The following is a 55,234-nucleotide window of genomic DNA, read 5'->3' as shown; positions in this document are numbered from 1 at the left end:
GGCAGGAGGTCGTCACGGCTGCCGGACACGTAGGCCATGCGCGTCTGGGCGGCCTCGGTCAGGGCCCGTACCAGTGCGATCCCCGGCGACGGATGGCATCCGTAGCCGTCGTGTACGCCCACGGTGCGCCAGAAGCGCTCCGCGTCGCGCGGCACGAGGGTGCAGCCGTAGGCGGGAACGCCCGTGTCGGAGGTGATGTCCCACACGGCGACGTCCAGGCCCGCGTCCCGGAACCGCCCCAGCAGACGGAGGCAGTTCGCGTCGCGGACCGTGGAGAGCCGCACGCGCCGGAACTCGGAATCGAGCCGCCACAGACTCTCCGCGTCCCGCTCGATCACCTCGCAGACGGCGTGCAGGACGGCTTCGGTCAGGCAGTTGCCCGAGGCCAGGCCGTTGGAGCCGCGCAACAGGCCGGTACGTGCCGGATCCCGCTGCGACAGGTCCAGGGACACCGCCTCCCAGGGCACCCGCACGGGTGTGCCGGTCAGCAGGTCGACGCCCGGTACCCAGGAGCAGACGACGTCTTCCCGGAAGGGTGTCCCCGGGCCGCAGGGGAGTCCCGGGGCGTTGATCACGGGCTCGCCGCCCGCCAGGAGGTCCCGGTACGCGGCGGCCGGGCCGCGGGGCTCGACCTGCTCCGCGTGCCAGGTCTCCACGCTCTCCATCAGCGCGGAAGCCTTCGCCGCGGCTTCGGTGATCCCCTTTCCCATGCTGACGACGAGAGACCGTGACAGCGGGCGTACGGCGGAGAAGACGGGGATCCCCAGGGTGTCGAGCCGGGTCAGGTCGGCGATCCGCGTGACACCGATCCGTGACGCCGTGGGCAAGTACTCTGCGAGCGTGTCACCGGGCTCGCGCATCCGGTGTGTTCCGTCCCTGAAATCGCCGGTGGCGTCGGCGGTGCCGGTCGTGCCGGTCGTGCCGGTGGTGCCGGGTGAGGCTCGCGCAAGATACGAGAGTGCGGCTTCACCGCCCGTCAGGGCGCCGCCGTCTGTCAGGGCTTCGCCGGTCGCCGCGGTCCTGGCACTCGTCGCGGCTTCGCCGGTGGCCGCGGTCCTGCCGCTCGTCACGGCCTTGCTGTTCATTGCGGTCAAATCGTCCGCTCCCCGGTCGCGGCCCGTACCGACGCGCCGAGGAGGGCCCGGTGGCCGCCCCCGGCGCAGAACCGTCTGCCTTCAGCGCAGACGGCCGGGGTTCACTTGCCGACGGGGCGACAGTGAACTGCGGCACCAGCACTCTTGAAACGCGACTTGAGGACGGATTCGGTGCGACCCATGGCAATCTCCCGGTGAGTGAAGGGGCGTATGGCCTTGCGTGTCCGGGCACATGCCTTCAGTGACCACGCAAGCGACCTCGAAAGTATGGTTCGGCGGTGTGCCCGGGCAAGACGGGAGGGCGCCGAAAACAGGACAGAATTCCCGGAACCGCCGTGGCGCACGGTCGCGGAACCACAACCGACCTGGACGTTCCCGGGCACGCCGGCCGCCGTCGCGGATCGGGCGGCGCGCAGTACCACCGTCCCCGCCTGCAACGACCCGTCAGGCGCTGCCCCCTTGGCCGGAACCGTCACCTCGGCCGCCCTCCTGACGGACGAGTCCGTTCAACAGGAACCCCGGCGGGACCCTCTCGCGGCCGGGCGTTCCGCTCGGCGGCGTCGAACGCGGGCGCGAGCGGGGCCAGCGCCGCACGGAGCCGGCCGGGCAGCGAGCCGGAGGGCACGACCAGTCCTCCACCGGCGGAACTCTCGGCGGACCCCGCCTCCCCGGCCCCCGCACCCCCGGCCGGGCGGAGCCAGCCTTCCAGCGCGATGCGCACCGCCGCGGTGACGCCGGCCGCGAGGACACGGGCCGTGTCCTCCCCGACGTCGCCCAGGCGTTCGGCGATCACCTCGGCGAGAGGGGCCTCGATGCCGGCGGTGGTGTCGAGGAACGCGTCCCGCAGCGCGGGCCGGGTGGTGATCAGCGGCAGCACCCGGTGATCGGGCGCGCCGGTGTTCGTGTACTGCTCGACCACTGCTTCGGTGACGGCGTCGGCCAGGCGCACCCCGGCGGGCCGGGCCGCGACCGCCGCCGCGATACGCGCCTCCCGGTCCGCGGTGAGGGCGGAGACGATCGCCTGCTCGCGGCTGGCGAAGTAGTTGTTGTAGGTGCGCGGCGAGACCCCGGCCGCCTCGGCGATGTCCTCGACCCGTACCCGGTCCGGCCCCCGCTCCACGGCCAGCCGCAGGGCCGCTGCGCGCAGCGCCTCGCGCGTGGCCTGCTTCTTCCGCTCCCGCAGCCCCGGTGGTGGTGTCGTCACGGTGCCAGCGTCCCACGCAGAGCTGCGCGCCCGCAAAGTTGCGTCCACGCAAACTTGCGTGCACGCATGTTTGCTGCCAGTCTCGACCCGCCGGAACCGACGGCCGGAACCGGCCGCTGCAACCGACAGCCGTGCCCCCAGGAGGACGCACCGTGCGAGCAAGAGGAATGACCTACGAGACCGGCTTCGTCGTGCACGGCCGGACATCCCGCGAGCACTTCGACCCCGCGGTGGTCCGGCGCGAGCTCGCCGTCATCCGCGACGACCTGCACTGCAACGCCGTCCAGATCATCGGCGGCGACCCGGACCGGCTGGAGTCGGCCGCCGCTGCCGCCGCCGAACTCGGCCTGGAGGTCTGGTTCTCGCCCTACCCGCTGGAACTGCAACCCGAGCAGATCCTCACGCTCTTCCGCGACTGCGCCGAGCGGGCGGAACGGCTCCGGCAGCAGGGGGCCGCGGTCGTGTTCGTCGCCGGGGTCGAACTGAGCGTGATGAACCACGGGTTCCTGCCCGGCGAGAGCCCCGAGGAACGGGTCGGGCAGCTGCTGGGCCGACCCGAGCGGCGGGCCGAGACGATGCGCGAACTCGGCGTACGCGTCAACGCGTTCCTCCGCGACGCCGCGGCCGAGGTCCGCGAACGCTTCCGGGGCAGGCTCACCTACGCGGCCATCCAGTTCGAACAGGTCGACTGGACCCCCTTCGACATCGTGACGTACGAACTGCTCCGCTCCGCCGAGATCGCCGACCGCTTCCGTGACGCGGTGCGCACTCTGGCCGAGGGGCCCAAGCCGCTCGCCGTCACCGGCTTCGGCACCGCGGCCTACCGCGGTGCGGGAGACCGCGGCGGACGGGTGCTGGACGTCGTCGAGCACGACCCGCGGACCAGGGTCCCGGTACGCCTGAACGGCACCTACGAGCGCGACGAGGCCGGTCAGGCCGCCTACTTGAGCGAACTCCTGGAGATCTTCGAGACCGAGGGTGTGGACAGCGCGTTCGTGTTCCTCTTCGCCCTGCCCGGCTACCCGCACCGTCCGGACGGCGACCCCAGGGACGACCTGGACCGGGCCGGCCTGGGCATCGTCAAACTCCTCGAAGGACGCCGGGGACGGACCTACCCCGACATGGACTGGGAACCCAAGGCCGCCTTCACGGCAGTGGCCGAGCGGTACCGCACATGACGGACTCCGCGCGCGACGACCACGCACCGGGAAAAACGCTTGGCGCACGAGGGGCGGCCCCTGCTACGTTCCCGGAGGCCGTGCGAGAGACCGAGGAGGTGGTACCCGTGAACGCAGTATCGACACGGGTGCTCCCCTGCGGGGTCACGGTCGGGCGATAGGCAGGTCGTCCGGGAGCGCCGTTCCAGTGCACTCCCGAAAGGCACGACCATGCAGATCACTTCCGAGCAACGCCTCGACGACGGCGTCCTCGAACGCGCATTCACCCTCGGCGACATCCCCGGCATCCTGTGGACGCCCGAAGCCGCTTCGGCCTCCGCCCCGGTGCCGCTGATCCTCCTCGGCCAGCCCACGCTCGGGCTGCGCAGGATGTACCCCCGGCTGGTGGCCCGGGCCCGGCACTCCGCGGCGGAGGGCTTCGCCACGGCCACCATCGAGCTCCCCGGCAGCGGCGAGCGGCCCAGCCGGCCCGCCCTCGACCGGGCCCGCGCCGACCTGCGCCGGGCGATGCAGGCCGGCGAGCCGGTCGGCGACGAGATCGTCGACGCCCTCGTTCTGCCGCTGGTCGACCAGGCGGTCCCGGAATGGCAGGCGGCGCTGGACACCTTCCTGTCGCTGCCCGAGATCGGCGGCCCCGTCGGGTACTCGGGGGGAATCATCTCCGTCGGCGTCCGGCTGGCGGTGGTGGAGCCGCGCATCGTGGCGGCCTGCCTCTTCGCGGGCAGCCTGGTCCCGCGCGTCACCTTCGAGGAGGCGAGGCAGGTCACCGTCCCGCTGCACGTCCTGCTCCAGTGGGACGACGAGGGCAACGACCGCCAGGCGTCCCTGGACCTGTTCGACGCCTTCGGCTCCGAGGAGAAGTCCCTGCACGCCAACATGGGCGGCCACACCGGCGTCCCGCAGTACGCGGGGGACGCCGCGAGCCGCTTCTTCACCCGGCACCTGAAGCCCGACCGGACCGGCTGACCGGCTGACGGCTCACCGGGCCCGGCTCCCGGCCCCCTCCCCGGAGGCCGGGGCGTCGGCGTTCTCGTACGGTGGGAACCCGAACTGCCCCTCCCGTACGAGGCGGTCGCGCCCCTAGAGTCTTCCGACATGGACGTGGATGCCGCCCAGACAGCGATTCGCCGTCAGAATCGGATCGCACAGGAACGGTTGGCCCCGATATTTCGCGACGTCGCGGTGGAAGGCGACGCACTTGCCCAAGCGATCGCCCCCTGGCTCGGCCGTTGCTGGCGCAGGACAGTAAGGACCTGGCTTGAACCGGACGGCCTGGGACAGCTGAAGGAAGGTGCCCGAGGCCCGGTGAAAGCCGCAGCTCGCTGGGCCCGGGAATCATCACCGGGGCACCACTCGTCCGCTCGTGCAACAACGTCATGGGGCAAGGTATGGAAGGCCGTGGACGGCCTGTCCTACCACCCGCCCACCATCCGCGATGCCCTCAACGCCCGTTACGGGATCGGGGCTTACGAAGACGCGGACGACGCCGACAACAAGAGCAGGCGGCATCTCGAGAGTGCCGTGCAGTCCCTGCACGACCTCATCAAGGAGACCGGCCAGCTCCTGAGGCGGCCCCCGGGGGAACTCCTCGTCGTGCCTGAGAAAACCCGGCCCCCGAGGCACGCGCAACTGGCGCAAGGACGCCTCGGCCGTCTCGCCGCCGAGGACCTGGCGGACCTGGTGGCCAAGGGGATGGACCTGGAGCAGAGCCTGTCGACGGGACGTGCGGACTGGCCCGAGGCGCTCGCCTGGACCCAGGAAGCAGACGCCGTACTCCGGTCTTCGCTGCAGGGCGTCAGGCTGGACGGCGACGCGGAGAGGTCCATCAAGGCCTGCCGCAGCCCTCTCGTCGCCGACCCACGTCGTCTCGCTCGGGCCTCCACCGTGTTCGTCCTTTCCTACCTGAGAGAGGTGCAGGCCCGCATGCCCGACTACATCGAGGCCTCTGGTCAGCAGGCCCCCGAACCGCAGGTGTCCATGACCTTCAGCGGCGGAACGTTCATCGGCGGCCAGTTCGCGGCCAGGATCAGCAACATCCACTCCACGGTCGCCGGCATCCACCAGGAAGGCCACGTCGATGTGGCGGAGGCCCTGCGAGCTCTGCAGCAGGCCGTTGTGGCAGACAACATGGACGACAACCGCAGAAGCGACCTTCTGGACAACGTCGAGTACCTTGCCCAGGCGGCGGCGGCCCCGGCCGGGGAACGCAACAGGGGACTCGCCCGGGCCGCGATGGGGGCACTGACGGCAGCTGCGACCGGTGGCTCAGCACTGAGCCAGGCGCTGGAGTCGTGGGGCTCGGTGCTGCACCGGCTGTTCGGCTGACCGGCCCGCCCTCCGACCACCAATCCGACACTTCCCGACGTTCGCAGAAGGGTGGCGGCGGACGCCGGCGACGACACCGGGTTCCCGTTAGGCCCCGGCGAAGAGACAGGACCTAGCCAACCGGCGGTGTGCCCGGCTGCTCCGGACGGGCGTCGTAGGCGGCGCGGGCGTCGTCGATCCGGCCCAGATGCGCGACGCTCCACTCGAGCAGGGGCGCGGTGGCCTCACGCAGGGTGACGCCCATCTCGGTGAGCTCGTAACTCACGTGCGGCGGCATCACGTTGTGGACGGTACGCGTCAGGATCCCGTCCCGCTCCAGACTGCGCAGCGTCACCGTCAGCATGCGCCGGCTGATTCCGTCGATGGTCCTGTACAGCTCGGTGAAACGACGCGGCCCGTGCCGGAGATTGCGCACGACCAGCAGCGACCACTTGTCCCCGACGATGTCGAGCACCACCCGCGTCCGGCACGCGTCGCCTGGAGGAACCGCCGGCTGCGCACCGTCGCTCCTGGCCTCCATGGTTACCTCCAGAGAACCGGGGCACCGAAAAGTGCCTTATTGCCCTGTGTACAGCAATGGCACCACAATCTTCACAGTAAGAAAACAGTACCGAGGCACTGATGGTAACCGCCCGGGACGACCCGGCGGACGGCCCCGACCGTGCCCGCTGCCCCGCTGCCCCGCTGCTTCCGAGACCCACCGCGAACTTCTCCGCGCCTCCGGGAAAGAAGGCTGATGCACACATGACCACGTTTCTGCTGGTACACGGCGCCTGGCACAGTGGAGAGGCCTGGGCGCGGGTGGTGCCGCTGCTGGAGGCCGCCGGGCACCGGGTGCTCGCGCCGTCCCTGACCGGCTACGGCGACAAGGTGCACCTCGCGGGACCCGACGTGGGACTCGACACACACGCCGACGACGTGGTCGAGCTGATCACCGAGGAGGACCTCCACGACGTCGTACTCGTCGGCCACAGCTACGCGGGACTGGTGATCTCCTCCGCGGCCAACCGGATTCCGGAGCGCATCGCCCACCTGGTCTACCTCGACGCGATGGTCCCGCAGGACGGCGAGACCGCCGTCGACGTCCAGCCCATGACACAGCGGATGATCGAGCTCGCCGAGCAGTCCGAGAGCGGCTGGCGCGTGCCACCGATGCCCGAACAACCGGCCCCCGTAGGCCTGTTCGGCGTCACGGACCCGGACGACGTCGCCTGGTTGCGCGGCATGCTCTCGGACCAGCCGGTGCGCTGCCTCCAGCAGCCGGTGCGGCTGGACAACCCGGCCGCGGACGCGATCCCGCGCACCCACATCCACAACGTCGGCACCACACCCGCAGGCGTCACCCGCCGCCCCGTCCCGCCGGTGCAGCCCAACGGCACGGCCGCACAGGTCTGGGAACTGCCGACCGGCCACGACTGCATGATCACCATGCCGGCCGAACTCAGCGAACTGCTCCTCAAGCTGGCCTGAGGGCCGGGTGCCGCGCTGCCGGGGGCCTCGCCGAGAAACCCCGGCACCGCCCGGTAGCCGACGTCGACACCCGCCGGTCCGTGCGCCGGTGATTGGGCGGTCTGTCCCAGCAGCAACGGCCCACGCGTGGCCTGTTGCCGGGACAAACCGTCCAATCGTCGTGGAATACCTCGCGATTTCCTCAAGTGCAACGGGCGCACGCCACCGTCTCGCCATCGTCCAAACCGTGATCGAGCCACGGCTCGTGCCCGGCCTGAACCGCGCACAGCGCAAACGCAGCTGGTGAGTAGTGCCCCATCCTCCAAGACAGAGCCACTCGGGCCTCGACTTGGTTGGTCGGGAGTGCCGGCGCCACCCCCCCCGACAACGCCGTGCCCGTATCCGTCGCCGCCCCGGCCGCCTTTCGAGTCCTGTTGCATCGACTGGCGTTGCGTCGTCGCTGTGCGGCTGCCGCTTGCACCTTCGGATGGTTGGATCGCTGACCACCGGGAACGTCTGCGGCAGGTGACGGGGCGCCGGCCCCCTCTCCTCTCGGCGCGGGGAGACGAGCCGCCGCCGAGAGGAGAGCGCACATCTGCGCAGACGAACCCGGCCGCTTTGATCAGAGAGCAACGCCTTCTCTGAGCCGTTCGAGCGAGGGCCGCGGCTGTGGCGCATGAGTATCAGGCAATGAAGTGAGGGGAGTACGGGGTGAATCTCTGGCAGCAGGTGCTGCTGGGAGCCAGTGGTGGATTACTGGTGGAGTTGGTCGACTTCTACAAGCGTGTGACGGCCTGGAGGCAGGCACGGCAGGTGCAGCCGTCCGATGACTCCCACCGGTTCCGCAGCTACTTCGACGTGGGGCCGGACTTCGCCGTTGCGCTGACTCGTGCGTTGCTCGGTGCCGCCGCTGCCGCTGCCTTCGGCGCCGGCGAACAGGCGGAAGGTGTGGCTGGCCTGCTCGCCGTCGGAGCCTGTGCGCCGGTGCTCCTTGCGCAGTTGGGACAAACGCCCGCCGCGTTGGAAAGCGGCACCCCCGGCACGGCGGTGCCGGCACCTCCTGAGCGTTCCGCCGAGACAGAGGGGAGCACCGTCCATGGCCAGTGACCGTTTCGCCTCCCGGTACTGGGCGGCGCTGATGCGCATCGGGCCCCCACGACCGTGGAAGAACGCCGCACAGTCAGAGTCACAGCCACAGGAGCCGTCGGGTTTCGGCCAACGCTATGTCCGGCGCCTGCTGGGCCGTGCCCCTACCGTCCCCCGCAGGCTTGGCGATGCGAGCAAGGATCCGACTGAGCCATCCGTACGTCCTGCAGAACCGCCTGGAGCGGCCGCCGGCGACCGCGGCCTTGAGGAGCTGTCTGCGGCTCTTGGGGTCTCAGTCGACCCCAGCATCCTGGCTCGCGCGCTGGCCCAGGAGTCCTACGCCGAGGCTCATGGTCTGCCGTCCAACGAAGCCCTGGAGGCCTTGGGCGATGCAGTGCTGGGCATGGTCGCCACCGAAACCATCTACCGGAACCACCCCGACCTGACCAAGGGAGAGTTGCCCCGCCTTCGGGCAAGGATGGTCAACACTCGTACCCTGGCTCGAATTGCCAGGGGAATCGGGCTGGGCCCCCACCTTCGCATCAGCGTCGGCGAAGAACTGTCCGGTGGGCGAGACAGGGCGGAGACCCTTGCCGACGCCCTGGAGGCAGTCGTAGGCGCCGTGTGCGACGACCAGGGGCTGGACGCAGCCGCCGGACTCGTGCACAGACTCTTCGACCCCCAAGTCGAGCTGGCCGGCACAGAACAGACCGCACAGGGAGATCGGTTCACCGATTCGTCCGCGCAGACAAGCGCGGGGACGGAGGCCGAAGGGCCCTGACGCTTCCACATGCGGGACGCCCTGACTACGGTCCGATGACTCCCGGTTGACCGGCGCAGTACAGCTCAAGACGGGTGGACCGTCCCGGAGCGGCCCCGGGGCACGCGCCTGGCCGTCGCCGATGGCGGCCCCTGGTGATTCACCCCGCAATTGACTACGTTGCCCACCTCGTCCGATTCGCGTGGGGGAGCGGCAACCGTGCGGCAACAGCACATGACCTTCCAGGCCATCGAGGTCGGCGACGGCGCCGACGGGCGGTGGGCCGCCTACGCCCGGCCCCTGTGGCAGGGGATGGAGGGCCTGCTGACCGACGAGGGCCGGACTCCGCAGGGCGCGGACTGCGTCCGCACGCTGTCCGGTACCCACATGCCGGAACTGGTCCCGGTACTGGACCGCCTGGCCGGCGAACTCGACCGGCCCCGGGCGGAAACCCTCCTCACCCACGCGGCACTGCGGCCGTTCTCCCAGTCCTGCACCCAGATCGGCCGGAACGGCACGCTGCTCGCAACTACGACCTTCGCCCCGACCAGTGCGAGGGAACCATCGTCTCCTCCTGCTGCCTGCGCCCGGAGATCGGGATGCAGGACGTGCTGTGGGGCCTGCTGGACGGCATGAACGACGCCGGTCTCGCGGTCTCCCTCAACTGGGGCGGACGTTCCGTCCACGGACGCGGCTTCGCCATTCTCATCGTGGTGCGCTACCTGCTGGAGACCTGCGACACCGTCGACGAGGCGCTCGACAGGCTGCGGTCCCTGCCGGTCGCCATACCCCAGAACCTCACCCTGGTCGATCCCGCGAAGGCGGCGACCGTGTTCCTGGGGCCGGACATGCCACCGACGCCGGCGCCGGACGCCTGCGCCGCCAACCACCAGCACCTGCCGGTGACCGACGAGTAGGAGCGGGCCCTGAACACCCAGGAGCGGCTGCGCGCCGTTCGCGCCGCGGGTACGGACGTGACGGCGATGCTGAAGCCGCCGCTGTACCGCCCCGTCGACGACCAGGGCTCGAGAACCCTCTACACAGCCCACTACCGGCCCACCGAGGGCCGCGTGACGTACTACTGGCCCGGCGAGTCCTGGCAACAGTCCTTCGGCAACTTCACGATCGGGTCTCGGACCGTGACGTTGGGGCGGGTCGACCGATGGACGCTCCGGAACCCCGCCAGCGGGGACCGAGCAGCTCACTCGCCACGGGCCTCCCGCTTGAGCCGCATCGTGAGGTCGATGCCCTCTTGGACCGCGATGTCGAAGTCGGGGTTCTGGCGGAGACGGATGCGCCCCCGATAGTCGACGATCACTGCATCCACTACCGTGAGGTCCGCCTTCGAGGACGCCTCCAGGGCTCGCTGCAGATCGGTCTCGAAGGCGTCCCTGTCGTCGGGAAACCCGTGACCGGCGAGCAGGGCGGCTCGTAGGTCGCTGATCGTTCGCAAAGGCGGCTGCCAAGGCGTGTTGGTCTCCATGCGCTGCTCTTTTCTACGAGGCCGCCTCTGCCTTCGGTCAGAACGGCCCCCTCGCCCCGTGGCGTACCGAGTCGACGAACCGCCGCCAGGCCTGCGGCCGTACGCTGAGTGCTGGTCCTCCGACGCACTTGGAGTCGCGTATCAGTGCGCCGTGCGGGACGTACGCGCATTCCAGGCATTCGGTTCCGCTGCCGCCGCTGTAAGAGGACTTGAACCAGCGGAGCTCAGGGCTGGCTGTCATCAGGACTCACTCCTTGCTGACCCGGTCGATGAGTGCGACCGAGGACTCGAGGTCGAGCGCCTGGGCGCTGAGGTAGTCGAAGGCCAACCTATATCGCTCCAGTTCCTCGGGCTTCTCCATGAACAGCCCGCCACCCAGGAGATCCACGTAGACGACGTCCAGCTCACGGGTTTGGCCGCGGAGCGTGACGAAGCTGCCGACCGCGGCCGCGTGCGCCCCCAAGGAGAACGGAAGTACCTGGACGGTGATGTGGGGACGTTCCGCGCAGGCCGCCAAGTGCGCGAGTTGCTCTCGCATGACCTCGCGACCGCCGACCCGGCGACGGAGGGCGGCTTCGTCGATCACGCACCAGATACGCGGAGGCTCCTCGCGTTCCAACAACTCCTGGCGCTTCATGCGGATGTCGACCATGTGCTGCACTTCCCGCTCCTCGCACTGCACCTCCGAAGCGCGATGGACCGCCTCTGCGTAGGCGCGCGTCTGGAGAAGTCCCGGAACGTACATGCATGCGTAGTGGTCCTCGCGTACGACCTCGTCTTCCAAGGTGAGCATCAGGTTCATGGAGTCGGGGACGGGGTCGGCGAGTGACCGCCACCAGCCCTGGATCTTGGCGCCCTTCGCCAACTCGACCAGTGCCAGGCGTTCTTCGTCCGTCGCCGAGTACTCACGACACAGTGCGTCCACGGCTGGCCACTTGACCGTGCCCTCCTTGGTCTCGTAGCGACTCAGTGTCGCCTTGGAGATGCCGACTCGGGCGCCCGCCTCTTCCAGCGTCAGGCCCTTGAGCTCTCGGAGCCGTCGGAGGTCGGCGCCCAGTTGACGCCTGCGGGTGGTGGGTCCGACTGCCATGTCCTCAGCCCTTCGGGTTGGTCGAGTAGATCGTCGTGCTCCGCTGGTCGTGGCGGCAAGACGGTGTGCGCCGGGGGCGCGTGTTGTGGCTACGCACCCCTGCCAGGCGGACATGAGAGTTCCATTTCGAGAGTTTCAATGCAACTCTAGGTGGTGACGACATCACACTGAGGTATCGATGGTGGGGAGCGGGTAACAATGGATGACTCTCTATGGAGGCCGACGCAGCCGTGGAAACTGCCGTTCCTGGCGACGGCTGAGCAGGTTCATGGCATGCGGCGTGCGCTGCGAGTGCACCTGGAGCACTGGGGGTTGCACGAACTGACGGACGCCGCCGAGATCTGCGCCAGCGAGCTCGTCGCCAACGTCATCAAGCACGTTGGACCGGAGACGCCGTCCACCCTCGTCGCCTCACTCAGCGGCTCCCGTCTGCGCATCGAGGTTCACGATCCCGATGCTCGCGCCCTTCCGACGCTCACCGAGGCCAGCCTGGACGCGGAGACGGGGCGAGGCATGATGCTGGTCGACGGCGTCAGTGATCGATGGGGCGTGGAGCTGGCCGGTGATCACAAGGTGACCTGGTGCGAGTTCCGAACGGGCATCACCTCGGCTGGTCAGCAGTGTCTCCCCATGCCGCGACTGGCCCGGGCCGCAGACGTGCTGCGCCTGTACAGCGGTGAGCGGGCAATGCAGGAAGCGGCTGATCACGGAAGACTTTCGGCTGCGCTGGCGGAGGAGGCCGCGATCAACGTCATCACCGACCTCCTCCACTGGTTTCATGCGCAGGGACGTGACGTTGACGACGCGCTCGACCGAGCGCAGTCGCACTTCGAGGCGGAGTACGAAGCGCGACTGCCCTGAGTCGTTCGTGTCGCGGCCGACGTGTCCCGGATCAACTCGCCTGGATGGCCGCCGAGTAGGTCCACACGTCGGCCGGAAGAGGCGTGTCGAGCTGCCAAGTGATCCCCATCGGCTTGCTGCCGGTGTGTTTCACGTAGGTCGCCGGGCCCAGAAGCATCCACGGCTGGGGCTTGCCTGTGTCCGTGTTCGAGTAGCGGCGCACGAACAGCAACACGTGACTGCCGCGACCGGCATGCTGCTGGTAGCGGGTGCCTGTGGGGGAATCGGGCGAGATGGAATTCTGGGATTCCCAATGGAACAGGGTCGGGCTCACCGCGTAGTCCTTGTAGCGGACGGTGGGCGAGAAGTCCTTCTCGTCCTTCTCCAGCGTGACCAGCAGGGTGTCTGTTCGAAACTCCTCAGCCCACTGCACACCCTGGGTGAAGGATCTAGGCATCTGTCCACCGAGACGGGCGATGCCGAGTGCTGCCAGGATCTCCGACCGGTTGTACGAGCTGTGGACCTTGAGCGGCACAGCGCTGAGACCGTCGGACAGCGGGAGCGGGACATGGTCGGCGTGGTCGATGACGTAGGAGAGCACCTGCCGCAGTTCGTCTCTCACGGCTCGCTGCGGACGCAGCGACGCGAGGCCCTCCGCGAAGCTCGTGAAACCGCCGGCGTTGTCCCAGAGGTTGAAGAACAGCATGCGGGCGTAGGCCTGACCGGTCTTGTCGAGGTCCTCGTACGGCGGGGCGTCGTCCGACAGGAGGTTCAGGTAGGCCTGCACACGCTCGGGGTCGTCCACGTGCAGGAATGCGTGAACCCGCTTGAGCAGCGCTTCCTCGCCGGACGGAGCCGGCTCCGTGATCAAGCCGGCACGGCGCAGCACGAGGGTCCAGGAGTTGCTGCTCTTGTACAGCTCCTTGATCTCTCGGCGGCTCTCGCGGAGGTAGTCGGCGAGGCGAGGTGTGCTGTACTTCTTGACCTCCTTCACCAGCGTCTTCACCGTGGCGGCCAACTGAGTCCTGATGTTGCCGAGGACCAGGTCCTTCGCCTTGCCCTCCAGGATGATCTGGCAGCCCGAGGGCAACTGCGGAAAGCCCCGTTCGATGTGCTCGACCAGCCGATTGCGCGACAGGTTGGTCATCGCCCGGAACTGTTCCTCGAAGCGAAACTCCGCCCGGTGCTGTCCGATGAAGTCGAGGACCGTCAGGACCGGCTTCCTGTCGGTACGGCGAAGACCTCGTCCCAGTTGTTGGAGGAAGACCGTGGCGCTGTTGGTGGGCCGCAGCAGGAGCAGCGTGTCCACGTCCGGGATGTCGAGGCCCTCGTTGAACAAGTTCACCGAGAAGATGACCTGGAGCTCACCGTTCTTGAGGTCTTCCAGCGCTCCGGCGCGTACGTCCGCAGGCGAGTCGCTGTCGAGTGCCACAGCCCGGAAACCGGCCTTGCGGAAGAAGTCGGCCATGAAGTGGGCATGCGCCTTCGTGACGCAAAAGCCGAGTGCACGCATGGCGCCTGGATTGGAGATCTTGTCCTGAATCTGCTTGACGATGATGCGCGCTCGCGCGTCGTTGCCCGTGAAGAGGTTGCCGAGGTCCTGGTCGTCGTAGGACCCCTTCTGCCAGGCGAGGTTCGTCAGATCGGTCCCGTCGGGGATGCCGAAGTAGTGAAAGGGGGAGAGCAGGTCGTTCTCCAGGGCCTCCCACAGCCTCATCTCGGCTGCGATGCGGCCGCCGAAGTACTCGTCCTGGACATTCACCCCGTCCATCCGCTCCGGAGTGGCGGTGAGCCCCAACAGCTCCTTCGGCGCGAAGTGGTTGATCACTCGCCGATACGTGTCGGCCGGGGAGTGGTGGAACTCGTCGATGACGATGACGTCGAAGTGGTCTGGGGCCAACTGCTCAAGTCGCTGGACGTTGAGTGACTGAACGCTGGCGAAGACGTGATTCCACTGCCGCGGGTCGGCGCCGCCGTACAGCAACTCACCGAACGAGGCGTCGTCCAGGACTTCACGGTAAGTGCGCAGCGACTGCTTGAGAATCTCCTTGCGATGGGCGACGAACAACAGCCTGGGGCGCCGTCCTGTTGCCACCCCCTCGCTCAGATGGCGGTAATCGAGAGCAGCCATCACGGTCTTCCCGGTACCGGTTGCGGCGACCAGCAGATTGCGGTGTCGTCCTCGAAGCTCTCGCTCGACGGTGAGCCGCTCCAGCATGTCCCGCTGGTGCGGGAAGGGATGTACCTGGAGACCGGAAAGATTGATGCTGAGATCGGTGGTCGACGGGGTCCCGCTTGCCCGGGCCAGCGCCGCGTCGAGACGCTCGCCGTGGTCCTCGGGGTCGTACGTCTCGAAGGCCGCGTCGTTCCAGTATGCGTCGAAGGTGGCCTCGAACTTGTCCATCACCGCCGGTGTCGCCACCGACGACAGGCGCACGTTCCACTCCAAGCCGTCGAGGAGCGCCGCACGGGACAGGTTCGAGCTTCCGACGTATGCCGTGTCGAAGCCCGTCCTGCGCCGGAAGAGCCACGCCTTGGCGTGTAGCCGTGTCGAGCGAGTCTCGTAATTCACCTTCACAGTGGCGCCGAATTCGCGCACGAGCCGGTCAAGCGCACGGCGGTCCGTGGCGCCCATGTAGGTCGTGGTGATGATGCGGATCGGAACACCGCGTTCCTTCGCTGCGAGGAGCGAGTCCTCCAGCACGCGAATGCCGTACCACTTCACGAACGCGCAGAGCAGGTCGATGCGGTCTGCCGTGGCCAACTCGGCTCGCAACTCGGCACCGAGGTTGAGGTCCTCGGGGGAGTTGGTGAGGAGTGACGTCTCCGAGAGGGGAGTGAGCGGCCTGACCGCGTAGGCGCCAGGTGCCTCTTGTTCAGCCAAAGCCAGCAACTGCCGAGGCCCATCGACGATGGCGCTTACCGGTTCAGTGCCGCCCTGCTCGCCGGTGTCGGTCGCCAACGACTCGAGAACGCGATTCGCGAAGGGAACCCGATGCTCTGGCCGAAGCTGGACGAGACGACGGGCCACCATGTCACCGATGTGCCGGGCCAGCACATGGGGTGACGATTCTGCACCGACTTCCGCGTCGATGGTCTTCCAACCTGCGGCCTCAAGACGTTCCAGATCGCTGTGCACCTCGTCTGTGATCAGCTGCTCGTAGACCCCCGCTACCGGCTGTTCCCGGCCTTCCGACTGCGACACCCCGACCCCTCCCACCACCGCGTTGACGTGGTGGCAGTTGTAGCAGGAGCCACTGACAGTGAAGTGAGGTGATCGACTGGAACCAGCCCCTCGACTGCACGCGTGCTACGAACCCCAATGCTCGGTAGGACCAGTACCGACGCCTGCCGTCAGGGCTTCTCTGGCCTGTTTCACCACATGCTCCGGGAGCAGTCGTCGTACCGCGACCTCCGGGGCGGTGTCGCAAGAGCCCTGAACGGCGGCCGCCCACCCGAGAACGGCCTGCGCCGCATCACGGACGCCGGGCCTCTACGTCGGCCGCACCGGTGTCGTTGGCGTACCTCGGATGCCCTGCCTCGCGGCTTGATCAAGTAGCTGTCAGAACGAGAGCACCATGCTCTCCTCCGCCGCGATCACCTCGCCGGAGAAGCTGCTCCGAGCGTCGGCAGTCGAACGCGTGCGGTCGCTTCCGGGCCAGAAGTGAGTGAGTAGCAGCCGCTTCGCTCCGGAGCGGGTTGCCCAGATCCCGGCATCCACGGCGCTCATCAACTGACCGTCGCCACCGTCGGCAGAATCGCCCTGCAGCGTGGTGCCGGCGATGAACAGATCTGCTCCCGCGGCCAGCCGGGCAAGGGCGGGGTCCGGTCCGGCGTCGCCGCTGTAGGCGACGGTCAGGCCCGGAGCCGTCAACCGCACTCCGGCATGGGGGACGTGATGCGGCAGTAGCGCGGCATCGAGTTGGAACGGTCCTACGGGGTGGCTCGTTGGAAGCGAGTGCACGTCGAACACCTCGAGCAGGTCCTCGGTCGGCTCCATCGCCTGGACTCGTCGGATCACCCCCGGGGTGCAGTACAAGGGCAGGCGAGTGCCTCGCTCCGCTGCGAAGTGGCGCGCACGACACAGGGCACTGAGGTCGGCGCAATGATCAGGATGCTCGTGAGTGATCACCACTGCGTCGACACGCCCACCAGGGCAGTGCTCGAGCAGTCGGGGAAACGTCGCGTAGCCGAGGTCCAGCACCAGCCGAAACCCGTCGTACTCCAGCAGGAACCCGCTGGCGCTCCGGCCGGCCTCCGGCCAGGCCCCACACGTACCCAGGACCGTCAGTCTCCGCACCGGCCGATGTTCTCACAGGCTGGGCTGGCTGCCGCCTGCGGTTCACCTGCCCGGACGTCCATCCAATCCACGCGATCAAGAGCCCCGGGGAACTTCCCGGTCGGAGCACTGGCCGTTCGCCGAGGGCGCCGTGTGGCCAACCGCTCCCCGGGAATCGCAACGGCTCGAAGGCGTGGGCGGAATCCGGCACCAGGCGCTGTCGTTCTCAAGACCTCACCATCGCCGACGGAGGCTGCCCGGGCAGTGACGACAGCATCAACCGTCCGTACCGCGTCGTCGGGTGACCTGCCTGGAAGGGCCGGTGGCCGCCATCAACGACGGTCAGAGTCTGGATCGGAACGAGCCGAAATGCCGCTGTGTCCGGCTGCGGGCTCAGCCTCCGAGGGCGGCGCGCACCGCGGAAGGGCCCGGGAAGTCTGCGGGCAGCGCGTCCATGAGTAACTCGTCCACGGGCTCACCGAGCCAGTACCCCGCCTGCCGCAGCCGCCCAGCGTGTCGGAACCCGGCCTTCTCGTACGCGTTGATTCCGGCCACGTTGGGTTCCAGCACCTTGAGCCACACCATGCGCAGATGCGCGAGGTGGAACGCCCAGTCCAGCGTCAACCGCTACGTCAAGGTCTGCTTCTACAAGTACGTCTCGTCGACGGGGTTGTTCACCCTCAACTACTGCCGGAGCAACTACACGCTGACGACGGCCGGCCAGTGGACGGTCATCGCCACCAACGTCAAGGACGACGTGGCGTTCCGGTACAGGTTCAGGAGCTCCGCCCGCTCGACCGGTCAGTCGGCCCACTGAGTGGTCGTCGACTCAGGTGGTGGCGTAGGCCGGCTGCCACATCGTGTCCTGCACTGCCTGCACCAGGTTCTGGTGGTCGGCGGTGGCGACGCCGTCCGCGGCTGCGGCGCGCGCGACGGCGAGCGCCACCGTCGCCGAGGACGCTCGCAAGTTGTCCACGGGAGGCAGCAGCGAGGCGCCGGGCGCGGTCGGGTCGACCTGGCTCGCGACGGCCTCGGCGGCCGCGAGCAGCATGCCGTCGGTCACGCGCGTGGCGCCGCTGACGATCGTGCCCAGGCCCAGGCCCGGGTAGAGCAGCGCGTTGTTGGCCTGAGCGATCACGTAGTCCGTCCCGTTGTACGACACGGGCGGCACCGGGATGCCCACCGCGATGAGCCCCTTGCCGCCGGACCACCGGACGGCGTCGGAAGGCATGACCTCGATGCGTTCGGTCGGGTTCGACAGGGGGAGGATCACCGGACGCTCCACGCCCGCCGTCAGCGCCTCGATCACCGGCCGTGTGAACGCACCGTGGTTGGTGGAGGTGCCGATCAGAATCGTCGGCTTCACCTGCTGCACGACGGTCAGCAGCCCGATCCTGCCGTCGTGCCGCTGCCAGTCGCGTGCCTCGTCCGCGGGCCGTGCGTACGCCTGTTGGTAGTTCGGGAGGTTCGGCATGTCGTCGGTGACCAACCCGTTCACGTCGATCAACCAGACCCGGGCCCCGGCCTCGTCCCGGCTGAGCCCGTCCCGCACCATCGCCGCGCTGATCTGGTCGGCCATGCCGGTGCCGGCGGTGCCCGCGCCGTACACCACCAGCCGTTGGTCGCGCCAGCTCTGCTGCGTCACCTTCAACGCCGAGAACACCGAGGCCATGACGATCGCGCCCGTGCCCTGCATGTCGTCGTTGAAGATCCGGTACTTGTCGCTGTTGTCCTCGAGGATCCGTCGCGCGTTGGCCGGCCCGAAGTCCTCGAAGTGCAGCAGCGCCTTCGGGAACAGCCGCGACGCCACCTCGAGGTAGGACGCGATCAGGTCGTCGTAGCGCCGGCCTCCCACTCGTGCGTGCCGGTTGCCGAGGTAAGCGGGGTCGTTCAGCAGCACCTCGTTGTCGGTGCCGCAATCGAGGTTCACCGCGATGACCCGGCCCGGGTCGATGCCCGCGGCGGCCGTGTAGACCGCGAGCTTGCCGATCGAGATGTCGGTGCCGTTCACGCCCCAGTCACCGATGCCGAGGATCTCCTGCGCGTCGGACACCACGATGAGGTCGACGTCGTCCGGGCCCAGGCCGAGCGTCGCGAAGGACGCCTCGATGTCGTCGGGCCGGTCGATCGACAGGTACACCGCGCGGGAACGGCGGTAGTCCCGGCTCCACTGCTTGATGGCGTCACCGACCGTGGGGTCGTAGACGATCGGCAGCAGTTCGGCGAGGTGGTCGGCCAGCACGCGGAAGTACAGCGTCTCGTTGCGGCCGTGGAGCTGGTCCAGGAACACGTACTTCTCGAGATCGCTCTCGTACCGTTGCAACTGCGCGTAGGAACGCGCGGCCTGCTGATCAAGTGTCTCGACGGCGGCCGGGAGCCGCCCGGTCAGCCCGAGCGCCGCGCGCTCGTCGAGGGTGAAGGCGGTGCCACGGTTGCGCAGGGGGTCGTTGACGACGTCGGGGGTCTTGACCACGGTTGTTCCCCTCAGGGTGTCATCCGCTTCGGACGGTCAGGAGCGTAATCCGTGTCGACTCCGACAGAAGTAACGGCGTGCCGCCGCGCGTGGCGCAGATGAAGTCCTCTTGGATCCTTCGTGGGGTCCCCCGGGCATCAGTCGTCGGCCGGCCGGTGGAGGCGACCCTTCCGGGGCCTGGGGTGGTCTTGGCGGGTGTCGTGCCCGGTGGGCCGGGATCCCGTCCGGTTCCGTCAGAGCGGTGAGCCGCCGACGGCCACCGCGAGGCCCGGGCTGCTGCCGCAGCCCGGGCGGGCTCCTACAAGCTGGAGCTGATCACGCCGCGGGTGCTGAGCACGATGTAGGAGTCGTTGGCGTCCAGTCCGGCGTCCTGCTCGTCCGCGTCCAGCGTGGCCACCACCGCGCCCTCGTCGTCGAGGATGTCCGCACGGTAGTGCAGCTCACCGAGCTCGGTGACCTCGGCCGTCCAACCGCCTGCCAGTTCGTAGGTGCCCGGACCGTGGTGCTCGCCGCCCATCCAGGAGTGGATCTCGCCGTCCACCCCGAGTACGACGTACATGCCGTTGGCGTCGAGTCCGGCATCGTGCTGGTCGGCGTCCAGCGTGGCCACCACCGAGCCGTCGCTGACGATCTCGGCGCGGTAGTGCAGGTCGCCGAGCTTGCTGATCCTTGCCGTGCTTCCGTCGGCAAGGGTCTCCGTGCCGGCCGGTGAGCCCACCCGGACCTTCGCGCTGCCCGCGCTGTCGTCGCCGGTGGAGTGGGAGATGGAGACGGTGCCCTTCGGCGCCGGGTTGGCATGGGCCTCGGTGCTCCCGCTCTGGAATGCGGTCAGCGAGAACGCGGCAGCGGCGGTGAGAGCGGCCAGGCCGGCGAAACGTACGGTACGGCGAGTGGTCATGATGGGAACCCCCTGTGGATCATCGGGATTGCGGCCACCTCGCTGGTCGTGCGGGGCGGCCGGCCGTGGGTTGTTCGGTGCGCCTTACAAGAGGCACCCGCACCGACGCGGGTTCACCCGGTTTTGTCCGCGATCGGTAACAGAGGAAGTGGCCCTCGACGGCGCTCGGCAGCGGTCGGCGGTGCCCTCGACAAGGGGACGCGGAGGCCGAGCACGTGAAGCGGGTCGAGCCTGCGGTTCCGAGTTGTACGGAGAACATCGACCGAACCGGCGCTGACGGAGCCGGTTCGTCGGTTCCGGGGAGCAGCATGTCGGTTGGAGCGAACGGCAGACGCCTTGCGTCCAAGGGGAAGAACGTCAGACAGGTCGAGTGCGGCAGGATATGGAACCAACGAAGAACCTGCGCTGATGAGTTGAGACGTCGAACACTCTTCTCAACGGCATGGGCGCGTCGTGCGTTGCGGCCTTCCCGCAGCCACCCGATCGGTGGCCGCTCCCCAAACGCCCATTTTATTAGGGTAGTTCGTGGTCGAGAGCTCTCGGGTGCCGCAAGCCGGATGGGGCACTTTCCTCTCAGATGGTGTACGAGTTACTGTTCTTCGCCATGAGCCACATGTAGTACCACTGGTCGTCGCGTAGCGTCCTCGGACTGTTTTCTGCGGTATTTCTGATGATTTCCCAAACCCCGCCGGCCCCGGCCGCGCCGATGAGAGGAAGCGCCGCCGTCATGGCTGGCCCGTAGACTGCGACAAGCGCAGCTCCTACAGTGCCGATGACTGCACCAGTGACCGATATTGCGCGCTTTCTGCGGGTAATGTTCATTTGCGACTGAACGCGTCTGATTTCATCTTCCAGCTGATTTCCGATCTTGCGCAGTTCGTGCTCCATGTGGTCACTTTGAACGGCTCCATCGAGATCTGTGAGGCTTTGCTGCAAGAACCTTCTGGCCGCACGGTAGGAGCCGAATTCCTCGACCGTGATGCGACTGGCGGTAGCCATCGGTACGCCATCGATGAATGGAAGGTCCATCTGGAGAATGGGGCGCACCATACGGCTCTGTACCGGTCCGCTGCCAGAACCTCCCACCTCCTCGATGGCTCTTCCGTCCCGTACTAAGAAGTCAAGTGCCGTCCGGACGGGGTTCGTCTGCCTGTCGGTGCGATTTACACCTCCTGGAATGGCGGAAATGACGCTGTGCTCGTTATGGATTGAGTATTTGGGTAGATACCAGACAAGTCCAGACCTGAGTAGGGGCTCAGAATCGGCAATCCACTTCCCCAGGGTGAAGATGTCGTCGCACACCAGAGAGAGGCGTTCCGGCCACTCGGTTGCAGTAATTCCAGTCTGGGAGTCAAAGGAAGTGCGATTCCTGGGAGGGGCGAAGATGCGCTCGACGAGGTCCGTGCTCCTGCTTTGGGGAAGTTGAACGAGCTCGTGCACACTCCCGGGTCCATGATGTGCTAACAATAGGGTTTCGGATACGAGCAGGCTTCGTTTGGTGAGGCGTTCAAATCCGCCTTCGCTCACCCCCAGGCCGACATAAAACGGGGAGCGAGACAGTTTCTTGTCGTCGACCAGCTCCCGGCGCCGCTCATGGAACAAGTGCCGTGCGTATGCCTGCGCCATCAGGCTGGGGTATTTCCTCTCGTGTGCCGTCACCCCCTTGAAGAATCTGTTCATGTGCTTCGCGACGATCGGACTTTGAATTGCTTTCCGGTGACTGCGCATAATGGCATGTTACCCCTGTGCATTTACGGCGTCGCGTGATCTCGTACCCCCTGTCCTGACCGACCGCGCCTGCACAGGTTCTGGCCCCTGGGCCGCCACCGGACGCAGACGCCCGCCCCCGCGGGCAGCTGACCCCGACAGAACGGACCGTCAACCGGGCACTGGCCGCATTCCGGGCGCCCGCCGAATGCAGCATGGCGCCACTCAAGTCCTGGCGGATCTTTCGAAGATCGCGATGCAGCCCGAACCGCATGACGTCAATCGCCAAGGCCGTCCTCACCCTGGAGAGGCAACGCTGAATACAGTCAATGACGCCATACTCGGTGCACATGTCGTCATGGGAGAAACAGGCTGCCTATCGCGGGCTGCTCTTCCCGCCCCGCAGCGACGACAGCACCAGCCGTCCGTACCGCGTCGTCAGTACCCCCGCCGTCGCTGCCACCGACAGGGCGAGGGCGATGAGGAGGTGGGGGAGGGAGTCGTCGCCGAGGACCTGGAGGATGCCGAGGGCTGTGCCCAGGGGGAGGCCGAGGATGGTCAGGACGCCGAGGGCGCCGCTGATCTGCTGGCTCTCCTGGGTCTGGACCAGGCGGCTGTAGTCGGCGGCCTCGGTGAGGATCTCGTTGAAGCGGGCCGGGAGGCGGTGCTGGTTCTGGAAGGCGAGGAGCAGTTCGTTCGCGGGGCCGTGGGCCGTGAGGTGCTGGCGCCAGTAGCCGCTGCGGAAGAGGGCGATGCTGCGTTCGAGCGCGGCGACCCGGCCGGCCAGGCGGCGGGGTGAGGTGAACACCTCCGACAACTCGTCGGTGAGTTCGTCGATGTGGTCGCGCTGGAGGGCGCCGAGAAGGAGGGCGTCGAGGTAGATGGTGCGGGAGTGGAGCGCGCCGAAGGCGTAGAAGTCGTCGTCGCCTGTGTCGGGGCGGTGGCCGAGGAAGGCGGCGCCCTGTCGGAGGACCAGGGCGCTCCAGTCGGCGGAGATGCGGACGGTGTCCCGGACGTGGTCCGCGGCCGTCTCGGGGGCGAGCGGAAAGTCCTGGGGGTTGGAGCGGGAGGCCAGCTGCCACAGCCAGCGGTCGGCCGTGGCCGGGAGTCGGCCCTCGGGGCCTTCGCGGAGCGCGGGGGTGTGCTGGGCCGTCGGGCTGAGGAACGCGATGGTGTACGGCCGGGCGAGGGCGAAGGGCGCGGTCGGGTCCTGGACGATGTCGGCGGTACCGGCCATCAGCACCGCCGGGTCGAACGGGCCGGTGAGTCCGGGGAGTGGGTCGGTGGTGGTGGGCGCGTTTCTGGCGGCCAGCATGCGCAGGATCGGGAGTATCGGTGTCTCGACGCTGAAGTGCAGTACGGCCAAGGCGTGTTCGGGGTTGCGGGCGGTGGCCGCTCGGAGGAGTTCCAGTCCCAGCAGGTGTAGGCCCTCGTGCTTGATGTCCAGTGGCTGGTGCCAGCGGCAGGGCCGTCCGGGGGCTCCGTAGAGGGCGCGGGCCGAGGCCGGGGCGAAGTACGTGGCGCGTGTCTGCGTGTCCGTGCGGCGGATGCCGAGTTCGAAGGGGAACGGGCCCTCCTGCCACGCGGGGGTACGGCGCAGCCGGGCGGGCAGGACGACGGTCAGCGCCTGGCGGGCTCCTGTGACCTCGTCGAGCAGCGGTGTGGTGGGGCCGGCCGTCACCGGTAGTACTCGCCAGGGTCGGGCTGGTCGAGACGGATGACGAACTCCGCCTGGCCGGGACTCGTGGCGCGGAGGCGGACCGCGCGCTCGTCGTACTCGGCTGCGATCCCGTCGTCATGTCCGCGCACATCGCGCCGCCCCACGGCTGTCCTCGCGTTCCTCGCATCGTGCCGTCAACAGTCGCCCAGCAGGCTATCGCGGAGTGGTGGGACGGCAACAGTGTGTAACGCGTCAGGTGTTGACACGTCACGGAGGCTCCGAGAGCGGAGCGCGGCGGCGGACGGTGCCGGGAAGCCTGGTGGAAGAAGTGTGTCCATGAGTACCTCGTCCACGGGCTCACCGAGCCAGTACACGACTGTCGGTGTCGCCCTGAGGTAACAACTCCGTCTTCTCGCCCGCTGATTCCGGCCATGTCGGGCCCCAGCACCTTGAGCCACACCGGGGAACTCCAGGGGTGCGGCGAGTCTCCGGCCTGGCCGAGTACCAAGGACACCCGTTCCATGCTGTGCGGCTGTGCAACGGCCAACGACGGAACTCACTTCGCAGGACCGTCATTTCACTCACCACAGATCATGCTGCCGTGACCGTTGACGTTGTGGGAACCGTCTGTTGCGTGCCAGCGTGATCTGTGACGTTGAGCCTCTCGGCATGTGGTCCCTCAAGGCCGATACGCTGACGGTGGCAGAGGGAACATTAACCGGCCGGCTGGACTCCTACGAACTGGGCGAAGACCTCGACCCGCAGGCGAAGACCTTGGTGTTCAGTGCGGGGGTCACCAGTTCGTCCTCCCCTCACTGCACTGCCGGTGTGGAGTGGCAGGATCCCCGCCTCAGCTGAGGCCGGCTCCTCCACGGGATCCGCCCCGGTCCCAGGCGTCAGCATCCGTTCGCCGGCCGGTGGAGTCAACCCTTCCGGGGTGTGCGGTGGTCTTGGTGGGTGTCGTGCTCGGCGGGGCGGGTGCTCCGGCTCGTTGGGGCGGACCGACTGAGAAGGGGTGTTCCATGGAGATCGATCCCGACCTCTGCGTGGAGGTCCCGAAGGGATTCGACGATTCGGATGCCGAGTCGCAGGTGCATCCCGTCGCCAGGAAGATGTTCATGGCGACCACGGCCGCGGGCGCCTTCGGGAAGGCCCAGGAGTGGGTGGGGGAGAACGACGTCTTCCTCGTCGACGTGTCGTGGGGCCACCTGTTCGACGAGGACGAGCCCTACACCCTCACCATCTACTTCAGGTTCGAACTGGACGACGAAGACGATGACGATGGGGAATGACCGCGGCGTGCGCACTTCGCGGGGAAGTGCGCACGCCGCGCCGGTGGTCAGAGCTGTGAGCCGCCGCCGTCCACCGCGAGTTCCGTGCCGGTGGTGAAGGTGGCGTCGAAGGCGAGGAAGACGACCGCCTTCGCGACCTCGGTGGGCGTGCCCATGCGGAGCATCGGGTTGTCCCCGGCCATCTGGGCCTTGGTCTGGGCGGCGGCCTCCGCGGGCATCGACTTCTCCAGGATCCCCGAGTCGATCGGGCCGGGGCTGACCGCGTTCACGCGGATCCCGTGGGGGAGGAGTTCACGGGCCAGGCTGCGGGTCATCGAGCGCACCGCCGCCTTGCTGGCCGCGTAGGCGCTGAGCGCGGGCAGGCCCAGGACGTTGGCGACCGAGGTGGTGAGGACCACGCCGCTGCCCTCGGCCAGGAGCGGGACGAGCTTCTGCACCGTGAAGTACGGGCCCTTGGCGTTGACCTTCAGGACGTCGTCGAAGAGTTCCTCGGTCGTCGCCTCGAACGGGGCGAAGCCGTTGACGCCCGCGTTGGCGAACAGGGCGTCGACCGTGCCGAACTCGGCCTTCACACGGTCGGCCAGGGCGTCGATGTCGGGGAGCGACGAGGCGTCGCTGCGTACGGCGACGGCGTTCGGACCGAGTTGCCCGATGGCGGCGTCCAGGGCGGCCTGACCGCGGCCGGTGATCAGGACGCGGGCGCCCTCGTCCACGAGCAGCTGGGCGGTGGTCAGACCGAGGCCGCTGCTGCCTCCCGTGATGACGACGTTCTTGCCCTCGTACTTGGGGCGGTGGGTGAGGTCGGTGGTGGGCATGGTGATCTCCTTTGCCGGTCGGTTTTTGCCGGTTGGTTCTTGTCGAGTGGTTCTTGCCGGTAGTTTTTTAACTGTGGGTACAGAATTTGGGTACGAGAAGACCCCGGCGGACGGGGTGGTGCGGGACGGTCAGGTCACAGGGAGTCGATCGTCGCGTCGATGATGCGGGTGAGGCGGTCCGGGGTTTCCGTGACGCGGCCCACGATGCGCATTCCCGCGACCGTGTTCGTCAGGAGGGCGGCGAGGGCGGCCGGGTCGCGGTCCGGCGAAATCTCGCCCGTCCGCTGTCCTTCCGCGATCAGGGCGTGGAAGGCGTCCTCGGTCACGTCCAGCATGCGGCGGGAGAGGTCGGCCACCTCCTTGTCGGTCCTCGCCAGTTCCGCCGTGGAGTTCATCGCCAGGCAGCCTCGGTGGTCCGGGTCGGCCAGGTCCGTCTCGGCGATGGCCGTCAGGGCCGCGCGGACGCGCTCCTTGACGGGGCCGGGCTGCTCCAGTGTCTCCACCAGTGCGGCGGTCTGGGTGTCGCGGTACCGCCGCAGGGCCCGCAGGAAGAGCTCCCGCTTGCTGCCGAACGTGTTGTAGAGGCTGCCCTTGCCGATGGAGAGCGCGTCGACCAGGTCCTGAGGGGTCGTGGCGGCGTATCCCTTGCGCCAGAACACCTCCATGGCCTGGTTGACGGCGGTCTCCGGGTCGAACTCCTTCGGTCTTGCCATGACTGAGACTCTAACCCGTACTGTACCTCGGGGTCAAGAACTCGCGCCCAGGAAGGACGTCAGGCTGTCCAGCAGCATGGTGCTGCCCTGTTCCGCGCCGTCCCGTTCCTCCTCCGTGTCGCAGGTCTGGCTGAGGGTGATCACGGTGTTGCGGGGGCCCTCCTCCGTGAGTTCCAGGGTCATCAGCGCCGGGTCCGGGCGGCCCGGGACGTCCATGCCGATGGTCAGGGCGCGGTGCTCGGCGACCTCGGTGTAGGAGCCGGTCAGCGGGAACTCCGTGCCGTCCGGGGTGCGCATCGTCGCCTTCCACGCGCCGCCCGGACGGACGTCCATCTCGACGCTGCCGGGGACCGCGTAGGCCCACTGGGCGTATTGGGCGGGGGTGGTCCAGGCCTGCCAGACCCGCGCCACGGGGGCGTCCAGGGTGCGGGTCAGGGTGTACGAGTAGCCGTTCCCGGCGGTGGTGCCGGTCTGCTCGGTGCTCATGTCGTCCGTCTCCTTGCGGTCGTCGTCCGTCGTCCGTCGTCCCGTCCGTGCGGTGGCGTTCGGACCGTGTGGTGGCGTCCGGTCCTTGCGGTGGTCCGGGTCCCTATCGGTCCAAGGGCCTCGCCGGTCCGGTTCTTCGGTGGTCCGGTTCTTCGGTGGTCCGGGTCGGTGCCTCGCGTGCTCCTCGTCGGCTCGTGAGGCTCTCGCATGGTTGACGGGCGTCCGCGCCGAAACTCATCGGTCCACGGGAAGCGGTCCGCAGGGAAGGCCGGGGGTCTGCAGGGAAGGGCCGGTCCGCGGGTGAGCGGTCCGCGGACCGGCCGGGTCGGTCTCAGGGCGAGCCGTGTCTCAGACGCCGTGGCACTCCCCGTACGGCCGCTGCGAGCCGCACCAGCACGCCGCCCCGCGCTGCGGCGGCCACGTCACCGCCAGCCCTCGGGCGGCGAGGGTCGTCGCGTACTGCGGGAGCAGCGTCGGGTCGGCCGGGGACGCCCCCTCCGACGCCGCGAACGCCTCGTAGGACGGGACCGTGCCCGGGACGACGCCCAGGTTCGGCGTGCCGGACGAGGCCAGTTCGCGCAGGGCCGCCTCTATCGAGGACAAGTGGCCGTCGTGGGAGGGGTACTCGGCGGACAGCGGCGGGTACGCGTCCGTGAGTTCCGCCAGCTCGTCGGCCGGCCAGTGGAGCATCGCCACCGGGAAGGGGCGGGACAGGGCCTGCCGGTAGGCGCCCAGCTCGGCGCGCAGGCGGTCGATCTCCGCCTTCAGGTCCGCCGGGTCGTCCGAGCCCAGCGACCAGACACGCTTCGGGTCGTGCAGCTCGTCCAGCGAGACCGGCATCGCGTGCAGGGTGTCGGCCAGGGTGTCCCACGCGTCGTGGTCCAGGCCCAGCATGCGCCGCACGCGGTGGCGGCCGTAGAGGAGCGGGTGCGTCGGCTGCGGGGGCTCCGCCGCGTCCGCCACGAGCAGGCGGGCGCCCTCCGTGAAGGTCTCGTGCGCCGCCTCCAGCTCGTCGTGGGACTCCAGCGCCTCGGCCGCGATCACCCAGGGCGCCGGGTCGCGCGGGGACGCCGTACGGACGCCGTCGATGATCGCCCTGGCCTCCGCCTCGTGGCCGTACTCCCAGAGGTTGGACGCCTTCAGGGCACGGACCAGGGACGGGTTGTCGAGGGGTACCGAGGACGTGCCGGAGGACAGCAGGCGGTCGTAGAGCTTCGTCGCGGCCGGGCGGTCGCCGGACAGCTCCAAGTGGGCCGCCGCGCGCAGCAGCAGGGCCTCGGCGTCCTCGGGGTAGAGGCCGGCGGTCCGTTCCAGGCGGGCCGCTTCGGCGGCGTGGTCGACGTTCTCGGCGGGCGTGTCGGGGCGCATGGGGGACACCGTACTGCCGACGGGTGACGAAGGTGAGGTACCCGCAGGTCGGCCGCCGTACGGCTCGGCCGGCGTACGGCGGACGGCGCGCGGCCGCGTTCCGGCTACGGTCCAGTACGTGAACCGGGTATTGCGGAGTGGAACGCCGCCTTGGAGGATCGAACAGTCCTCCGGGGGCTGCGCACTGCCGCATCGGTCGCACCTCTTCGGGCGGGCCTCCCGCGAACGAGGAGTTGGGGATCATGAAGCTGCTGCGAGTCGGTACGGCGGGATCCGAGCGGCCCGCGCTGCTCGACGCCGACGGAACCCTGCGCGACCTGTCGGGCGTCGTCACGGACGTCGACGGGGACCTGCTCGCCGACGAGGCGGCGCTCGACCGGGTACAGTCCGCCGCCGCGGCCGGTGCGCTGCCCGTGCTGGACGGCGGCGGGCTGCGCGTCGGGCCGCCGGTGGGACGCATCGGCAAGATCGTGTGCATCGGGCTGAACTACCACGACCACGCCCGTGAGACCGGGGCCGAGCCGCCCGCCGAACCCGTCGTCTTCCTCAAGGCGCCGGACACCGTGGTCGGGCCGCACGACACCGTGCTCGTGCCGCGCGGGTCCGTGAAGACCGACTGGGAGGTGGAGCTGGCCGTCGTCATCGGGCGTACGGCCCGCTACCTGGAGTCGGCCGAGGAAGGGCTCGCGTGCGTCGCGGGGTACGCGGTCGCGCACGACGTGTCCGAGCGGGAGTTCCAGATCGAGCGCGGCGGGACCTGGGACAAGGGCAAGAACTGCGAGACCTTCAACCCGCTGGGGCCCTGGCTCGTCACCGCCGACGAGGTGCCCGACCCGCAGCGGCTGCCGCTGCGGCTGTGGGTCAACGGGGAGCTGCGGCAGGACGGGACGACGGCCGAGCAGATCTTCCCCGTGGGGGAGGTCGTGCGGTACCTCAGCCGGTTCATGGTGCTGCGCCCCGGCGACGTCATCAACACCGGGACGCCTGCCGGGGTGGCCATGGGGCAGCCCGAGCCGAAGCCCTATCTGCGGGCGGGGGACGTGGTCGAGCTGGAGGTCGGGGGGCTGGGGCGGCAGCGACAGGAGCTGAAGAACGCGTAGGCGCTCCGCCGGGGCGCGGGGAGTGCGCGGCGGGTCGTCGGCTGCCGCTCGGTTGTGGCCGGCCCTGCGCCCCTCTGCGGCGGAGCCGCACATGTCACCGCCCCGCGCCCCCGGTTGCTCACGCCAGCAGAGAGGCGAGGTTGCGCCAGGCCTGCCTCGGGAGGCGGGTCATGTCGTCCTCGACGACCTGGAGGGCCACGTGGTCGGCGCCCGCTTCCAGGAACGCGTCGATGCGGGCGCGGATCGCGGCGTCGTCGCCCCGGGCGAAGACCGCGTCGATCAGGCGGTCGCTGCCGCCGTCGGCGACGTCGGCCTCGGTGAAGCCCAGCTTCAGGAAGTTGTTCGTGTAGTTCGGCAGCCGCAGGTACATGGCCAGGTACGCGCGGGCCGTCGCGCGGGCGCGGGACGGGTCGGTGTCGAGGACGACCTTGAGCTCCGGGGCCAGCAGCGGGCCCGCGCCGAGGCGCTCGCGGGCCTGCGCGGTGTGCTCCGGCGTGACCAGGTACGGGATGGCGCCCGCCGCCCGGTCCCTGGAGAGGTCCAGCATCTTCGGTCCGAGCGCCGCCAGCACCCGGTGCTCGGCCCGCAGGCCCGCCCGGTCCAGGTCGTCGAGGTAGGCGACCATCTTCGAGTACGGGCGGCTGTACCCCTTCACCACCGGACCGTGGCTCACCCCGAGGCCCAGCACGAAGCGCCCGGGGTGCGACACCTCCAGCTCGGCGAAGCCCGCCGCCGCCTCGGCCGCCCCGTGCTCCCAGATGCTCTGGATACTGGTGCCGACGACGAGCCGCGAGGTCGCCGCGATCAGCGGGGCGGCGTGCCGGGCGGCGCTGTTGCCGCCGAGCCACACGGCGCCGTACCCGAGCTGCTCCAACTCGGCTGCGGCGTCGGCGCGTTCGGCGGCACCCTCGGGATCCTCCGCGCGCAGGGCGGCGTTCCAGACGCCGTACCGCCCGATCGATTCCTTCAGGGAAGCCGTCTCTCCGAGGCCTCCGAGGCCTTCGGAGCCTTCGGGTCCTTCGGGGCCTTCGCGGGGATCCGTCGTCTCGTTCATCGGTCGCGATACCTCCGGTGAGCATGGTGATCAGCCTGAGTTCCTGCCTGCCAACCACGGGTACCCACCGGAGATTCCCCGCGTACGCCGGTGACGGCCGTACGGGGCGCCGGAGACGGCCGTACGGCCTACTCGCCCAGGAACCGCTCCAGTGCCGCCACCACCAGCCGGTGGTCCTCCAGCTGCGGCAGCCCGCTCACCGTCACCGCGCCGACCACGCCGACGTCCGCGACGGTGAGCGGGAAGGAGCCGCCGTGCGCCGCGTACGTGTCGGCATCGAGGCGCGAGGACTCCTCGAAGGTCGTGCCCTTGGCCCGGAACCGGGCGCCGACCAGGTACGACGCCGAGCCGTACCGCTCCACCACCCGGCGCTTGCGGGCGATCCAGGCGTCGTTGTCCGGGGTGGAGCCGGGCAGGGCCGCGTGGAAGAGCTGCTGGCCGGCGCGGTGGATGTCGATGGCGACCGGCGCCTCGCGCTCACGGGCCAGCTCCACCAGGAGGGAGCCCAGCGCCCACGCGTCGTCGTGGGTGAACCGGCGCAGGACCAGGCGGCGTTCCTGCTCCTCCAGCTCCGCCACGGTGGGCGTCGTCGTCGGTACGGTGCTCACAGGGTCACCACCACTCCGTCGCGGGCGGACCGGCGGGCCGCCTCCAGTACGTCCAGTGCGGCGGCCGCCTCCCGGGCGTCCACCGGGTTCGGGCCGCCCTCGCGCAGGGCCTTCGCCACCGCCGCGTAGTACGCGGGGTAGTCGCCCGCCACGGTCGCCTCGACGCGTCCGCCGCCGGTCGTCGGGGACTCGCCGGAGCCGACCCGGCCCCACAGCGACTCGTCCTCCTCGCCCCAGCCGGGGCCGGGCCGCTTGCCCTCGCGCAGCGCCGCCTCCTGCGGGTCCAGGCCGTACTTGACGTACCCGGCCCGCGAGCCCAGCACCCGGAAGCGCGGACCGAGCTGGGCGGCGGTGGAGGAGACGTGGAGGTGGGAGCGGACGCCGTTCGCGTGCGTGAGCGCGAGGAACGTGTCGTCGTCCGCCTCCGCGCCCGCCCGCCGGACCACGGACTCGGCGTACACCTGCGTGACCGGGCCGAAGAGGACCAGGGCCTGGTCGACGACGTGGCTGCCGAGGTCGTACAGCAGGCCGCCGATCTCCGCCGGGTCGCCGGACTCGCGCCAGCCGCCCTTCGGCTTCGGGCGCCAGCGTTCGAAGCGGGACTCGAAGCGCCACACCTCGCCCAGCGCGTCCTCGGCCAGGAGTTTCCGGAGGGTCAGGAAGTCGTTGTCCCAGCGGCGGTTCTGGAAGACGGAGAGCAGCAGACCGCGCTCCTCGGCCAGCGCCGCCAGCTCGCGTGCCCCGGCCGCCGTGCCCGCGACCGGCTTGTCCACGACGACCGGCAGTCCGGCCCGCAGGGCCCTGGTCGCGAGCGGCACGTGCGTCTTGTTCGGGGACGCGACGACGACGAGGTCCAGCTCGCCCGCGCGCTCGAACAGCTCGTCGGGGGTCGCGACGGTCCGCACGTCCGGGAACTCGGCGCGGGCCTGCTGCTGCCGCTCCGGGTTCGAGGTGACGACCGTGTCCAGGGCCAGCCCCCCGGTCGCGGCGATCAGGGGGGCGTGGAAGACGGAGCCCGCGAGTCCGTAGCCGACGAGGCCGACGCGCAGCGGGGGCCTGCCGGAGGGAGTACCAGTCATACGTCCTATTTTCGCAGACCCGGTGGGGGTGGGGCGGGGGTCGGCGGTCCGATGGCCGGGGTGTCCGGTCGTCGGGGGCGATTCGGTACCAGGGGGCGTAGCCGCCCGGTACCTCGCGCCGCCACGCCACTGCCGTCTGCGAACATCCCTGCGTGGACTATCCGAACGACCAGGCGCCCGGTGCCCCCGTCCGCTCCGGGATCCCGGAGCACGGCCGTGTGCCGAAGTACTACGCCGTCAAGGCGCGCATCGACCGCCTCGTGGGCGAACTGGGGGAGGGCAGCGCCATCCCCACCGAGCGGGACCTTTCCGAGCGGTACGAGGTCGCCCGCGAGACCGTGCGGCAGGCGCTGCGCGAGCTGGTGCTCGAGGGCAAGCTGCGCCGGCAGGGGCGCGGCACCGTGGTCGCCGGCCCCAAGCTGGCCCAGCCGCTGTCCCTGGCCAGCTACACCGAGGGCGTCCGGCGGCAGGGCCGTACTCCCGGGCGGGCCCTCGTCACCCTCGACCGCTTCCCCTGCCCGGACGCGCTCGCCGCCGAGACCGGCCTCACGCGCGGGGAGCCCGTGTGGCACCTGGAGCGGGTGCTGCTGGCGGACGACGAGCGGGTCGGCCTGGAGAGCACCTACGTCGCCGCGGCCCGCGTACCCGACCTCGACACCGCCTTCGACCCGGACTCCTCCTTCTACGCCCACCTCGCCGGGCAGGGCATCGCGTTCGGCGACGCCGACGAACGGATCGAGACCGTGCTCGCGACCCCGCGCGAGGCCCTGCTCATCGGCACGCCGCCGGCCCTCCCGATGCTGCTCATCCACCGCGTCTCCCGGGACACCGAGGGCCGCCCGCTGGAACGGGTGCGCACGCTCTACCGGGGCGACCGGTTCTCCTTCACCACCCATCTGCGCGGCTGAGCATCGACGAAACCGATGAAACCGACGGGTTTGCACTCACCAGACGAGTAACGAAAAGATAACGGGTCTAGCCCAAACGTGACGACCAGTTCACGCTCTCGTTGATGGCCGGATTCCTCCGGTTCCCTGATGCGAAGGAGCGTGGCGGTCGTGAGAGTGACAGTCGTAGGAGCCGGCGTGGTGGGCACCATGCACGCCTGGCACGCAGTGAACCGCGGCCACGAGGTCGTGCAGATCGAGCGGGAGAGCGAGGCCCGCGGCGCCTCCCTGCGCAACTTCGGCCAGATCTGGGTCAGCGGCCGCGCGGGCGGGGAGGAGCTGGAGACCGCGCTGCGGGCCCGGGAGCTGTGGGAGGAGATCGGCACCCGGATCCCCGCGCTGGGCTTCCGCCCCAACGGCTCCCTGACCCCGCTCCGCGGCGACCTGGAGCGCGCCGTCGCCGAGGCCGCCGTGGCCCGCCCGGACGCCGCCGCCCGCGGCCACAAGCTCCTCACCGCCGGTGAGGCCCGCGCCCTGAACCCGGCCCTGCGGGGCGAGTTCGACGCCGCGCTGTACTGCGAGCGGGACGCCGCCGTCGAGCCGCGCACCGCCCAGCTCGCGCTGCGCGCGGAACTCGAACGGTCCCCGCGCTACACCTTCCTGCCCGGCCGCGAGGTCCGCGACGTCGTCGGGGAGAACGCCGTCCGCGACGACCACGGCGACACGCACACCGGCGACGCCGTCGTCCTGTGCACCGGTGCCTGGCTCGGCGGCCTGGTCCGCGAACTGGCCGGACCCGACCTGCCCGTGCGCCGGGTGCGGCTGCAGATGATGCAGACCGACCCCCTCGGCGAACCGCTCACCACCTCCGTCGCCGACGCCGACAGCTTCCGCTACTACCCCGCCTACGGCTCACCCGCCCTGGACGAGCTGAACGCCCGGCAGCCGCAGCCGGCCACGGCCGCCGAGCACCGCATGCAACTGCTGATGGTCCAGCGCGCCGACGGCGGACTGACCATCGGCGACACCCACGCGTACGAGCACCCCTTCGCCTTCGACACCGTCGAGGACCCCTACGACCACCTCACCGGCGTCGTCGAGTCCCTCCTCGGCCGGCCGCTGCCCAAGGTCCGCCGCCGGTGGGCCGGGGTGTACGCGCAGTGCACCGACACCAGCCGGGTCGTGCACCGGCAGCGGGTGCGCGACGGGGTCTGGCTGGTCACCGGGCCCGGCGGGCGCGGCATGACCTGCTCGCCCGCGATAGCCGAGACCACCGCGAACGAACTGGGCTGGTGAACCCCTCATGACCACACCCATGACCACTCCCGTGACCACTCCCGTGACCCCCGGCACCCGCCTCGTCGTCCTCGACATGGCCGGTACCACCGTCGCCGACGGCGGCCTCGTCGAGCGTGCCTTCCTCGCCGCCGCCCGCGAACTGGGCGTCCAGCCCGGCACCGACGACCACGCCGACAAGCTCGCGTACGTCCGCGCCACCATGGGCGAGTCCAAGATCTCCGTCTTCCGGCACCTGTTCGGCGACGAGGACCGCGCCCGGCGCGCCAACGCCGCCTTCGAGCAGGCGTACGGCGCACTCGTCGACGACGGCCTCGTCGCCCCCGTCCCCGGCGCCCGCGAGGCCGTCGAGGAACTCGCCGCCGACGGCCGCACCGTCGTCCTCACCACCGGCTTCGCCCGCGTCACCCAGGACGCGGTCCTGGACGCGCTCGGCTGGCGCGACCTGGTGCCGCTCACCCTGTGCCCCGCCGACGCGGGCGGGCGCGGACGCCCCTACCCGGACCTGGTCCTCGCGGCCTTCCTGCACACCGGGGCCGCCGACGCCGTACGCCAGGTCGCCGTCGTCGGCGACACCTCGTACGACGTGCTCAGCGGCGTACGGGCCGGCGCGGGCCTGGTCGCCGGGGTGCGCACCGGGGCCCACGGCGACGACGCCCTCCGCGAGGCGGGCGCGCATCACGTCCTCGACTCCGTCGCCGACCTGCCCGCCCTCCTGCGCGGAGCCGGCTGATGAGCGGCGGCGGCATCCGCTTCGACCACGTCAGCGTCGCCTACGACGGCAACACCGTCCTCGACGCCCTGGACCTCACCGTCGAACCCGGCGAGGTCATGGCGCTCCTCGGGCCGTCCGGATCCGGCAAGACCACCGCGCTGCGGGCGGTCGCCGGGTTCGTCCGGCCCGCCTCCGGGCGGGTGTTCCTCGGCGAACGCGACGTCACCGGCCTGCCCCCGCACCGGCGCGGCATCGGCATGGTCGTCCAGCAGTACGCCCTCTTCCCGCACCTGCGGGTCGAGGAGAACGTCGCCTTCGGACTCCGCGCCCGCCGCGTCCCGCGCGCCGAGACACGGGACCGGGTCGCCGAGGCCCTGGACATGACCGGCATGGGCGCCTACGCCCGCCGCCACCCCCGCGAGCTGTCCGGCGGCCAGCAGCAGCGCGTCGCCATCGCCCGCGCCCTCGCCATCCGGCCCGGCGTCCTGCTCCTGGACGAACCGCTGTCCGCGCTCGACGCCCAGCTGCGCTCCGGCATGCTCGCCGAACTGGCCCGCCTGCACCGCGAGCTGCCCGACGTGTCGATCCTCTACGTCACCCACGACCAGGTGGAGGCCCTCACCCTCGCCGACCGGATCGCCGTGATGGACCAGGCCCGCCTGCAGGCCTGCGGCACCCCGCAGCAGCTGTACCGGGCGCCGGACAACGCGTTCACGGCGTCCTTCGTCGGCAACGCGAACCTGCTGCCGGTGACGGTCCGCACGGACGGAGCGCTGCTGGGGGAGACGGAGCTGAAACTGGACACGCAGGGCGCCGCGCCCGGAGCGACGGCCACCCTGTGCCTGCGCCCCCACCTCGTCGGCCTCGGCGACGGACCCGGACCCAACCGGCTCACCGGGACGGTCGGCGAGATCCAGTGGCGCGGCGCCACCCACCGCCTGTACGTCGACGTCGACGTCGCAGGCCACCGGGTCATGGCCGACGTACGGGAACTGCGCGACCCTCCCGCCCACGGCGACGAGGTCACCCTGCACTTCGCCCCCGACGACGCGGTGCTGCTGCCCGCGGGGGTGGGCGCCGGCGAGGAGCGCCGATGAGCGCGGGAAACGGGGCGGCGGTGCGGGGCAGGGCGGCGTACCTGTGGGCGCTGCCGCCCGTGGCCCTGCTCGCCCTCTTCTTCCTCTACCCCCTCGCCCTCGTCGCCCAGCAGTCCTTCCAGCCCGACACCGGCGGCACCTCGCTGGAGCCGTACGCCGACGTCCTCGCCTCGGCCGCCTTCCGCGAGGCGCTGTGGACCACCGTGTGGCTGGCCCTCGCCGCCACCGCCGGGTGCCTGGTGCTCGGGTTCGCGCTCGCGCTGGTCATCGCCTTCGTGCCGTTCCCCGGGGCGCGGGCGGTGGCCCGGTTCGTCGACGTGTTCCTCTCCTTCCCGTCCTTCCTGATCACGCTCGCCCTGCTGTTCGTCTACGGCACGGTCGGCATGGCCAACGGCGCGTGGACGGACCTGACGGGGGACGCCGAGGGGCCGTTCCGTTTCCTGACCACGCCGTGGGGCGTGCTGCTCGCCGAGATCACGTACTTCACGCCGTTCGTGATGCGCCCGCTGCTCGCCGCCTTCTCGCAGCTGGACACCGCCCAGATCGAGGCCGCCGGTTCCCTGGGCGCCCGCGCGCCGCGCATCGTGCGGCAGATCATCCTGCCCGAGGCGCTGCCCGCCCTCGCGGCCGGCGGCAGCCTCGTCCTCGTCCTGTGCCTGAACGAGTTCGGCATCGTCCTGTTCACCGGCGCCAAGGGCGTCACGACCCTGCCGACCCTCGTCTACGGCAAGGCGATCCTGGAGTCCGACTACCCGGGCGCCTGCGTCGTCGCCGTCGTCAACGTCCTGATCTCCGTGGGCCTGTACGGCCTCTACCGGGTGGTGAGCCGCCGTGCTCGTGCATAGCCGCGGGGCGAGGTGGGCCGTGTGGGCCCTCTTCCTGCTCCTCTTCCTGCCCCTGTTCGCCCTGCCCCTGCTGGTCGTCCTCGGCGCCTCCTTCGCCACCCACTGGTCCGGCGTCCTGCCCTCGGGACCGACCACCGCCCACTACGCGTCCGCCACCCGCGGCGAGGCCCTCCAGGCCCTCACCACCAGCCTCGTCACCGCCGTCACCGCCAGCCTGATCGCGCTGGCCGCCGGCACCTGGGCCGCCCTCGCCGCGGCGGAGCTGCGAAAGCGGCACCGCAAGGCGCTGGACGCCCTGTTCGTGCTGCCCCTCGCCGTGCCCTCCGTCGTCGTCGGCCTCGCCACCCTCGTCGCCTTCTCGCAGCCGCCGATGCTGCTCAACGGCACCCGCTGGATCGTGATCATCGCCCACACCGTGCTGGTCACCGCCTTCGCCCACCAGTCCGTCTCCGCCGCCCTCACCCGCCTCGACCCGGCCTACGAGCAGGCCGCCGCCTCGCTGGGCGCCTCACCGGCGTACGTCCTGTGGCGGGTGCGGCTGCCGCTGCTGCTGCCGTCCCTGACCGCGGCGGCCGGGCTCTGCTTCGCCCTGTCCATGGGGGAGCTGAGCGCCACGATGATGCTCTACCCGCCCGACTGGACCCCGCTGCCCGTCCTGATCTACGCCGCCACCGACCGGGGCGCCCTGTTCACCGGCTCCGCCGTCGCCGCGGTCCTCATGGCGGCCACCCTGCTGGTGCTGCTCGGGGTCTCCCGGATCCGCACCAGAGCCTCCTACCGCTGACCCGCCCCTCCCCGTATCCCTTCGTATCCCTTCGTGCAAGGAGTTCACCTCGCCATGTCCCGCAACGCCGCCAAGCCGCTCGCCGCCCTCTGCGTCCTCGCCCTTCCCCTGACCGCCTGCGGCGGCAACTCCGCCGCCTCCGACGAGAACGTCGTCACCGTCTACAGCGCCGACGGCCTCAAGGGCGAGAACGGCGACGGCTGGTACGACCGGATCTTCAAGGACTTCGAGGACAAGACCGGCATCAAGGTCGAGTACGTCGAGGGCGGCTCCGGCGAGATGGTGCAGCGCGCCGTCCGCGAGAAGCGCAACCCGCAGGCCGACGTCCTCGTCACCCTCCCGCCCTTCATCCAGCAGGCCGACACCAAGGGCCTGCTCCAGAAGTACGCCCCCGACGGCGTCGACCACGTCAACGGCGCCGACAAGGCCGCGGGCGGCACCTGGACCGCCGTCGTCAACAACTACTTCGGCTTCGTCCACAACACCAAGGAGCTGAAGCAGGCCCCCACCACCTGGGAGGACCTGCTCGACGACACGTACGAGAACAAGCTCCAGTACTCCACCCCCGGCGTCGCGGGCGACGGCACCGCCGTCCTCATCAAGGCCATGCACGACTTCGGCGGACAGAAGCAGGCCATGGAGTACCTGAAGAAGCTCCAGGCCAACAACGTCGGCCCGTCCGCCTCCACCGGCAAGCTCGCACCCAAGGTCGACAAGGGCGAGCTGCTGGTCGCCAACGGCGACGTCCAGATGAACTACGCCCAGTCCAAGACCATGCCCAACCTCGGCATCTGGTTCCCGGCCCGCGAGGGCGGCAGTCCCACCACCTTCGCGCTGCCCTACGCCGCCGGGCTGGTCACCGGCGCCCCGCACACCGGGAACGGGCAGAAGCTCCTCGACTTCATGCTGGGCCAGGAGGCGCAGCGGCAGGTCAGCGAGGTCGGCGGCGGCTTCGCGGCCCGCCAGGACGTCAAGGCCACCGACGCCGACGCCATCGCGCTCACCCGGCTGATGGACGGCGTCGAGGTCTTCGAGCCCGACTGGGACGACATCGAGGAGAACCTCACGTCGTACGTGGACGCCTGGAAGGAGGCGACGGGCAGCTGAGCGCAGGACGCGCCGGCGCCGCCGCCGGGGACCGCGGGTCGAGACGGCCGTTCCCACAAGATCCTGCCGCCTCTAGGCTGGGACGTACGCAGGACCGCGCAGGCAGGAGACCCGCACATGGCAGACCGCAAGCCCATCGAGTCGTGGCTCACCGACATGGACGGGGTCCTGATCCACGAGGGCGTGCCGATCCCCGGCGCCGACGCCTTCATCAAGAGGCTCCGGGAATCCGGCAAGCCCTTCCTGGTCCTCACCAACAACTCGATCTACACCCCGCGCGACCTGCACGCCCGGCTGCGCCGCATGGGCCTGGAGGTGCCGATCGAGTCCATCTGGACCTCGGCGCTGGCCACCGCGAAGTTCCTGGACGACCAGCGGCCCGGCGGCTCGGCGTACGTCATCGGCGAGGCCGGCCTGACCACCGCCCTCCACGACATCGGCTACATCCTCACCGACCACGACCCCGACTACGTGGTCCTCGGCGAGACCCGCACGTACTCCTTCGAGGCCATGACCAAGGCCGTACGGCTGATCAACGGCGGCGCCCGCTTCATCTGCACCAACCCCGACGAGACCGGCCCCTCCACCGAGGGCCCGCTCCCGGCGACCGGCGCGGTGGCCGCGCTGATCACCAAGGCGACCGGCAGGCAGCCGTACTTCGCGGGCAAGCCCAACCCGCTGATGATGCGCACCGGGCTCAACGCGATCGGCGCCCACTCCGAGACCAGCGCGATGATCGGCGACCGCATGGACACCGACGTGCTGGCCGGCATGGAGGCCGGTATGCAGACCTTCCTCGTCCTGACCGGCCTGACCCGGCCGGAGCAGATCGAGGGGTTCCCGTACCGCCCGTCCAAGGTGGTCGACTCCATCGCAGACCTCGTCGAACGAGTCTGAGGCCGGGTCTGAAGCCGGGGCTGGAGCCGGGTCTGAAGCTCGGTCTGGAGCCGGGTCTGGAACCGGTCTGAAGCGCGGTCTGGAAAACGGGTCCGAAACACGTATGCCTCATTCCTGACCCGTTCGGAGCAGCACCGCCCCCGCAGCGGATGCGCGGGCGGTGCCGACGGGGCAGCCTCCAGAGAACTGGAGGTGCACGATGGGCTCAATGAAAGTCACTCTCTGTGCCGGAGCGGTGGCGCTGACCGCCGCCCTGGGCGCACCGGCGGCCCTCGCGGCGGACGGCGGCGGGGTCTCCGTGTCACCGTCCGCGCCCGCCCCCGGCACGGACGTCACGCTGCGCGTGCCCGACTGCACCGAGAAGACGGCCGTGGCCGTGTCCGCGGCGTTCGAGTCGGACGTCAGGCTCGGCGTGGCGGCCAAGGACGGCGTCCTCGTCGGGTCCAGCCGGGTCCGCTCCTCCGTCGAGGCCGGCGCGTACGCCGTGCAGGTCACGTGCGGCGACCGGGCCCGCAAGGGAACCATCACCGTCGACGAGAAGCGACACGCGTCCGACCGGCCGACGGCGCACGCCTCCCCGGTCGCGCCCGTCGAGGCGGGCGGCGGCGGCACCGCGGCGCTCGCGGCCTCCGGGCACGGGGAGCAGGCCCGCTCCGAGCCGCCCGGCACGGCGCACACCGTCACCGGGCTGGTCCTCGCCGGGATCGCCGCCGTCGCCGTCGCGCTGCGCAGCGCCCGCAGCCGGAGCCGCGGGACGGACTGACCATGTCCGTACAGGAAGCACAGAACACGCGCCAGAGCGAGGGTGAGGGCGACGGCGACGGGACTGCGGACGCGCCACGCGGCGGCGTCCCCGGCGGCCGCCTGGTGACCGGCATCGCCTGGACGGTGCTGCTCCTCGGGCTCTGGCTGTGGGGCCGCGAGGCCACCGACGCAGGGGAGGGCCTGTCCCGGCCGGCCACCGGTGACATGGCGGCGGCGGGACGGCCCCCCGACGTCCCCCTGCCGCCCGCCCACGCGCCCCTCGGCGACGCCCGGCCGCAGCGCCTCGACGTCCCCGAACTCGGCATCAGGGCCCCGGTCATGGACCGCGGCCTCGACACCGGGGGCGCCATCGAACCGCCGCCCTTCGACCGGCCCGGCAGCGTCGGCTGGTACGCGGACGGTGTGCGTCCCGGAGCGGCCGGCACCGCCCTGATGGTGGGCCACGTCGACACCGAGACCCGGCCCGCCGTCTTCTACGAGCTGAGCACCCTGGAGCCCGGCGAGACCATCCGCGTGGCCCGCGACGACGCCCCGGCCGCCGAGTTCACCGTCGACGACGTCCAGGTCCTCACCCGCGACGGCTTCGACGCCCAACAGGCCTACGGCCCCCGCGACACCGGCCGCGCCGAACTGCGCCTGATCACCTGCGGCGGCACCTTCGACCGCACCACCAACAGCTACACGGCCAACGTCGTCGTCTCCGCGTACCTGACCGGAACCGCCTCTTAGCACACCCTCCCGCCCCCGGTCCGGGAACCGTTCGGGTACCACCGGCGTATGTCACGATTGAGCCTTCGAACAGTGCACCCAGGGGGGTCGGATGTACGGCAGCAGGGCGGCCGGGAGCTCGTCCAGGAGGCGGGCCGCGTCGGCGGCGGTGCTGGGGGTGGCGGCGCTGCTGCTCGCGGGCTGCTCCTCGGGCGGGGACGGGGACGGCAAGGACAAGGACGCGGGTGCCGGGATCACCCAGCAGCCCAAGGAGAGCGACCCGTTCTGGGTCAACCCCGACGGCAACGCGGCCCGGCAGGTCGCGTCCCTGACCAAGGCGGGCAAGGACGACCAGGCCGAGCAGATCCGCAGGATCGCCGAGCAGCCGACCGGCGAGTGGATCAGCCCCGAGAACCCGGAGGAACAGGCCCGCGGCTTCACCGAGGCCGCCGACAGGGCCGGACGCACCGCGCTGCTCGTCCTCTACAACATCCCGCACCGCGACTGCGGCCAGTACTCGGGCGGCGGCGCCGCCGACGGCAACGCCTACCGCTCCTTCGTCGACAGTGTCGCCAAGGGCATCGGCGACCGCTCCGCCACGGTCATCCTGGAACCGGACGCGGTGCTCCACCTCGTCGACGGCTGCACGCCGGAGGAGTTCCACGAGGAGCGCTACGACCTCCTCAAGGGCGCGATCGCCAAGCTCACCGCGCTCAAGGACACCAAGGTCTACCTGGACGCGGGCAACGCGGGCTGGGGTCATCCCGACCAGATCTTCGAGCCGCTGAAGTGGGCCGGCGTCGACCAGGCCGACGGCTTCGCGGTCAACGTCTCGAACTTCTACACCACCGAGGACTCCGTCGCCTACGGCAAGCAGCTCTCCGCCAAGGTGGGCGGCAAGCACTTCGTCGTCGACACCAGCCGCAACGGCAACGGCCCCTACACGCAGGGCGCCCCGGACGAACGCTGGTGCAATCCTCCGGGGCGGGCCCTGGGCGAGACCCCGACGACGAAGACGGCCGACCCGCTCGTCGACGCCTACGTGTGGGTGAAGCGCCCGGGGGAGTCGGACGGCGAGTGCAAGGGCGGCCCGAAGGCGGGCGAGTGGTACCCGGAGTACGCCCTGGAGCTGGCGCAGGAGTAGCCCACCCGCCCGCGAGGGGGCGCTGCGGCTACGGCACCCGCACCCACTCCGCCTTGCTCGGTGTCCCCTCCCCGTCGGTCACGAACATCATGTACCAGCCCGACTGGACCAGGTTCTTGTTCTCGGGCACCGTCACGGTCAGCTTGTCCCCGTCCGCCTCGAAGTCCAGCGCGATGGACCGCTGGTCGACGTCGGTGACGTGGGTCGAGGCGCTCGGCCGGATCAGCCGCACCTTCTCGACCGACCCGGCGGCCCGGGACGTGAACGTCCCCGACTCGCCGCGCGCGATGGTCTGCGGTCCGCCCGACAGGTCGGGCCGCGAGTCGCGGTACAGGTACGGCGGCGTGTAGATCTCGATCCGCTGCTCGAACTTCCCCGGCTTGGTGTTGGCCTTGTCGGCGTAGAGCGAGTCGGAGCCGAAGAACATCAGGCGCCCGTCGGGCAGCAGAATCGAACCGGAGTGGTAGTTCCGGCCGACCAGCGGGTCGGCGACGCTCTCGAACTCGCCCGTCTCCGGGTGGTACAGCCGGGCCTGGAGGATGTTCGAGTCGCTGCGGCCCCGGTAGTCCTCCGAGCCGCCGGACACCAGCACGCTGTCGTCGGGCAGCACGGAGGCCTGCGGGTAGCGGGTGCCCTTCTCCAGCGACGGCCCGTCTACGAACTTCGGGTCGTCCGCCTTGAGGTCGACGATGCGGGTCTTCTCGCTGGACAGCTTGGACTCGCCGACCCCGCCGCCGCCGATCACCATGTACTTCTCGTCCTGGGCCGGCGGCAGCAGCACGGTGTTCGCCGTCTCCAGCATCTTCTTGTCGCTCATGCCGGGGACCTTGGTGAACTTGTTGGTCTCCACGTCCCAGATGCCCGGGTCGCGGCCCACGTCGTCCGGTCCGTAGCCGGCGTTGGCGCCCGAGTAGAAGACCTTGCCGTTCTGCATCAGGAACAGCGCCGGGTACGTCGGGAACTGGCGGACCTTGTCGGTGTAGGTCCACTCCTTGGTCTCGGGGTCGTAGATCTCGTTCTTGCCCGGGACCAGCTGGCCGATGTCGTCGAGGCCGGAGACGCTGAGGATCCTGCCGTCGCCCAGGGTGGTGAGCGTCGGGTACCAGCGGGCCTCGTGCATCGGGTCGACCTTGATGTACTTCTCGGCGACCGGGTCGAACTCGAAGGCGTCCCGGATGCCCTGGAAGTCCTTCTTGTCGAGGGCGAGCTTCTGCGCGATGCCGTAGGTGTTGCGGGCGTCGGCGCCCGACAGGCCCTGGACGCGGTAGTTGTCCTGCGTGCCGGTCTCGTACTCGGCGCCGGTCTTCTCCGCCTCGACGTAGATCCGCCCGAGCCCCGGGTCGTTGCGCACGAACGCGCCGGTCTGCGGGTCGAAGACCTTCTCGGCGCGCGGTACGAGGACCGGGTCCTTGGAGACGAAGGTCTTGCCGTTCTCCTTGCCGGTGAACCGGGTGCCCGCGGGCAGCGTGATCGGCTTGTCCGGGTTCTCGTTGTGGACGACCATCAGGCCGCCGGCCTTGGTGACGTCGCCCTTGAGCTTCTCGTACCGCTTGGTGCCGCCCGCGATCAGCAGGTTGCCGTTGGCGAGCTGGGTGTGGCCGGTGCAGAACAGGTCGCTGGGCGTCGGCACCTTCTTGATGGTCCCCTTGACGGGGTCCCAGATGCGGGTGTCGTACTGCTTGGCGTCCGAGTTGTCCTGGTTGTTGCCGGACCCGGCGACGAGCAGCACCTTGCCGGTGCGCAGCAGCGCCGCGTGAATGGTGTTCTGCCGGTACTTCTCGGGAAACTCGACGATCTCCCACTTGCCGTTGGCGGCCTTGTACTCCGGCTGATTGATCTTGTACTGGTGGTATTTCTCGGTCCCGAAGCGGTAGAGCCACGGCCCGTTCATCCCGGCCAGCGCTAGTACCACCACCGTACCTATCGCGAGGCGACGGGCGCGGCGGCGGCCGGCACGGTCTTTCATTCCTTACGTCCCCCAAGTCCACCAAGGGCGATCTGCATGGTCTGGTCGTCGCCCCCGTCGGGGGAGGCGGACCAGCTGGGCTTCCTCTGCTGCGGCGCGTGCGGTGCCTGCGGGACCTGCTGGGCCTGCTGGGCCTGCGGTTCGTGCAGCGAGGGCTGCGCGTGCGGCGCGGGCTGCGTGTGCGGCGCGGGCGCCCGGTGCCGGCCGTGCGGTGCGGGCGGCTGCCCGGGCGCGGGCTGCCGCGGCGGGACCCGGTCGGCGGGTTCCGCCGCCACGGCCGGCGGTTGCTTCTTCGCCTTCCGCAGTTCGTGCCGCCAGGCGAACATCGGCGACGCGGTGATCAGCAGCGCGAACGCCGCCCAGATGATCATCGCCGGGTGCGAGTGGCCCCAGACGTAGCCGGCGGCGATCGAGCCGCCGAAGATCGCGATGAAGTACCAGTGGTACCGGAAGGTCCCGAACAGGGTGTCCGGGCTGGCCGAGTCGCCCTTCGGGGTCACCACGAACTTGCTCTTGCGGCGCAGCACGGAGTCGATGAGCGCCTTCGCGTACAGCGGCGCCGACAGCGCGGACATGATCATGCCCGCCACGCCCCCGGAGCCCTCCGGCTCGTGCGGCGAGACGTTGTGCCGGCGGTTCCAGACGTACAGGCCGATCTGGAGCGCGGAGGCGTTGCCGTACAGCATCAGCCAGACCGCCGGGTCGATGTCGACGCCGGAGGCGCCCAGGCCCAGGAACAGGCAGCAGCTCAGCGCCGCCAGGATCCAGTTCAGGGCCGACATCGGATAGAAGATGATCATCATCGTGTAGTTGAAGAGCTTGCTCGGCGGCAGCGAGTACCAGCCCTTCCAGTACTGCTTGAGGATCGTCTCGTACGTCCCGCGCGACCAGCGCATCTGCTGGGTGAAGAAGTCCGTCCAGGCGTTCGGGCCCTCGCCGACCGCGAGCACGTCCGGGGTGTAGACCGAGCGCCACTTGCGGCCCGTGACCGGGTTCCTGGCCCGGTGGATCTCGAAGCCGGTCGCCATGTCCTCGGTGATCGAGTCGTACAGACCGCCGATCTGCTTGAGCGCCTTGATGCGCACCGCGTTGGACGTGCCCACGAACATCGGGGCGCCGTAGCGGTTGCCCGCGCGCTGGATCAGGGCGTGGAAGAGGAACTGCTGCGACTCGGCGGCCTTGGTGATCGGGTTGTCGTAGTTGCCGTAGACCTGCGGGCCGATGACGAAGCCGACGTCCGGGTCGCGGAAGAAGCCGAGCATCCGCTCCAGGTAGTTGGGCAGCGGCACGTGGTCGGTGTCGACCGAGGCGAAGTAGTCGTAGTCGTCGCCGTGCGCGTCCAGCCAGGCGTTGTAGTTGCCGTGCTTGGTCTTGGCGCGGTGCGGGCCCTTCTTCCGGTTCCACTTGGCGACGCCCTTGCGGGAGAAGTGGTGCACGCCCAGGCGCGCGCAGACCTCCTTCACCTCCGGGTCGTCGCCCTCGTCGAGGAGCCAGACGTGCATCAGACCGCGGTGGCGGATCTTCACCGCCGCCTCCAGGGTCTTCGTCACCATCTCCAGCGGCTCCTTGCCGGGGACGAAGGAGGTGAGGAAGGCGACCCGGGTGCCGGTCTCGGGCACCACCGGGACCGGGTCGCGGGCGACCAGGGTGGCGTGCGCGTTCGACAGCACGTTGAGGCAGCGGAACAGCTCGATCAGGCCGATCGCGACCAGCATCACGACGTCGAGCACGGGCAGCCAGTCGAAGGCCACGTAGTCGCGCTCGGTCCAGTGGGTGGGCTGCAGCAGCCACACCAGCAGCACCACCGAGAGCAGCGGGGCCGCGGCCAGCATCAGCGCGACCCGGAAGCGGTGGGGCTCCTGCGATATCAGCGAGCGGTACTGCACCTTGTACGGCTTGTCCGGGTCGGGCTGGGTGAGGGGGCCCGCCAGCCGGCTGTAGTGCTCGTAGTCGTACTTCGGCAGGGTCTTCCGTATCCGGCGGAACGAACCGGTGTTCCAGTTCCGGTGCCCGGGCAGCCTGAGCTGGGTCGTCTGGGACGGGTCCTGGTCCTGCCCGGCGCCCGTCGGCGTCGACGTCATGAGTCATCCCCCCACACGCGGGTCATGCGTGTTTCGTCGCTTCCTTCGCCGGCTCCGGCCCCCCTCGGCCGTCACAGACGTAACAGTGGTGGGTATCTGTCACCACGGCATCCACACCTTATATAGACATGGAAACGGCGGCTCCCGGTTGCAGGATGCTCTCCCCTGCATCCGGTCTGCATCCGGTCTGCATCCGGCCCGTGTCCGGCCCGGGGCCGGCGCGTACTCAGCCCGTATCCAGCCCGTACTCGGCCCGTGTCCGGTCCTCCAACCGGGCCAGGGTTCTACGGTGTTCGTCATGATCGCAAGACGCCCGGGTGCCGGGCGGGATCCCGGCGGATCCGGACATGCCGAAGGCCCCCCGTGTGATACGGAGGGCCTTCGACCGTCGGTGCGCCGCCAGGGACTCGAACCCCGGACCCGCTGATTAAGAGTCAGCTGCTCTAACCAACTGAGCTAGCGGCGCCTGCTGACCCGCACAACTCTACCCGACCCCGGAGCGTGCTCCGGACCGCGTCCGGGCCCGCCCGGGGAGCGGTCCCGGGGGCCGGGCGCGGCCGGCTACATCATTCGGACCGTCAACATGCGCGCCCGGGGGACAGTTGCCAGACTGACCGACATGTACCGAAGTGTGCCGTCGCGGGCCTCCCACCGGGAGTGTGAGGGGAATCGCATGGAGAGCGTGGAGAGAGTGGACAGCATGGAGACTCCCGTACTGATGGAGGCTCCCGTATTCGAGGACGTCGCCCCCGCGAGCGACTGCGAGTGCCCCGGGTGCCGCCACTGGCACCGCGTCCTGCCGCACGCCCCGGCGGGCCGCGGGCTCGCCCACCCGGCGGCGCACCGCGCACTGATCGTGGCCACCGCCGCCGCGTCCGCCCTCGGCGCGGCGGGGGCCGCCGCGGTCCCGGCCGCCGCCGCCCACGCACCCGAACGGCCCGGCGCCGCAGGGCCCGGACCAGAGGAGTCCGGTCCCGGGGCGCCGGGTGTCCCCGCGGCCGGCGAGCCGGGCACCCCGCAGGGCCCGAGGGCGCCGCTGCACGGGTCGGCCGCCCTGCCGGCGCCGCCCCAGGCCGGCACGAAGGCCGCCGCCCTCACCCGTACGGAGATCATCGACCGGGCGAAGACCTGGGTCGCCGCGAAGGTGCCGTACAGCGTGACCTCCTACTGGTCCGACGGCTACCGGCAGGACTGCTCGGGGTTCGTGTCGATGGCGTGGAAGCTGCCCGCCAACGAGTGGACCGGGAGCCTCGCGGGCTTCGCCGAGCAGATCACCAAGGAGGAGCTCCAGCCCGGCGACATCCTGCTCTTCCACAACGCGGCCGACCCCGAGCAGGGCTCCCACGTGGTGATCTTCGGCGGCTGGACGGACGCCGCGCACACCGTCTACACGGCGTACGAGCAGACCCCGCCGCACACCCGCAAGCGCGACACGCCCTACGCCTACTGGACCGACTCGGCCAAGTACGTGCCGTACCGCTACCAGGGGGTCACGGCGGGCAAGGCGGCGTCCCCGGCAGCCGGTGAACCCGCCACGCACGGGGTCGCCTCGCACGGGGTCGCCTCGCACGGGGTGGCCGGCTATCCCGGGCGGGCGGTGTTCCGGCCGGGTGCGGAGAACCCGTACGTCACCCGGCTCGGCCGGCAGCTGGTGAGGAAGGGGTTCGGCGCGTACTACACCAAGGGGCCGGGTCCGCGCTGGGGCGAGGCGGACCGGCGGGGCGTCGAGGCGTTCCAGCGCGCCCAGGGGTGGCGCGGCGGAGCGGCTGACGGCTACCCCGGCCCGGAGACCTGGCGGCGGCTCTTCTCCTGACGCCCCGCCCCGAGACGATCACCCGTTCATGACGCGTCTGGCGCGGAGGCTGGAGGACGCATGAGTACGACATCTTCGACGAACCCCGAGGCCGTGGCACCGGCGGGTGCGCCGCCCGCGGCGGCGGAGCCCGGTCACCGGTCCGCCGTACGGCTCATCCACAACGAGGCCACCACCGAGATCCCCGTCCACCTGCTCTTCCGCGACGACCCCGACCCGGCCCCGGTGCCGCTGCGGCCCGCGGTCGTAGGCCGCCGGCAGGGCACCGGCGAGCAGCCCCGCACCCGGCGCCCGGTCGCCGCGCGCCCGCGTCCGGTACCCCGGCCCGACCCGGAGCTGACGGAGCGTCCGGCCCGGGTGCTGCCCGGCGCCGCGGGCGTGGCGGCGGGGCTGTGCGGAGCGGCCGGCTGCGCCCTCACCTCCTGGTGGGCCGGTCTCGTACCGCCGCTGGCGGCGCAGGCACTCGGGCTGCCGGCGTACGCGGGGGCCGGGCTCGGGCCCGCGCAGTGGGCGGCGTACGCGGGCGCCGGGGTGCTCGGGCTGTTCGGGTTCGGCGGGCTGGCGCGGGGGCGGACCGGACGGGCCTGGGTGCTCGGCCTGTTCGGGCGTTACCGGGGGACGGTGCGGCGCACCGGCCTGATGTGGGTCAACCCGCTGCTGCTGCGCCGCCGGGTCGACGTGCGGCTGCGGCACTGGCGCAGCGAGCCGATGCCCGCGGCCGACGGCAACGGGGTCGCGCTCAGGGCGGTGACGCTGGTGGTGTGGCGGGTGCGGGACACCGCGCGGGCGACGCTGGGCGTCGAGGACCACGAGACGTATCTGCGCGAGTGCGTCGAGGCGGCGCTGGCCCGGGTCCCGGTGGAGCCGATCGGCACGGTCCGCAGCTCGGCCGACCTGGCCGGCGACACGCTGACCCGCCTGGTGGCGGCGGACGCGGCGCCGGTCGGTCTGGAGGTGTTCTCGGTGCGGCCGGTCCGGGTGGAGTACGCCCCGGAGGTGGCCGCGGCGATGCACCGGCGCCGGATCGCCGCGCTGGACGCGGCGCAGCGGGCCAGCGTGCTCGCCTCGGTCGTGGACTCGGTGGAGGACACCGTCACCCGGCTGACCGTGCGCGGCCTCGTGGAACTGGACGACTACGAGCGCAAGGTGCTGGTGAAGGACCTGACGGTGGCCTTCTGCGCGGGGCGCGGGGAGACGGGGGTCTGAGCGCCCCCGCACGCCCCGCCGTTGGTATGGACATGTTCAACTCACGGCAATAATCTGACACTTGGTCTAGACCTACACGCTCAACCTGCACGGCTCACTGACCTTCCCCACACGTCACAGGGAGCAGCAGTATGCGCTCAAGGACCAAGCTGTACGCCGCCGCCGTGGGCATGGCGACCACCGGAGCCCTCGTCCTCTCGTCCGGCGGGGCCAGCGGACACGGATACACCGATCTTCCCGTCAGCCGGCAGAAGCTCTGCCAGAACGGCAGTGTCAGCAACTGCGGGTCCATCCAGTGGGAGCCGCAGAGCGTCGAGGGGCCCAAGGGCTTCCCGGGCGGCGGAGCGGCCGACGGGCAGATCTGCTCGGGCAACAACACCCGCTTCGCCCAGCTCGACAGCCCGAGAACACCGGGCGGCGGGGCGTGGCCGACCACGAGAGTCAACGGCGGGCAGAACTACACCTTCCGATGGCAGTTCACCGTCAGTCACGCCACGACCGACTTCAAGTACTACGCCACCAAGCCGGGCTGGAACCAGAACCACAACCTCGCCCGGTCCGACCTCAACCTCACGCCGTTCCTGACGGTGCCGTACAACAACCAGCGGCCGCCGGGCACCCTCTCCCACAGCGGCAGGCTGCCGTCGGGGCTCAGCGGGCACCACGTGATCGTCGCGGTGTGGACGATCGCCGACACGGGCAACGCGTTCTACGCGTGCTCCGACGTCACCTTCTGAGCACCGGGCACGAAGGACCCCGGCAGGAAGGACCCGGGCAGGAAGGGCCCTGGTACGGAAGATACCGGGCACGGAAAAGAGCCCCTCGCTCCGGGCGAGGGGCTTCTTCGCTGTGCGCCGCCAGGGACTCGAACCCCGGACCCGCTGATTAAGAGTCAGCTGCTCTAACCAACTGAGCTAGCGGCGCATGACTCCCGCCGCCCGCTTCCGCGGTCGGCGACAACGAAAATACTACCTGGTCCGCGGAGGTGCTCCCGACCACCGCCCGGGCCACTGGCCAGGGGCTGCTCAGATCGCCAGCGACAGCAGGACCGGCGCCGCGTTGCGGTTCAGCTCCTCCGCCGCCTCGCGCAGCCGGTGCGCGTGCTCCACCGGGAGGGACAGGGCCAGGCAGCCCGCGGCGGAACCGGCGGTGAGCGGCACGGCCGCGCAGACCGTGCCCACCGCGTACTCCTGGAGGTCGAGGACCGGGACCGTGGGCGGCTGGGACTCCAGCCGGGACAGCAGCAGGCGGTCGCTCGTGATGGTGCGCGAGGTCAGACGGGCCATCTTGTGCCGGGCCAGGTGGTCGCGGCGTCCCGCGTGGTCCAGCTGGGTCAGCAGGCTCTTGCCGACCGCGGTGGCGTGCGCCGAGACCCGGAAGTCCACCCACTCGTTCACCCGGGGCGCGGCCGGGCTGTCGGCGTACTGCGTGACGCTGACCTCGCCGTCGACGTACCGGCTGATGTAGACGGCGGCTCCCACCGAGTCGCGCAGCCGGTCCAGGGTGCGCTGGAGGCGCTCGCGCAGGGCCGCCTCCCGGTTGTGCGCCGAGCCCAGCCGGGCCAGGACGTCGCCCGTGACGTACGCCCCGTCGGCGGTCTGCTCCACGTAGCCCTCGCGGCGCAGCATGCGCAGGAGGGAGGTCAGCCGCTCCGGGCCGAGGCCCGAGTCGCGGGCGATCTCGGTGTCGGTCACCCCGGAGGCGGCGTGCCGCGTCACCGTCTCCAGGACGCGCAGGGCGTCCTGGACCGAGTGGTGCGGCGCGGTCGGCTTGTGCTGCAGCGCCACGGTGGTCTCCCCCTGCGCTCGCTGGTGGGTCCTGTCCCTGTCCCTGCCTGTGCCCCCGCTCCGGACAGTGGAATTATCTGTCGGATCCCCTCCACGATAGCCGCCAAGAGGGCTCCCGTGAGGGGGAGTTGGCCGGATTTCAGGGCCCCCATCTGCGCCGCTGGCCCTCTGGCATATGCCACAGGCCTGCCCCAACGCTCCGACCTCGGCCGTTGCGGACGTTGGGGCAGTGACACCCGATGCCTGCCGGGCCCCGGGCGGCTACAGGACCGCGCTGAGGAACTCCCGCGTCCGGTCGTGCTCCGGCTCGCTGAAGATCTTCTCCGGCGGGCCGGCCTCGATGACCCGGCCCGAGTCGAACATCAGGACCTGGTCCGAGATGTCCCGGGCGAAGTTCATCTCGTGGGTCACGCACAGCATGGTGATGTCCGTGCTCCGGGCGATGTCCCGCAGCAGGTCCAGGACGCCCGCGACCAGCTCCGGGTCGAGCGCCGAGGTCACCTCGTCGAGCAGCAGCACCTTCGGCCGCATCGCCAGCGCCCGGGCGATCGCCACCCGCTGCTGCTGGCCGCCGGAGAGCTGGGCGGGGTGTGCGTCGCACTTGTCGGCGAGGCCGACCATGTCGAGCAGCCCCTTGGCGCGCTCCACCGCCTCGTCCTTGGACATGCCGAGCACGGTGACCGGCGCCTCGGTGATGTTGCGCAGCACCGTCATGTTCGGGAACAGGTTGAACTGCTGGAACACCATGCCGATCTGCTTGCGCACCTCCCGCCGCTCCTTCTCGGTCGCCGGGAAGAGCTTCTGCCCGTCCACGGTGATCGTGCCCTCGTCGGGCTTGAGCAGCGTCATCAGCAGCCGCAGGATCGTCGTCTTGCCCGAGCCGGACGGCCCGATCAGGGTCACGTGCTTGCCGGCGTCCACGGCGAAGTCGAGGTGGTCCAGGACGGTGTTGGACCCGAACCGCTTGGTGACCTGCTCCAGCCGGATCAGCTCGCCCCCGCCCTGCTCCGGGCTCTTCTCGGGGTTGGGAAGGGTTTCAGTGGACAAGGCGTCGCTCCAGGGCTCGCAGGGCAAGGGAGGCCAGGTAGGAGATGATGATGAAGGCCACACCGATCACGGTCAGGGGCTCGGTGAACTGGAAGTTCTGCTGCGAGAACAGCCGCGCCTCGCCGAGCATCTCCAGCACCGTGATCGCCATCAGCAGCGGCGTGTCCTTCAGCATGGAGATCACGTAGTTGCCGAGGGCGGGCACCACCCGGCGGATCGCCTGCGGCAGGATGACCGCCGTCCACGTCCGCGCCAGCGGCAGGTTCAGCGCCGTCGCGGCCTCCCACTGGCCGACCGGCACCCCCTCGATGCCGGCCCGGTAGACCTGCATCGTGTACGTCGAGTAGTGCAGACCGATGGCGACCACACCGGTGGTGAGCGCCGAGAACGTGATGTTCCACTCGGGCAGCACGTAGAAGAGGAAGAACAGCTGCACCAGCAGCGGCGTGTTCCGGATGAACTCGGTGATCACACCCACCGGCCAGGTCACCCAGCGGCTCGGCACCCGCATCAGCAGCGCCCACACCAGGCCGACGCCGAAGGAGACCAGCGAGCCGAGGACCAGGATCTGCAGGGTGACCAGCAGGCCGTCCCAGAAGTGCGGCATGAAGTCGGAGACCGCGCTCCAGTCCCATTTCACGACACACCACTTCCCTCAGGCACGCGCACGGCCGCCGTCTTTTTCTGCGGGGCCTTGCCGACGCCCGCCTTCAGCTTCTTCTCCAGACCGCGCATCACCCGCGTGAGCAGGAACGCGATCACGAAGTAGATCAGCAGGATGTACGTGTAGATCTCCGCGCTCTCCTGCAGCGCCAGGCGCACCAGGTTGCCGCTGAACGCGAGGTCGCCCATGCCCATGATCGAGACCAGGGCGGTGCCCTTGAGCAGCTCGATCAGCAGGTTGGAGAAGGGCGGGATCATCTCCGGCACCGCCTGCGGCAGCATGATCAGCTTCATCCGCTGCCAGGGCGTGAAGCTGAGGGCGATGCCGCCCTCCTTCTGCGCCGGATCCACCGCGGCGAGCGCCCCGCGCACGATCTCGGAGCCGTACGCCCCGTAGGTCAGACCGAGCGCCAGCGTGCCCGCCCACATCGGCACCAGCTGCCAGCCGAAGGCCGGCGGCAGCACGAAGAACACCCAGAAGATCATCACCAGCGCGGAGGTGCCGCGGAAGACCTCGGTGTAGAGGCCCGCGAGGAAGCGCACGATCCACAGCCGGTGGGTGCGCGCGACACCGGCCACGAAGGAGACGGCCGTCGCGAGCAGTGCGCTGAAGAAGAGCAGCTGGATGGTGACCCAGACACCCTGGAGTACCAGTTCCCACAGTCCCGAGGTCATCCGCCGCAGAGCTCCTTCGCGGTCAGATCGGTCATCTCTTCCTCGGTGAAACCGAAGGGTTTGAGGATGCGGAGCAGTTCGCCGCTCTTCTTGAGCTTCTGCAGCTCGACGTTGAACGCGTCCCGCAGGTTGGTCTCGTCCGGACGGAAGGCGAAGGCACCGCCGTCGACGTGGGGCTTGCCGCCGACGAGCGGCGCGAAGGGCTCGGTCGCCTCGGCCTTGGTGGACTTCTTCACCACTTCACGGACGGTCAGCGCGGTGCCCGCGAAGACGTCCACGCGCCCGGCCTCGACGGCGTTGAGACCGGCCACCTGGTCGGGGACGATCAGGATGTCGTCCTCCTTGTACCCGTGCTCCACCGCGTAGGCGATCTCGGCGTAGCCGGTGCCGGTCGCGAACTTGGCCTTCTTCTCGACGACGTCCCGGTAGTTGCGCAGCCCGAGCGGGTTGCCCTTGCGCACGATGTACGCGTCGAGCATCTGGTAGTCGGGGTCGGAGAAGATGACCTGCTGACAGCGGTCGGCGTTGATGTACATCCCGGCCGCCACGATGTCGAACTGCTGCGACGCCAGCCCCGGCACGAGCGAGCCGAACTCCGTCGGCACCGGCTGCACCCGGTCCACCCCGAGCCGCTTGAAGATGACCTTCGCCAGCTCCGGGGCCTCGCCGGTGAGTTCGCCGTTCTTGTCGATGTACCCGAAGGGGACCTCGCCCGCGATACCGAGCCGGGCCACACCCTGGGCCCGGATCCGGTCGAGCAGGTCACCCCCTTTCACGTCGGAGGCGGTCGCCACCCGCGAACAGCCGGCCGCCCCCAGCGCGCCGAGCGCCGCAACCCCCGCGAGCAGCGACCGGCGAGTGGGCCCGGCTGTGCGGGGCCTATGGTCGGATATCCCCAATGTAGGGGTTCTGTGTGGTGGAGCCATGGGCGCGCAGCTACCCGATGGGGGGCAGGTTATGCCGATCTTTTTCAGTCCGAGACCTCCGCCCGCCACGGCACGGCGCTCTTGACCACGGGTCGCTGAACCACTGCCATGGAGGGCATGGCTGATCGCTACATCGAAGTCTCGCTGGTCAAGCGCGGAATCACCTGCACGGCCCAACTGCTCGACGACCGGGCCCCGATCACCTGCGCGGCCGTCTGGGACGCGCTCCCCCTCGGCGGCGACGTGTACCACGCCAAATACGCGCGCAACGAGATCTACGCCCTCTTCCCGCCCTTCGCGACATCCGAGCCACCGCTGGAGAATCCGACGGTAACTCCCATTCCGGGCGATCTGTGCTACTTCGCCTTCGCCGGTGCCGAGTTGGGCACCAAGGCGTACGGCTACGACCGCGAGGTCCGCCCCGGCACCACCCTCGTCGACCTCGCCCTCTTCTACGAGCGCAACAACCTGCTCCTCAACGCCGACGTCGGCTGGGTCCCGGGCACGGTCTGGGGCCAGATCACCGAGGGCCTCCCCGCGATGGCCGAGGCCTGCAACGACCTGTGGCGCACAGGAGCGGAGGGAGAAACCCTCAGCTTCCGCCGGGCGTAGCCCGCACCCGGCCTCACCCGGCCGCCCCAGCTGCGGGCAGTCGTGCCTCCCCCAGTGCCACAAGGGCCTGGGAGGTGCCCCCAGGGCGGCACGGGTGGGCGCAGCGGCACCCCGCCAGCGCCGGGCAGCGCGACCCACCCCCGGCCCGCCCCAACGCCGGCCACTACCCGGC

Annotated in this window: 55 protein-coding genes, 2 tRNA genes and 1 pseudogene (1 of these 58 cut by a window edge); 28 read left to right on the top strand and 30 right to left on the bottom strand. The window is 70.1% G+C overall.

The features are described 5' to 3' along the window. Together HZS56_RS06385 and HZS56_RS06380 are read right to left on the bottom strand one after the other, a co-directional pair. On the bottom strand, window positions 1–1,085 hold the 5' portion of the coding sequence (locus HZS56_RS06385) for a YcaO-like family protein (protein WP_216719712.1). 295 nt of this gene lie to the left of the window's left edge; 1,085 of the gene's 1,380 nt are visible here — the first part of the coding sequence; it begins with the start codon at window positions 1,083–1,085; its stop codon lies off the left edge, out of view. Window positions 1,086–1,566: 481 nt separating this feature from the next. Then, entirely contained in the window at window positions 1,567–2,298 is a 732-nt protein-coding gene (locus tag HZS56_RS06380; RefSeq protein ID WP_216719711.1) for a TetR/AcrR family transcriptional regulator, read from the bottom strand. A 167-nt stretch (window positions 2,299–2,465) separates the two neighbouring features. On the opposite strand from HZS56_RS06380, the gene HZS56_RS06375 reads away from it, so the two are divergent. From HZS56_RS06375 to HZS56_RS06365, 3 genes are all read left to right on the top strand, one after another. After that, entirely contained in the window at window positions 2,466–3,476 is a 1,011-nt protein-coding gene (locus tag HZS56_RS06375; protein ID WP_216719772.1) for a glycoside hydrolase family 113 protein, read from the top strand. Between the two features lie 210 nt (window positions 3,477–3,686). Further along, complete coding sequence (locus HZS56_RS06370; protein WP_216719710.1) at window positions 3,687–4,442, top strand: alpha/beta hydrolase; 756 nt, start codon at window positions 3,687–3,689, stop codon at window positions 4,440–4,442. 129 nt (window positions 4,443–4,571) lie between these two features. After that, on the top strand, window positions 4,572–5,801 hold the full coding sequence (locus tag HZS56_RS06365) for a hypothetical protein (protein ID WP_216719709.1): 1,230 nt from the start codon (window positions 4,572–4,574) through the stop codon (window positions 5,799–5,801). A gap of 112 nt (window positions 5,802–5,913) precedes the next feature. Here HZS56_RS06365 and HZS56_RS06360 read toward each other — a convergent pair whose 3' ends face one another. Further along, on the bottom strand, window positions 5,914–6,321 hold the full coding sequence (locus HZS56_RS06360; RefSeq protein ID WP_216719708.1) for a winged helix-turn-helix transcriptional regulator: 408 nt from the start codon (window positions 6,319–6,321) through the stop codon (window positions 5,914–5,916). A gap of 224 nt (window positions 6,322–6,545) precedes the next feature. Here HZS56_RS06360 and HZS56_RS06355 point away from each other — a divergent pair, with 224 nt between their 5' ends. The 4 genes from HZS56_RS06355 to HZS56_RS38880 all read left to right on the top strand — a co-directional run bounded on the left by HZS56_RS06355 (window position 6,546) and on the right by HZS56_RS38880 (window position 10,013). Further along, window positions 6,546–7,271: an alpha/beta hydrolase gene (locus HZS56_RS06355; RefSeq protein WP_216719707.1), complete on the top strand. Its 726-nt coding sequence runs from the start codon at window positions 6,546–6,548 to the stop codon at window positions 7,269–7,271. 690 nt (window positions 7,272–7,961) lie between these two features. Further along, a complete protein-coding gene (locus HZS56_RS06350) occupies window positions 7,962–8,357 on the top strand; it encodes a hypothetical protein (RefSeq protein WP_216719706.1) in 396 nt (131 codons plus the stop codon). Next, window positions 8,347–9,117, top strand: coding sequence for a ribonuclease III family protein (locus HZS56_RS06345; protein ID WP_253913818.1), 771 nt, complete (start codon window positions 8,347–8,349; stop codon window positions 9,115–9,117). Before HZS56_RS06350 ends, HZS56_RS06345 begins: the two co-directional genes overlap by 11 nt. A gap of 74 nt (window positions 9,118–9,191) precedes the next feature. Then, window positions 9,192–10,013, top strand: a complete 822-nt coding sequence (locus HZS56_RS38880) for a carcinine hydrolase/isopenicillin-N N-acyltransferase family protein (RefSeq protein ID WP_308408009.1) — start codon at window positions 9,192–9,194, stop codon at window positions 10,011–10,013. 284 nt (window positions 10,014–10,297) lie between these two features. On the opposite strand, the gene HZS56_RS06335 is transcribed toward HZS56_RS38880, so the two are convergent. From HZS56_RS06335 to HZS56_RS06325, 3 genes are read right to left on the bottom strand one after another with little or no spacing between them, the layout of a single operon-like run. Further along, complete coding sequence (locus HZS56_RS06335; RefSeq protein WP_253913817.1) at window positions 10,298–10,579, bottom strand: DUF6247 family protein; 282 nt, start codon at window positions 10,577–10,579, stop codon at window positions 10,298–10,300. A gap of 37 nt (window positions 10,580–10,616) precedes the next feature. Continuing rightward, a complete protein-coding gene (locus tag HZS56_RS06330) occupies window positions 10,617–10,820 on the bottom strand; it encodes a DUF397 domain-containing protein (RefSeq protein WP_216719705.1) in 204 nt (67 codons plus the stop codon). A gap of 6 nt (window positions 10,821–10,826) precedes the next feature. Then, window positions 10,827–11,669: a helix-turn-helix domain-containing protein gene (locus HZS56_RS06325; protein WP_216719704.1), complete on the bottom strand. Its 843-nt coding sequence runs from the start codon at window positions 11,667–11,669 to the stop codon at window positions 10,827–10,829. Between the two features lie 198 nt (window positions 11,670–11,867). Between HZS56_RS06325 and HZS56_RS06320 the strand changes: the two genes are divergently transcribed. Then, on the top strand, window positions 11,868–12,530 hold the full coding sequence (locus tag HZS56_RS06320) for an ATP-binding protein (protein WP_216719703.1): 663 nt from the start codon (window positions 11,868–11,870) through the stop codon (window positions 12,528–12,530). A 31-nt stretch (window positions 12,531–12,561) separates the two neighbouring features. Here the strand turns inward: HZS56_RS06320 and HZS56_RS06315 are convergent, their stop codons facing one another. The 3 genes from HZS56_RS06315 to HZS56_RS06305 all read right to left on the bottom strand — a co-directional run bounded on the left by HZS56_RS06315 (window position 12,562) and on the right by HZS56_RS06305 (window position 17,373). Continuing rightward, window positions 12,562–15,714, bottom strand: coding sequence for a DEAD/DEAH box helicase (locus HZS56_RS06315; RefSeq protein WP_216719702.1), 3,153 nt, complete (start codon window positions 15,712–15,714; stop codon window positions 12,562–12,564). A gap of 357 nt (window positions 15,715–16,071) precedes the next feature. Then, on the bottom strand, window positions 16,072–16,809 hold the full coding sequence (locus HZS56_RS06310; protein ID WP_216719701.1) for an MBL fold metallo-hydrolase: 738 nt from the start codon (window positions 16,807–16,809) through the stop codon (window positions 16,072–16,074). 372 nt (window positions 16,810–17,181) lie between these two features. Beyond that, a complete protein-coding gene (locus tag HZS56_RS06305; protein ID WP_301542984.1) occupies window positions 17,182–17,373 on the bottom strand; it encodes a GNAT family N-acetyltransferase in 192 nt (63 codons plus the stop codon). On the opposite strand from HZS56_RS06305, the gene HZS56_RS06300 reads away from it, so the two are divergent. Then, entirely contained in the window at window positions 17,372–17,605 is a 234-nt protein-coding gene (locus HZS56_RS06300) for a hypothetical protein (RefSeq protein WP_216719699.1), read from the top strand. The two genes, HZS56_RS06305 and HZS56_RS06300, sit on opposite strands and share 2 nt — an antisense overlap. Before the next feature lie 12 nt (window positions 17,606–17,617). On the opposite strand, the gene HZS56_RS06295 is transcribed toward HZS56_RS06300, so the two are convergent. The 3 genes from HZS56_RS06295 to HZS56_RS06285 all read right to left on the bottom strand — a co-directional run bounded on the left by HZS56_RS06295 (window position 17,618) and on the right by HZS56_RS06285 (window position 21,839). Beyond that, window positions 17,618–19,261 (bottom strand): NAD-dependent malic enzyme, encoded by a 1,644-nt coding sequence (locus HZS56_RS06295; protein ID WP_308408008.1) that lies wholly within the window; start codon window positions 19,259–19,261, stop codon window positions 17,618–17,620. 298 nt (window positions 19,262–19,559) lie between these two features. Beyond that, the gene (locus HZS56_RS06290; RefSeq protein WP_216719698.1) at window positions 19,560–20,159 is read right to left on the bottom strand and encodes a hypothetical protein; all 600 of its coding nucleotides are present in this window, start codon (window positions 20,157–20,159) and stop codon (window positions 19,560–19,562) included. Window positions 20,160–20,732: 573 nt separating this feature from the next. Further along, window positions 20,733–21,839 (bottom strand): hypothetical protein, encoded by a 1,107-nt coding sequence (locus HZS56_RS06285; RefSeq protein ID WP_216719697.1) that lies wholly within the window; start codon window positions 21,837–21,839, stop codon window positions 20,733–20,735. Between the two features lie 97 nt (window positions 21,840–21,936). On the opposite strand from HZS56_RS06285, the pseudogene HZS56_RS06280 reads away from it, so the two are divergent. Beyond that, window positions 21,937–22,186 (top strand): annotated as a pseudogene (locus HZS56_RS06280) (transposase family protein); the annotation flags it as partial. Between the two features lie 56 nt (window positions 22,187–22,242). Here the strand turns inward: HZS56_RS06280 and HZS56_RS06275 are convergent. Then, entirely contained in the window at window positions 22,243–23,547 is a 1,305-nt protein-coding gene (locus HZS56_RS06275; RefSeq protein WP_216719696.1) for a hypothetical protein, read from the bottom strand. Further along, window positions 23,544–23,690: a hypothetical protein gene (locus tag HZS56_RS06270; RefSeq protein WP_216719695.1), complete on the bottom strand. Its 147-nt coding sequence runs from the start codon at window positions 23,688–23,690 to the stop codon at window positions 23,544–23,546. Before HZS56_RS06270 ends, HZS56_RS06275 begins: the two co-directional genes overlap by 4 nt. A gap of 505 nt (window positions 23,691–24,195) precedes the next feature. Here HZS56_RS06270 and HZS56_RS06265 point away from each other — a divergent pair. Then, window positions 24,196–24,384 carry a hypothetical protein gene (locus HZS56_RS06265; protein ID WP_216719694.1) on the top strand — a complete coding sequence of 63 codons (189 nt, stop codon included), beginning with the start codon at window positions 24,196–24,198 and terminating at the stop codon, window positions 24,382–24,384. Between the two features lie 164 nt (window positions 24,385–24,548). Next, the gene (locus tag HZS56_RS06260; RefSeq protein WP_216719693.1) at window positions 24,549–24,818 is read left to right on the top strand and encodes a hypothetical protein; all 270 of its coding nucleotides are present in this window, start codon (window positions 24,549–24,551) and stop codon (window positions 24,816–24,818) included. Between the two features lie 47 nt (window positions 24,819–24,865). Here the strand turns inward: HZS56_RS06260 and HZS56_RS06255 are convergent, their stop codons facing one another. From HZS56_RS06255 to HZS56_RS06240, 4 genes are all read right to left on the bottom strand, one after another. Continuing rightward, complete coding sequence (locus HZS56_RS06255; protein ID WP_216719692.1) at window positions 24,866–25,633, bottom strand: SDR family oxidoreductase; 768 nt, start codon at window positions 25,631–25,633, stop codon at window positions 24,866–24,868. Window positions 25,634–25,767: 134 nt separating this feature from the next. Next, entirely contained in the window at window positions 25,768–26,346 is a 579-nt protein-coding gene (locus tag HZS56_RS06250) for a TetR/AcrR family transcriptional regulator (RefSeq protein WP_216719691.1), read from the bottom strand. Between the two features lie 33 nt (window positions 26,347–26,379). Further along, window positions 26,380–26,832, bottom strand: a complete 453-nt coding sequence (locus tag HZS56_RS06245; protein WP_216719690.1) for an SRPBCC family protein — start codon at window positions 26,830–26,832, stop codon at window positions 26,380–26,382. A 348-nt stretch (window positions 26,833–27,180) separates the two neighbouring features. After that, on the bottom strand, window positions 27,181–28,200 hold the full coding sequence (locus HZS56_RS06240; RefSeq protein ID WP_216719689.1) for an SEC-C domain-containing protein: 1,020 nt from the start codon (window positions 28,198–28,200) through the stop codon (window positions 27,181–27,183). 242 nt (window positions 28,201–28,442) lie between these two features. Here HZS56_RS06240 and HZS56_RS06235 point away from each other — a divergent pair, with 242 nt between their 5' ends. Continuing rightward, window positions 28,443–29,300, top strand: a complete 858-nt coding sequence (locus HZS56_RS06235; RefSeq protein WP_216719688.1) for a fumarylacetoacetate hydrolase family protein — start codon at window positions 28,443–28,445, stop codon at window positions 29,298–29,300. 118 nt (window positions 29,301–29,418) lie between these two features. Here the strand turns inward: HZS56_RS06235 and HZS56_RS06230 are convergent, their stop codons facing one another. The 3 genes from HZS56_RS06230 to HZS56_RS06220 all read right to left on the bottom strand — a co-directional run bounded on the left by HZS56_RS06230 (window position 29,419) and on the right by HZS56_RS06220 (window position 32,041). Then, complete coding sequence (locus tag HZS56_RS06230) at window positions 29,419–30,354, bottom strand: LLM class F420-dependent oxidoreductase (RefSeq protein WP_216719687.1); 936 nt, start codon at window positions 30,352–30,354, stop codon at window positions 29,419–29,421. 128 nt (window positions 30,355–30,482) lie between these two features. Then, on the bottom strand, window positions 30,483–30,962 hold the full coding sequence (locus HZS56_RS06225; RefSeq protein WP_216719686.1) for a heme-degrading domain-containing protein: 480 nt from the start codon (window positions 30,960–30,962) through the stop codon (window positions 30,483–30,485). Next, window positions 30,959–32,041 (bottom strand): Gfo/Idh/MocA family oxidoreductase, encoded by a 1,083-nt coding sequence (locus HZS56_RS06220; RefSeq protein ID WP_216719685.1) that lies wholly within the window; start codon window positions 32,039–32,041, stop codon window positions 30,959–30,961. Before HZS56_RS06220 ends, HZS56_RS06225 begins: the two co-directional genes overlap by 4 nt. Before the next feature lie 152 nt (window positions 32,042–32,193). On the opposite strand from HZS56_RS06220, the gene HZS56_RS06215 reads away from it, so the two are divergent. From HZS56_RS06215 to HZS56_RS06165, 11 genes are all read left to right on the top strand, one after another. Further along, the gene (locus HZS56_RS06215; protein ID WP_216719684.1) at window positions 32,194–32,949 is read left to right on the top strand and encodes a GntR family transcriptional regulator; all 756 of its coding nucleotides are present in this window, start codon (window positions 32,194–32,196) and stop codon (window positions 32,947–32,949) included. Window positions 32,950–33,099: 150 nt separating this feature from the next. Beyond that, window positions 33,100–34,224 carry a TIGR03364 family FAD-dependent oxidoreductase gene (locus HZS56_RS06210; protein ID WP_308408007.1) on the top strand — a complete coding sequence of 375 codons (1,125 nt, stop codon included), beginning with the start codon at window positions 33,100–33,102 and terminating at the stop codon, window positions 34,222–34,224. 7 nt (window positions 34,225–34,231) lie between these two features. Next, window positions 34,232–34,957 (top strand): phosphonatase-like hydrolase, encoded by a 726-nt coding sequence (locus HZS56_RS06205; RefSeq protein WP_253913816.1) that lies wholly within the window; start codon window positions 34,232–34,234, stop codon window positions 34,955–34,957. Beyond that, window positions 34,957–36,036 (top strand): ABC transporter ATP-binding protein, encoded by a 1,080-nt coding sequence (locus tag HZS56_RS06200; protein ID WP_216719682.1) that lies wholly within the window; start codon window positions 34,957–34,959, stop codon window positions 36,034–36,036. The genes HZS56_RS06205 and HZS56_RS06200 overlap by 1 nt, the downstream gene beginning before the upstream one ends. Continuing rightward, the gene (locus tag HZS56_RS06195; RefSeq protein WP_216719681.1) at window positions 36,033–36,881 is read left to right on the top strand and encodes a 2-aminoethylphosphonate ABC transporter permease subunit; all 849 of its coding nucleotides are present in this window, start codon (window positions 36,033–36,035) and stop codon (window positions 36,879–36,881) included. The genes HZS56_RS06200 and HZS56_RS06195 overlap by 4 nt, the downstream gene beginning before the upstream one ends. Then, complete coding sequence (locus HZS56_RS06190; RefSeq protein ID WP_216719680.1) at window positions 36,868–37,665, top strand: ABC transporter permease; 798 nt, start codon at window positions 36,868–36,870, stop codon at window positions 37,663–37,665. Before HZS56_RS06195 ends, HZS56_RS06190 begins: the two co-directional genes overlap by 14 nt. Before the next feature lie 54 nt (window positions 37,666–37,719). Then, window positions 37,720–38,772: a 2-aminoethylphosphonate ABC transporter substrate-binding protein gene (locus tag HZS56_RS06185; RefSeq protein WP_216719679.1), complete on the top strand. Its 1,053-nt coding sequence runs from the start codon at window positions 37,720–37,722 to the stop codon at window positions 38,770–38,772. 117 nt (window positions 38,773–38,889) lie between these two features. Next, a complete protein-coding gene (locus HZS56_RS06180; protein ID WP_216719678.1) occupies window positions 38,890–39,669 on the top strand; it encodes an HAD-IIA family hydrolase in 780 nt (259 codons plus the stop codon). A 199-nt stretch (window positions 39,670–39,868) separates the two neighbouring features. Beyond that, window positions 39,869–40,432: a hypothetical protein gene (locus HZS56_RS06175; RefSeq protein WP_216719677.1), complete on the top strand. Its 564-nt coding sequence runs from the start codon at window positions 39,869–39,871 to the stop codon at window positions 40,430–40,432. A gap of 2 nt (window positions 40,433–40,434) precedes the next feature. Next, window positions 40,435–41,163 carry a class F sortase gene (locus tag HZS56_RS06170; RefSeq protein WP_216719676.1) on the top strand — a complete coding sequence of 243 codons (729 nt, stop codon included), beginning with the start codon at window positions 40,435–40,437 and terminating at the stop codon, window positions 41,161–41,163. Window positions 41,164–41,254: 91 nt separating this feature from the next. Further along, window positions 41,255–42,286, top strand: a complete 1,032-nt coding sequence (locus tag HZS56_RS06165; protein WP_216719675.1) for a glycoside hydrolase family 6 protein — start codon at window positions 41,255–41,257, stop codon at window positions 42,284–42,286. A 28-nt stretch (window positions 42,287–42,314) separates the two neighbouring features. Here the strand turns inward: HZS56_RS06165 and glxA are convergent, their stop codons facing one another. From glxA to HZS56_RS06150, 3 genes are all read right to left on the bottom strand, one after another. Further along, window positions 42,315–44,252, bottom strand: a complete 1,938-nt coding sequence (gene glxA / locus HZS56_RS06160; RefSeq protein WP_216719674.1) for a radical copper oxidase GlxA — start codon at window positions 44,250–44,252, stop codon at window positions 42,315–42,317. Continuing rightward, window positions 44,249–46,333, bottom strand: a complete 2,085-nt coding sequence (locus tag HZS56_RS06155; RefSeq protein WP_216719673.1) for a glycosyltransferase family 2 protein — start codon at window positions 46,331–46,333, stop codon at window positions 44,249–44,251. Before HZS56_RS06155 ends, glxA begins: the two co-directional genes overlap by 4 nt. 392 nt (window positions 46,334–46,725) lie before the next feature. Further along, a tRNA-Lys gene (locus tag HZS56_RS06150) sits at window positions 46,726–46,799 on the bottom strand. Between the two features lie 252 nt (window positions 46,800–47,051). On the opposite strand from HZS56_RS06150, the gene HZS56_RS06145 reads away from it, so the two are divergent. The 3 genes from HZS56_RS06145 to HZS56_RS06135 all read left to right on the top strand — a co-directional run bounded on the left by HZS56_RS06145 (window position 47,052) and on the right by HZS56_RS06135 (window position 50,089). Continuing rightward, a complete protein-coding gene (locus tag HZS56_RS06145) occupies window positions 47,052–48,146 on the top strand; it encodes a peptidoglycan-binding protein (protein ID WP_216719767.1) in 1,095 nt (364 codons plus the stop codon). 60 nt (window positions 48,147–48,206) lie between these two features. Continuing rightward, window positions 48,207–49,352 (top strand): SPFH domain-containing protein, encoded by a 1,146-nt coding sequence (locus HZS56_RS06140; protein ID WP_216719672.1) that lies wholly within the window; start codon window positions 48,207–48,209, stop codon window positions 49,350–49,352. Window positions 49,353–49,483: 131 nt separating this feature from the next. Next, window positions 49,484–50,089, top strand: a complete 606-nt coding sequence (locus HZS56_RS06135) for a lytic polysaccharide monooxygenase auxiliary activity family 9 protein (protein WP_216719671.1) — start codon at window positions 49,484–49,486, stop codon at window positions 50,087–50,089. 113 nt (window positions 50,090–50,202) lie between these two features. Here HZS56_RS06135 and HZS56_RS06130 read toward each other — a convergent pair. From HZS56_RS06130 to ehuB, 6 genes are all read right to left on the bottom strand, one after another. Continuing rightward, a tRNA-Lys gene (locus tag HZS56_RS06130) sits at window positions 50,203–50,276 on the bottom strand. 101 nt (window positions 50,277–50,377) lie between these two features. After that, window positions 50,378–51,139: an IclR family transcriptional regulator gene (locus tag HZS56_RS06125; protein ID WP_216719670.1), complete on the bottom strand. Its 762-nt coding sequence runs from the start codon at window positions 51,137–51,139 to the stop codon at window positions 50,378–50,380. 261 nt (window positions 51,140–51,400) lie between these two features. Beyond that, on the bottom strand, window positions 51,401–52,186 hold the full coding sequence (gene ehuA, locus HZS56_RS06120) for an ectoine/hydroxyectoine ABC transporter ATP-binding protein EhuA (protein ID WP_216719669.1): 786 nt from the start codon (window positions 52,184–52,186) through the stop codon (window positions 51,401–51,403). Further along, window positions 52,176–52,826: an ectoine/hydroxyectoine ABC transporter permease subunit EhuD gene (gene ehuD, locus HZS56_RS06115; protein ID WP_216719668.1), complete on the bottom strand. Its 651-nt coding sequence runs from the start codon at window positions 52,824–52,826 to the stop codon at window positions 52,176–52,178. The genes ehuA and ehuD overlap by 11 nt, the downstream gene beginning before the upstream one ends. Then, window positions 52,823–53,524, bottom strand: a complete 702-nt coding sequence (ehuC, locus tag HZS56_RS06110; protein WP_216719667.1) for an ectoine/hydroxyectoine ABC transporter permease subunit EhuC — start codon at window positions 53,522–53,524, stop codon at window positions 52,823–52,825. The genes ehuD and ehuC overlap by 4 nt, the downstream gene beginning before the upstream one ends. Then, the gene (gene ehuB / locus HZS56_RS06105) at window positions 53,521–54,450 is read right to left on the bottom strand and encodes an ectoine/hydroxyectoine ABC transporter substrate-binding protein EhuB (RefSeq protein WP_216719666.1); all 930 of its coding nucleotides are present in this window, start codon (window positions 54,448–54,450) and stop codon (window positions 53,521–53,523) included. The genes ehuC and ehuB overlap by 4 nt, the downstream gene beginning before the upstream one ends. A 117-nt stretch (window positions 54,451–54,567) precedes the next feature. Between ehuB and HZS56_RS06100 the strand changes: the two genes are divergently transcribed. Continuing rightward, the gene (locus tag HZS56_RS06100; RefSeq protein WP_216719665.1) at window positions 54,568–55,062 is read left to right on the top strand and encodes a DUF3830 family protein; all 495 of its coding nucleotides are present in this window, start codon (window positions 54,568–54,570) and stop codon (window positions 55,060–55,062) included. Window positions 55,063–55,234 lie beyond the last annotated feature (172 nt).

The sequence above is a fragment of the Streptomyces mayonensis genome, from assembly GCF_018982965.1.
Taxonomy (GTDB): domain Bacteria; phylum Actinomycetota; class Actinomycetes; order Streptomycetales; family Streptomycetaceae; genus Streptomyces; species Streptomyces mayonensis.
This window is presented reverse-complemented; position numbering and strand designations above follow the sequence as displayed.

Bases quoted from the DNA above. Each gene is read 5' to 3' on its own strand.
- HZS56_RS06375 (WP_216719772.1), top strand. From the start codon at position 2,466: ATGACCTACGAGACCGGCTTCGTCGTGCACGGCCGGACATCCCGCGAG.
- HZS56_RS06370 (WP_216719710.1), top strand. From the start codon at position 3,687: ATGCAGATCACTTCCGAGCAACGCCTCGACGACGGCGTCCTCGAACGC.
- HZS56_RS06365 (WP_216719709.1), top strand. From the start codon at position 4,572: ATGGACGTGGATGCCGCCCAGACAGCGATTCGCCGTCAGAATCGGATC.
- HZS56_RS06360 (WP_216719708.1), bottom strand. From the start codon at position 6,321: ATGGAGGCCAGGAGCGACGGTGCGCAGCCGGCGGTTCCTCCAGGCGAC.
- HZS56_RS06355 (WP_216719707.1), top strand. From the start codon at position 6,546: ATGACCACGTTTCTGCTGGTACACGGCGCCTGGCACAGTGGAGAGGCC.
- HZS56_RS06345 (WP_253913818.1), top strand. From the start codon at position 8,347: ATGGCCAGTGACCGTTTCGCCTCCCGGTACTGGGCGGCGCTGATGCGC.
- HZS56_RS06335 (WP_253913817.1), bottom strand. From the start codon at position 10,579: ATGGAGACCAACACGCCTTGGCAGCCGCCTTTGCGAACGATCAGCGAC.
- HZS56_RS06330 (WP_216719705.1), bottom strand. From the start codon at position 10,820: ATGACAGCCAGCCCTGAGCTCCGCTGGTTCAAGTCCTCTTACAGCGGC.
- HZS56_RS06325 (WP_216719704.1), bottom strand. From the start codon at position 11,669: ATGGCAGTCGGACCCACCACCCGCAGGCGTCAACTGGGCGCCGACCTC.
- HZS56_RS06320 (WP_216719703.1), top strand. From the start codon at position 11,868: ATGGATGACTCTCTATGGAGGCCGACGCAGCCGTGGAAACTGCCGTTC.
- HZS56_RS06300 (WP_216719699.1), top strand. From the start codon at position 17,372: ATGCGCAGATGCGCGAGGTGGAACGCCCAGTCCAGCGTCAACCGCTAC.
- HZS56_RS06305 (WP_301542984.1), bottom strand. From the start codon at position 17,373: ATGGTGTGGCTCAAGGTGCTGGAACCCAACGTGGCCGGAATCAACGCG.
- HZS56_RS06290 (WP_216719698.1), bottom strand. From the start codon at position 20,159: ATGACCACTCGCCGTACCGTACGTTTCGCCGGCCTGGCCGCTCTCACC.
- HZS56_RS06285 (WP_216719697.1), bottom strand. From the start codon at position 21,839: ATGAACAGATTCTTCAAGGGGGTGACGGCACACGAGAGGAAATACCCC.
- HZS56_RS06265 (WP_216719694.1), top strand. From the start codon at position 24,196: ATGTGGTCCCTCAAGGCCGATACGCTGACGGTGGCAGAGGGAACATTA.
- HZS56_RS06260 (WP_216719693.1), top strand. From the start codon at position 24,549: ATGGAGATCGATCCCGACCTCTGCGTGGAGGTCCCGAAGGGATTCGAC.
- HZS56_RS06255 (WP_216719692.1), bottom strand. From the start codon at position 25,633: ATGCCCACCACCGACCTCACCCACCGCCCCAAGTACGAGGGCAAGAAC.
- HZS56_RS06250 (WP_216719691.1), bottom strand. From the start codon at position 26,346: ATGGCAAGACCGAAGGAGTTCGACCCGGAGACCGCCGTCAACCAGGCC.
- HZS56_RS06245 (WP_216719690.1), bottom strand. From the start codon at position 26,832: ATGAGCACCGAGCAGACCGGCACCACCGCCGGGAACGGCTACTCGTAC.
- HZS56_RS06240 (WP_216719689.1), bottom strand. From the start codon at position 28,200: ATGCGCCCCGACACGCCCGCCGAGAACGTCGACCACGCCGCCGAAGCG.
- HZS56_RS06235 (WP_216719688.1), top strand. From the start codon at position 28,443: ATGAAGCTGCTGCGAGTCGGTACGGCGGGATCCGAGCGGCCCGCGCTG.
- HZS56_RS06230 (WP_216719687.1), bottom strand. From the start codon at position 30,354: ATGAACGAGACGACGGATCCCCGCGAAGGCCCCGAAGGACCCGAAGGC.
- HZS56_RS06220 (WP_216719685.1), bottom strand. From the start codon at position 32,041: ATGACTGGTACTCCCTCCGGCAGGCCCCCGCTGCGCGTCGGCCTCGTC.
- HZS56_RS06205 (WP_253913816.1), top strand. From the start codon at position 34,232: ATGACCACACCCATGACCACTCCCGTGACCACTCCCGTGACCCCCGGC.
- HZS56_RS06200 (WP_216719682.1), top strand. From the start codon at position 34,957: ATGAGCGGCGGCGGCATCCGCTTCGACCACGTCAGCGTCGCCTACGAC.
- HZS56_RS06195 (WP_216719681.1), top strand. From the start codon at position 36,033: ATGAGCGCGGGAAACGGGGCGGCGGTGCGGGGCAGGGCGGCGTACCTG.
- HZS56_RS06185 (WP_216719679.1), top strand. From the start codon at position 37,720: ATGTCCCGCAACGCCGCCAAGCCGCTCGCCGCCCTCTGCGTCCTCGCC.
- HZS56_RS06180 (WP_216719678.1), top strand. From the start codon at position 38,890: ATGGCAGACCGCAAGCCCATCGAGTCGTGGCTCACCGACATGGACGGG.
- HZS56_RS06175 (WP_216719677.1), top strand. From the start codon at position 39,869: ATGGGCTCAATGAAAGTCACTCTCTGTGCCGGAGCGGTGGCGCTGACC.
- HZS56_RS06170 (WP_216719676.1), top strand. From the start codon at position 40,435: ATGTCCGTACAGGAAGCACAGAACACGCGCCAGAGCGAGGGTGAGGGC.
- HZS56_RS06165 (WP_216719675.1), top strand. From the start codon at position 41,255: ATGTACGGCAGCAGGGCGGCCGGGAGCTCGTCCAGGAGGCGGGCCGCG.
- glxA (WP_216719674.1), bottom strand. From the start codon at position 44,252: ATGAAAGACCGTGCCGGCCGCCGCCGCGCCCGTCGCCTCGCGATAGGT.
- HZS56_RS06155 (WP_216719673.1), bottom strand. From the start codon at position 46,333: ATGACGTCGACGCCGACGGGCGCCGGGCAGGACCAGGACCCGTCCCAG.
- HZS56_RS06145 (WP_216719767.1), top strand. From the start codon at position 47,052: ATGGAGGCTCCCGTATTCGAGGACGTCGCCCCCGCGAGCGACTGCGAG.
- HZS56_RS06140 (WP_216719672.1), top strand. From the start codon at position 48,207: ATGAGTACGACATCTTCGACGAACCCCGAGGCCGTGGCACCGGCGGGT.
- HZS56_RS06135 (WP_216719671.1), top strand. From the start codon at position 49,484: ATGCGCTCAAGGACCAAGCTGTACGCCGCCGCCGTGGGCATGGCGACC.
- ehuC (WP_216719667.1), bottom strand. From the start codon at position 53,524: ATGACCTCGGGACTGTGGGAACTGGTACTCCAGGGTGTCTGGGTCACC.
- ehuB (WP_216719666.1), bottom strand. From the start codon at position 54,450: ATGGCTCCACCACACAGAACCCCTACATTGGGGATATCCGACCATAGG.
- HZS56_RS06100 (WP_216719665.1), top strand. From the start codon at position 54,568: ATGGCTGATCGCTACATCGAAGTCTCGCTGGTCAAGCGCGGAATCACC.